This is a genomic window from Streptomyces sp. NPDC111802, from assembly GCF_055634335.1.
Map to the genome: position 1 here is coordinate 225,348 of NZ_JBVKCZ010000008.1, position 57,138 is coordinate 282,485.

General features: G+C 69.8%; 51 protein-coding genes and 1 pseudogene (2 of these 52 running past the window's edge). 21 read left to right on the forward strand and 31 right to left on the reverse strand.

Translation table 11 applies throughout. The features are described from left to right. The 4 genes from ACZ7NC_RS11480 to ACZ7NC_RS11495 form a co-directional block, all read right to left on the reverse strand. Positions 1-2,042, reverse strand: partial view of a hypothetical protein gene (locus ACZ7NC_RS11480; RefSeq protein WP_471487067.1) — the 5' portion only. 448 nt of this gene lie to the left of the window's left edge; 2,042 of the gene's 2,490 nt are visible here — the first part of the coding sequence; its start codon is at positions 2,040-2,042; its stop codon lies beyond the left edge, outside the window. 159 nt (positions 2,043-2,201) lie between these two features. After that, positions 2,202-2,609 carry a DUF6113 family protein gene (locus ACZ7NC_RS11485; protein WP_471487069.1) on the reverse strand — a complete coding sequence of 136 codons (408 nt, stop codon included), beginning with the start codon at positions 2,607-2,609 and terminating at the stop codon, positions 2,202-2,204. After that, complete coding sequence (gene mshB / locus ACZ7NC_RS11490; RefSeq protein WP_471487071.1) at positions 2,606-3,469, reverse strand: N-acetyl-1-D-myo-inositol-2-amino-2-deoxy-alpha-D-glucopyranoside deacetylase; 864 nt, start codon at positions 3,467-3,469, stop codon at positions 2,606-2,608. The genes ACZ7NC_RS11485 and mshB overlap by 4 nt, the downstream gene beginning before the upstream one ends. 46 nt (positions 3,470-3,515) lie before the next feature. Continuing rightward, the gene (locus ACZ7NC_RS11495) at positions 3,516-3,710 is read right to left on the reverse strand and encodes a hypothetical protein (RefSeq protein ID WP_019755516.1); all 195 of its coding nucleotides are present in this window, start codon (positions 3,708-3,710) and stop codon (positions 3,516-3,518) included. 187 nt (positions 3,711-3,897) lie between these two features. Between ACZ7NC_RS11495 and ACZ7NC_RS11500 the strand changes: the two genes are divergently transcribed. Then, entirely contained in the window at positions 3,898-6,018 is a 2,121-nt protein-coding gene (locus ACZ7NC_RS11500) for a S9 family peptidase (RefSeq protein WP_471487072.1), read from the forward strand. Positions 6,019-6,207: 189 nt separating this feature from the next. Here the strand turns inward: ACZ7NC_RS11500 and ACZ7NC_RS11505 are convergent, their stop codons facing one another. Genes ACZ7NC_RS11505 through ACZ7NC_RS11535 form a run of 7 tightly spaced genes read right to left on the reverse strand, consistent with a single transcriptional unit; the run spans position 6,208 to position 12,269 of the window. Further along, a complete protein-coding gene (locus ACZ7NC_RS11505; RefSeq protein ID WP_471487074.1) occupies positions 6,208-7,221 on the reverse strand; it encodes an ABC transporter ATP-binding protein in 1,014 nt (337 codons plus the stop codon). Beyond that, complete coding sequence (locus ACZ7NC_RS11510; RefSeq protein WP_471487076.1) at positions 7,214-8,188, reverse strand: ABC transporter ATP-binding protein; 975 nt, start codon at positions 8,186-8,188, stop codon at positions 7,214-7,216. The genes ACZ7NC_RS11505 and ACZ7NC_RS11510 overlap by 8 nt, the downstream gene beginning before the upstream one ends. Before the next feature lie 9 nt (positions 8,189-8,197). Further along, entirely contained in the window at positions 8,198-8,581 is a 384-nt protein-coding gene (locus ACZ7NC_RS11515) for a hypothetical protein (protein ID WP_471487078.1), read from the reverse strand. After that, positions 8,556-8,714, reverse strand: a complete 159-nt coding sequence (locus ACZ7NC_RS11520) for a hypothetical protein (RefSeq protein WP_471487080.1) — start codon at positions 8,712-8,714, stop codon at positions 8,556-8,558. The genes ACZ7NC_RS11515 and ACZ7NC_RS11520 overlap by 26 nt, the downstream gene beginning before the upstream one ends. A 7-nt stretch (positions 8,715-8,721) precedes the next feature. Continuing rightward, entirely contained in the window at positions 8,722-9,720 is a 999-nt protein-coding gene (locus ACZ7NC_RS11525; RefSeq protein ID WP_471487081.1) for an ABC transporter permease, read from the reverse strand. Continuing rightward, positions 9,713-10,636 carry an ABC transporter permease gene (locus tag ACZ7NC_RS11530; protein ID WP_471487082.1) on the reverse strand — a complete coding sequence of 308 codons (924 nt, stop codon included), beginning with the start codon at positions 10,634-10,636 and terminating at the stop codon, positions 9,713-9,715. Before ACZ7NC_RS11530 ends, ACZ7NC_RS11525 begins: the two co-directional genes overlap by 8 nt. A gap of 7 nt (positions 10,637-10,643) precedes the next feature. Further along, positions 10,644-12,269: a peptide ABC transporter substrate-binding protein gene (locus ACZ7NC_RS11535; protein WP_471487084.1), complete on the reverse strand. Its 1,626-nt coding sequence runs from the start codon at positions 12,267-12,269 to the stop codon at positions 10,644-10,646. A 495-nt stretch (positions 12,270-12,764) separates the two neighbouring features. On the opposite strand from ACZ7NC_RS11535, the gene ACZ7NC_RS11540 reads away from it, so the two are divergent. The 9 genes from ACZ7NC_RS11540 to ACZ7NC_RS11580 all read left to right on the forward strand — a co-directional run bounded on the left by ACZ7NC_RS11540 (position 12,765) and on the right by ACZ7NC_RS11580 (position 21,630). Beyond that, entirely contained in the window at positions 12,765-13,793 is a 1,029-nt protein-coding gene (locus tag ACZ7NC_RS11540; protein WP_471487086.1) for an ABC transporter permease, read from the forward strand. Between the two features lie 79 nt (positions 13,794-13,872). Further along, positions 13,873-15,633 (forward strand): ABC transporter substrate-binding protein, encoded by a 1,761-nt coding sequence (locus ACZ7NC_RS11545; RefSeq protein ID WP_471487088.1) that lies wholly within the window; start codon positions 13,873-13,875, stop codon positions 15,631-15,633. Positions 15,634-15,737: 104 nt separating this feature from the next. Next, positions 15,738-16,718: an ABC transporter permease gene (locus ACZ7NC_RS11550; RefSeq protein ID WP_471487089.1), complete on the forward strand. Its 981-nt coding sequence runs from the start codon at positions 15,738-15,740 to the stop codon at positions 16,716-16,718. Positions 16,719-16,769: 51 nt separating this feature from the next. Then, entirely contained in the window at positions 16,770-17,807 is a 1,038-nt protein-coding gene (locus tag ACZ7NC_RS11555) for an ABC transporter ATP-binding protein (protein WP_471487091.1), read from the forward strand. 26 nt (positions 17,808-17,833) lie between these two features. Further along, positions 17,834-18,877, forward strand: coding sequence for an ABC transporter ATP-binding protein (locus tag ACZ7NC_RS11560; RefSeq protein WP_471487092.1), 1,044 nt, complete (start codon positions 17,834-17,836; stop codon positions 18,875-18,877). A 359-nt stretch (positions 18,878-19,236) separates the two neighbouring features. Beyond that, positions 19,237-19,716 (forward strand): hypothetical protein, encoded by a 480-nt coding sequence (locus ACZ7NC_RS11565; RefSeq protein ID WP_471487094.1) that lies wholly within the window; start codon positions 19,237-19,239, stop codon positions 19,714-19,716. Between the two features lie 220 nt (positions 19,717-19,936). Then, the gene (locus ACZ7NC_RS11570) at positions 19,937-20,188 is read left to right on the forward strand and encodes a hypothetical protein (RefSeq protein ID WP_471487096.1); all 252 of its coding nucleotides are present in this window, start codon (positions 19,937-19,939) and stop codon (positions 20,186-20,188) included. Then, positions 20,172-20,330: a hypothetical protein gene (locus tag ACZ7NC_RS11575; protein ID WP_471487098.1), complete on the forward strand. Its 159-nt coding sequence runs from the start codon at positions 20,172-20,174 to the stop codon at positions 20,328-20,330. Before ACZ7NC_RS11570 ends, ACZ7NC_RS11575 begins: the two co-directional genes overlap by 17 nt. A gap of 259 nt (positions 20,331-20,589) precedes the next feature. Beyond that, positions 20,590-21,630 (forward strand): amidohydrolase family protein, encoded by a 1,041-nt coding sequence (locus ACZ7NC_RS11580; RefSeq protein ID WP_471487100.1) that lies wholly within the window; start codon positions 20,590-20,592, stop codon positions 21,628-21,630. A 204-nt stretch (positions 21,631-21,834) separates the two neighbouring features. On the opposite strand, the gene ACZ7NC_RS11585 is transcribed toward ACZ7NC_RS11580, so the two are convergent. Next, on the reverse strand, positions 21,835-22,398 hold the full coding sequence (locus ACZ7NC_RS11585; protein ID WP_471487102.1) for a GNAT family N-acetyltransferase: 564 nt from the start codon (positions 22,396-22,398) through the stop codon (positions 21,835-21,837). Positions 22,399-22,434: 36 nt separating this feature from the next. Continuing rightward, positions 22,435-22,836, reverse strand: a complete 402-nt coding sequence (locus ACZ7NC_RS11590) for a VOC family protein (protein ID WP_471487104.1) — start codon at positions 22,834-22,836, stop codon at positions 22,435-22,437. Positions 22,837-22,886: 50 nt separating this feature from the next. Between ACZ7NC_RS11590 and ACZ7NC_RS11595 the strand changes: the two genes are divergently transcribed. Beyond that, on the forward strand, positions 22,887-23,627 hold the full coding sequence (locus tag ACZ7NC_RS11595; RefSeq protein ID WP_471487105.1) for a class I SAM-dependent methyltransferase: 741 nt from the start codon (positions 22,887-22,889) through the stop codon (positions 23,625-23,627). On the opposite strand, the gene ACZ7NC_RS11600 is transcribed toward ACZ7NC_RS11595, so the two are convergent. From ACZ7NC_RS11600 to ACZ7NC_RS11630, 7 genes are all read right to left on the reverse strand, one after another. Then, the gene (locus ACZ7NC_RS11600; RefSeq protein ID WP_471487107.1) at positions 23,624-24,748 is read right to left on the reverse strand and encodes an ABC transporter ATP-binding protein; all 1,125 of its coding nucleotides are present in this window, start codon (positions 24,746-24,748) and stop codon (positions 23,624-23,626) included. The two genes, ACZ7NC_RS11595 and ACZ7NC_RS11600, sit on opposite strands and share 4 nt — an antisense overlap. 13 nt (positions 24,749-24,761) lie before the next feature. Continuing rightward, positions 24,762-25,823, reverse strand: a complete 1,062-nt coding sequence (locus ACZ7NC_RS11605; protein WP_471487109.1) for an ABC transporter ATP-binding protein — start codon at positions 25,821-25,823, stop codon at positions 24,762-24,764. A gap of 33 nt (positions 25,824-25,856) precedes the next feature. Then, positions 25,857-26,837, reverse strand: a complete 981-nt coding sequence (locus tag ACZ7NC_RS11610; RefSeq protein WP_471487110.1) for an ABC transporter permease — start codon at positions 26,835-26,837, stop codon at positions 25,857-25,859. Between the two features lie 98 nt (positions 26,838-26,935). Next, on the reverse strand, positions 26,936-28,744 hold the full coding sequence (locus tag ACZ7NC_RS11615; RefSeq protein WP_471487112.1) for an ABC transporter substrate-binding protein: 1,809 nt from the start codon (positions 28,742-28,744) through the stop codon (positions 26,936-26,938). 76 nt (positions 28,745-28,820) lie between these two features. Further along, positions 28,821-29,855 (reverse strand): ABC transporter permease, encoded by a 1,035-nt coding sequence (locus ACZ7NC_RS11620; protein ID WP_471487114.1) that lies wholly within the window; start codon positions 29,853-29,855, stop codon positions 28,821-28,823. A 436-nt stretch (positions 29,856-30,291) separates the two neighbouring features. Beyond that, positions 30,292-32,199, reverse strand: a complete 1,908-nt coding sequence (typA, locus tag ACZ7NC_RS11625) for a translational GTPase TypA (protein ID WP_471487116.1) — start codon at positions 32,197-32,199, stop codon at positions 30,292-30,294. A gap of 173 nt (positions 32,200-32,372) precedes the next feature. After that, the gene (locus ACZ7NC_RS11630) at positions 32,373-34,586 is read right to left on the reverse strand and encodes an ABC transporter family substrate-binding protein (protein WP_471487117.1); all 2,214 of its coding nucleotides are present in this window, start codon (positions 34,584-34,586) and stop codon (positions 32,373-32,375) included. A gap of 353 nt (positions 34,587-34,939) precedes the next feature. Between ACZ7NC_RS11630 and ACZ7NC_RS11635 the strand changes: the two genes are divergently transcribed. The 5 genes from ACZ7NC_RS11635 (at position 34,940) to ACZ7NC_RS11655 (ending at position 40,870) form a co-directional block, all read left to right on the forward strand. Beyond that, entirely contained in the window at positions 34,940-35,230 is a 291-nt protein-coding gene (locus tag ACZ7NC_RS11635) for a hypothetical protein (RefSeq protein ID WP_471487119.1), read from the forward strand. 31 nt (positions 35,231-35,261) lie between these two features. Next, entirely contained in the window at positions 35,262-36,083 is an 822-nt protein-coding gene (locus ACZ7NC_RS11640) for a hypothetical protein (RefSeq protein ID WP_471487121.1), read from the forward strand. Positions 36,084-36,104: 21 nt separating this feature from the next. Beyond that, positions 36,105-38,048, forward strand: a complete 1,944-nt coding sequence (locus ACZ7NC_RS11645) for a fumarate reductase/succinate dehydrogenase flavoprotein subunit (RefSeq protein WP_471487123.1) — start codon at positions 36,105-36,107, stop codon at positions 38,046-38,048. Beyond that, on the forward strand, positions 38,045-38,821 hold the full coding sequence (locus tag ACZ7NC_RS11650) for a succinate dehydrogenase/fumarate reductase iron-sulfur subunit (protein ID WP_471487124.1): 777 nt from the start codon (positions 38,045-38,047) through the stop codon (positions 38,819-38,821). Before ACZ7NC_RS11645 ends, ACZ7NC_RS11650 begins: the two co-directional genes overlap by 4 nt. 102 nt (positions 38,822-38,923) lie before the next feature. Then, positions 38,924-40,870 (forward strand): hypothetical protein, encoded by a 1,947-nt coding sequence (locus ACZ7NC_RS11655; protein ID WP_471487126.1) that lies wholly within the window; start codon positions 38,924-38,926, stop codon positions 40,868-40,870. Positions 40,871-40,892: 22 nt separating this feature from the next. On the opposite strand, the gene ACZ7NC_RS11660 is transcribed toward ACZ7NC_RS11655, so the two are convergent. The 6 genes from ACZ7NC_RS11660 to ACZ7NC_RS11685 all read right to left on the reverse strand — a co-directional run bounded on the left by ACZ7NC_RS11660 (position 40,893) and on the right by ACZ7NC_RS11685 (position 47,585). Then, complete coding sequence (locus tag ACZ7NC_RS11660; protein ID WP_471487128.1) at positions 40,893-43,580, reverse strand: SpoIIE family protein phosphatase; 2,688 nt, start codon at positions 43,578-43,580, stop codon at positions 40,893-40,895. A gap of 281 nt (positions 43,581-43,861) precedes the next feature. Continuing rightward, positions 43,862-44,332, reverse strand: coding sequence for an ATP-binding protein (locus ACZ7NC_RS11665; RefSeq protein ID WP_471487130.1), 471 nt, complete (start codon positions 44,330-44,332; stop codon positions 43,862-43,864). 116 nt (positions 44,333-44,448) lie between these two features. After that, positions 44,449-44,847 (reverse strand): (deoxy)nucleoside triphosphate pyrophosphohydrolase, encoded by a 399-nt coding sequence (locus ACZ7NC_RS11670; protein WP_471487131.1) that lies wholly within the window; start codon positions 44,845-44,847, stop codon positions 44,449-44,451. A 30-nt stretch (positions 44,848-44,877) separates the two neighbouring features. Continuing rightward, positions 44,878-45,069, reverse strand: coding sequence for an SPOR domain-containing protein (locus ACZ7NC_RS11675; protein WP_471487177.1), 192 nt, complete (start codon positions 45,067-45,069; stop codon positions 44,878-44,880). Positions 45,070-45,443: 374 nt separating this feature from the next. Then, positions 45,444-46,196, reverse strand: coding sequence for a GntR family transcriptional regulator (locus ACZ7NC_RS11680; protein WP_471487133.1), 753 nt, complete (start codon positions 46,194-46,196; stop codon positions 45,444-45,446). Between the two features lie 159 nt (positions 46,197-46,355). Further along, on the reverse strand, positions 46,356-47,585 hold the full coding sequence (locus ACZ7NC_RS11685) for a DUF4190 domain-containing protein (RefSeq protein WP_471487135.1): 1,230 nt from the start codon (positions 47,583-47,585) through the stop codon (positions 46,356-46,358). Between the two features lie 92 nt (positions 47,586-47,677). On the opposite strand from ACZ7NC_RS11685, the pseudogene ACZ7NC_RS11690 reads away from it, so the two are divergent. Then, a pseudogene (locus tag ACZ7NC_RS11690) lies at positions 47,678-48,837 on the forward strand (serpin family protein). 7 nt (positions 48,838-48,844) lie between these two features. Here ACZ7NC_RS11690 and ACZ7NC_RS11695 read toward each other — a convergent pair. Together ACZ7NC_RS11695 and ACZ7NC_RS11700 are read right to left on the reverse strand one after the other, a co-directional pair. Beyond that, a complete protein-coding gene (locus tag ACZ7NC_RS11695) occupies positions 48,845-50,422 on the reverse strand; it encodes a S8 family peptidase (protein WP_471487136.1) in 1,578 nt (525 codons plus the stop codon). An 81-nt stretch (positions 50,423-50,503) separates the two neighbouring features. Beyond that, positions 50,504-50,971 carry an ATP-binding protein gene (locus ACZ7NC_RS11700; protein ID WP_471487138.1) on the reverse strand — a complete coding sequence of 156 codons (468 nt, stop codon included), beginning with the start codon at positions 50,969-50,971 and terminating at the stop codon, positions 50,504-50,506. Between the two features lie 112 nt (positions 50,972-51,083). Between ACZ7NC_RS11700 and ACZ7NC_RS11705 the strand changes: the two genes are divergently transcribed. From ACZ7NC_RS11705 to ACZ7NC_RS11715, 3 genes are all read left to right on the forward strand, one after another. Then, entirely contained in the window at positions 51,084-51,908 is an 825-nt protein-coding gene (locus ACZ7NC_RS11705; RefSeq protein WP_471487140.1) for a helix-turn-helix domain-containing protein, read from the forward strand. Then, on the forward strand, positions 51,905-52,096 hold the full coding sequence (locus tag ACZ7NC_RS11710) for a DUF397 domain-containing protein (RefSeq protein ID WP_471487141.1): 192 nt from the start codon (positions 51,905-51,907) through the stop codon (positions 52,094-52,096). Before ACZ7NC_RS11705 ends, ACZ7NC_RS11710 begins: the two co-directional genes overlap by 4 nt. A gap of 96 nt (positions 52,097-52,192) precedes the next feature. After that, on the forward strand, positions 52,193-52,321 hold the full coding sequence (locus ACZ7NC_RS11715) for a hypothetical protein (RefSeq protein WP_471487143.1): 129 nt from the start codon (positions 52,193-52,195) through the stop codon (positions 52,319-52,321). Positions 52,322-52,396: 75 nt separating this feature from the next. Here the strand turns inward: ACZ7NC_RS11715 and ACZ7NC_RS11720 are convergent, their stop codons facing one another. Continuing rightward, the gene (locus ACZ7NC_RS11720) at positions 52,397-53,227 is read right to left on the reverse strand and encodes an oxidoreductase (protein WP_471487145.1); all 831 of its coding nucleotides are present in this window, start codon (positions 53,225-53,227) and stop codon (positions 52,397-52,399) included. Positions 53,228-53,307: 80 nt separating this feature from the next. Between ACZ7NC_RS11720 and ACZ7NC_RS11725 the strand changes: the two genes are divergently transcribed. Further along, positions 53,308-54,219, forward strand: a complete 912-nt coding sequence (locus tag ACZ7NC_RS11725; protein ID WP_471487147.1) for a LysR family transcriptional regulator — start codon at positions 53,308-53,310, stop codon at positions 54,217-54,219. Positions 54,220-54,238: 19 nt separating this feature from the next. Here the strand turns inward: ACZ7NC_RS11725 and ACZ7NC_RS11730 are convergent, their stop codons facing one another. Both ACZ7NC_RS11730 and ACZ7NC_RS11735 read right to left on the reverse strand, forming a co-directional pair. Then, positions 54,239-56,434: a DEAD/DEAH box helicase gene (locus tag ACZ7NC_RS11730; RefSeq protein WP_471487179.1), complete on the reverse strand. Its 2,196-nt coding sequence runs from the start codon at positions 56,432-56,434 to the stop codon at positions 54,239-54,241. Positions 56,435-56,647: 213 nt separating this feature from the next. Continuing rightward, on the reverse strand, positions 56,648-57,138 hold the 3' portion of the coding sequence (locus tag ACZ7NC_RS11735; protein ID WP_471487149.1) for an SDR family NAD(P)-dependent oxidoreductase. The gene runs 331 nt beyond the window's last position; only the last 491 of its 822 coding nucleotides appear in the window; its start codon lies off the right edge, out of view — the gene reads right to left on this strand; the stop codon is at positions 56,648-56,650.

Genomic DNA, 57,138 nt, shown 5'->3' on the forward strand with positions numbered 1-57,138 from the left:
ATGCCCTTGCCGGCCTTGCCGTACACGGCGACCGCCTTGCCGGACTTGAAGGTGACCGTGCCCTCGGTGACCGAGCCGGAGCCGCCGGAGGCGCCCTCCAGGGCGGCGGCCAGCTTCTCCTCGTCGGTGGGCATGACCGGGTCGACGACCCGGTGGTTGCCGAACAGGGAGCCGATGACCGAGATCGGGTTGTAGTCGCTGCTCGCGGCCGTGCTGACCGTCTGCTGCATGTCGAACTGGAGCCCCGCCTGGTCCGGCTCCAGCTCCACGGTCCTGCCGCCCACCGACAGCTTCAGCGGCTTGTTGACCCGCTCGTCGAAGGCGTCGTTGAGCTTCTTGACCGCGTCGTCGCGGGTGCCGCCGCCGATGTCGACGCCGAGCACGGTGGTGCCCTTGGGCACGTCGGTGTGGTTCATCAGCAGGCCCGCGCCGTAGAGGCCGCCCGCGAGGACGACCACGCCGCCGCCGACCAGGGCAAGCTTGTTGCGGCCCTTCTTCTTCTTGGGCGCGCGGGAGGCCGAGGAGGTCGACGAGGACGGCTCGGGCAGCTTCGGGGGCGTGTGCGGTCCGGGCGCGTCGGTGCCGCCGGGACCGAAGGGGCCGCTCTGGGCGCCGGAGGGCACGACCGGGATGCCGCTGGTGACGGTGTGGCCGGAGACGTTGTCGGCAACGCCGTAGTTCGGGGAGCCGGGCTCGGGAGCCGGCTTCTGCGGTGTGAGGATCGCGGTGTCGTCGCTGAGACCGCCACCGGGGCCCTGGCCGGGGGTGTGGAACCCGGCACCGGGGCCGTTCGGGCCTGCGGGGCCGTTCGGGCCGCTGCCGGGGACACCCGGGCCCGCGGGACCGCTCGGGCCGTTCGGGCCGCCGCCGGGCACGCCCGGGCCGCTGGGCCGACTGCTCGGGCCGACGTTGATGCCGGGCACACCGGAGGCGCCGGGACCGCGCGGGCCGCCCCGACCGGGGGGGCCACCAGGGGCACCGGGACCACCGATGCCGCCAGGGCCGCCGCCCGCGACCGGCGGGACCGCCGGGCCGTCGCCGGTGACCGGGCCGGTCGTGGGGCCGGTGGGGCCCTGGGGGCCGCCTCGTCCGCCACGGCCGTTCGGGCCGTTGAAGTCGCTGGAGCCGCCGAAGTCGCCCGGGGCGTTGAAATCGGCGGCGGGGTCGAAGCCGGGCGGGCCGCCCTGAGCGCCGTAGCCTGCGGGGCCGTTCGGACCGTTCTGGCCGCCGAATCCGTTCTGCCCGCTCTGGCCGCCCTGGCCGCCGGTCCCGTTGTCCGAGAAGTACGGCAGGTCGTCGCGGCGCACCTCGCCGCCGGGGCGGGAGCCGTTGCCGCCGCCCAGCGGGCCCGCGGCCAGCGCCTCGGTCACATCGAAGGAACCGGTGCCGCCGCCGTGCCCCGGAGCCACGGGACCGCCGGTCGCGCCGGGGAGCCCCGCGCCCTTCGCCCCGCCCGGACGGGAGCCACCGTCGGGCCGGGCGCCGTTCGCGCCCCCGGGGCGGGAACCGCCGGGCACACTCATCGAGCCGACGACCCCACCGGGCCGCCCGGCACCGGCACCCGCGCCGCCGGAACCGCCCGCGGCGGGACCCGAAGCGCCGGGCAGACCTGCCCCGTTGGTGGAGGCACCGCTCTGACCGCCCTTGGCCGGCGTGGACTTGCGCGGTGCGAACCAGTCGCTCGTCTTCTCCTCGGCCTGCGCCGAAGGCTCGGCCGGGGACTCGACGATGCCGGTGGCCGTGGACGTGGCGCCGGCCGGGGCCGGTGCCTCGGTGTCCACGCTGTCACCGGCGCTCTCGGCCTCGGAGACGGGCTTGCGCACCACGACCGGCGGAATGGGCCGTGATCCGGGGATGTTGATCCGGATCCGGGTCGTCAGCGTGGTCTCGGTCTTGCGTTCCCCCGGCTGCGCGGCCGAACGGCCCGCGTCCGCGCCGCTGTCGGAAGCCATGGGGGTCCCGTACGGCGGCGTGCCCGAGGGGTATGCGGCACCCCCGCGCCCGTTGGGCCCGGAGGACGGAGTGTCAGTTTCACGACTCAAGGCATGTTCTCCCGGTTGGCTCCGCCGCCCGTTCGACCTCATCACTGTGGGCGGCTCGGCGGCGCGCACCACCATACTGGCCACTTCTGGCCCGTATCCCACGACCGCCTGGGAAACCCACACGGGACTCGCACGTGTGCGGCGTGGAGAAGTAGTACGTCACTTGCCAAGTCGGACGCGGTCGCCACCCGGTTGCCGCACTGGTGCGAGGGTGGCGCAGATCACAGCGACAGCCATGCCGCCGAGCAGGAAGAGATAGGAGGCGGCTGCCGTGCCGAAGACGAAGTCGCCTTCGGGGCGGGTGGCGGTGAGCAGAATGACGGTGATCATCCAGCCGGCGGCGGGCGCGACGGCCCCGGCCCGGCTGCCCACGGCCCGGCCGGCCCCCAGCATGAGCCCGGCCTCGCCTGCGAGCGCGAGCAGCAGGCCGCCCGGGAACCACGCGGGCTGCACCAGCGCCCCGGCCAAGCCGACCGCCGCGCCGAGCACGAAGAGCCCGAGATAGGCGAGGACCCGTGGCGCGGAGGGCCGCCTCAGCTTCAGCGGCTGGGCGAGCATCGAGCTCATGACGCCTCCCCGGGCGCGAGACCGGCGAACAGGTCGGATTCGGTGCCGTCCGGTCTGTCTCCGCGCACCAACTCGTAGTACTCGGTGGTGAAGAGGGGTTGCGCGAGTTCGTTGGACAGCGCGAAGTACAGGTCGGCCACGTCGATCTGGGTGGCGTGCGCCCGCATCGCGGCGGCCTTGGCGGCGGCGTGCGCGGTGCCGTCGATCACGGTGGTGACGCGCTCGTCGTCGACCACACCCGGCACGTCGTCGACGGTGGCCGACTTGGCGAACGGCAGTCCGGGCAGATCCACCTGAAGCCGGGCGAACGCGTCCTCGGCGACCGTACGCGGGACGCGGTTCCAGTAGATCTTGGGGATCTCCCACCCGGCGTCCGCGGCCAGCTCGGCCGCGCGCATCGCGATGCGGTGGGCCTGGATGTGGTCGGGGTGGCCGTAGCCCCCGTCGGGGTCGTAGGTGACGAGGACCTGGGGGCGTACCTCCCGGATCACCTCGACCAGCGCGCGGGCCGCCTCGTCGACGTCCGCCTGCCACAGGCTCGCCGGGTCGTCGTTGTCGGCGATGCCCATCATCCCCGAGTCCTCGTAACGGCCTCTGCCGCCGAGGAGACGGAAGTCCTCGACGCCGAGCTCGCGCATCGCGGCGGTGAGCTCGCCCAGGCGGTGTTCGCCCAGGGCGGTGCCGGTCAGGTGCTGGAGGTCGGCGGGGATGACCTCGCCGTGCTCGCCGAGGGTGCAGGTGACCAGGGTCACCCGGGCACCCTCGGCCGCGTACTTGGCCATGGTCGCGCCGTTGTTGATCGACTCGTCGTCCGGGTGCGCGTGCACCAGGAGGAGACGCCGGTCGGGCAGATCCGTCATGGACCCCACCCTACGAGGCACCGCCGACAACACCGCGCGGCGTCGCTCAGAACTTGATGCTGCCGATCATGCCCGCGATGTTCGTCGTCAGCTCACTGATGGTGGGAGCGACGGTCGAGGACGCCAGATAGAAACCTAGGAGCATGCAGACGACCGCGTGGCCGGCCTTCAGCCCTGATTTCTTGATCAGCAGGAAGACGATGATCGCCAGTAGCACCACCGCCGAAATCGAGAGTGCCACGGCGGCTCACCTCCAAGAATCCCAGGCGCGGGGGGTCGGACTATGGGGGCAGACAAATCGCAGATAAATCCATGCAGCAGCCAGCAGGTTCATACCCACTATGCGCTTGTGATCATAACTATCCGTCCGTGCGCATCGATCGGCGCACAGCCGCACAAGGGGGCGCACTGGCCAATATGGTCAGGGCATGACGACCGAGCCTGTGTCCTTCCCCCGACGCCACGCCCGCACCCAGCGCTTCACCCTCGGCGCACCACGCGCGTTCGCGGTGGCGCCCGACGGTTCCCGTGTCGTGTTCCTGCGCTCCACCTCCGGGGCGGATCCGGCGAGTTCACTGTGGGTGCTCGACACGGCGAGCGGTGAGGAGCGCGTGGCGGCCGACCCGCGCGCCCTGCTGGGCGGCGCCTCGGAGGACCTCTCGCCCGAGGAGCGGGCGCGGCGCGAGCGCAGCCGTGAGGGCGGCGCCGGCATCGTCGCCCACGCCACCGACAGCGCTGTGGAGTTGGCGTCTTTTGCCTTGTCAGGGCGGCTTTTCACGGCCGAGCTGCAAGCCGGCACGGCACGTGAACTCCCGGTCCCCGGGCCGGTGATCGACCCGCGCCCCTCCCCCGACGGACGGCACATCGCGTACGTCGCGCAGGGTGCCATGCGTGCGGTCGGCGCCGAGGGCGAGGGCGACCGTGCGCTCGCCGAGCCGGAGTCGGACGGCGTCACATACGGACTGGCGGAGTTCATCGCGGCCGAGGAGATGGGGCGCTACCGGGGCTTCTGGTGGGGCCCGGAGTCGGACCTGCTGCTGGTGGCGCGCGCGGACGACACGCCGGTGCGCCGGTGGTGGATCTCCGATCCGGCCCGCCCGGAGCGCGAGCCGCAGCGGGTGGCGTATCCGGCGGCGGGGACGCCGAACGCGGACGTACGGCTGTTCGTGATCGGTCTGGACGGGGTGCGCACGGAGGTCTCCTGGGATCGGGCCCGGTACCCCTATCTGGCGCGAGTGCACTGGTCAGCGGCGGGTGCGCCGCTGCTGCTCGTACAGGCGCGCGACCAGCGCAGCCAGCTGTTCCTGGCCGTGGACCCGGCGAGCGGGGCGACCCGGATGGTGCACGCGGACGAAGATCCACAATGGCTGGATCTTTTCCCTGGGGTGCCCTGCTGGAGCCCTTCCGGGCATCTTGTGCGCATCGCCGACGAGGGCGGCGCACGTGTACTCACGGTGGGCGAACGCCCGCTGACCGGGCCGCAGTTGCACGTCCGCGCGGTGCTGGACGTCACATCGGACGACGTACTGATCTCGGCGTCGGCGGGCGAGGCCGCGGCCGATCCCGAGATCGGCGAAGTGCATGTGTACCGGGTGAACGAGCTGGGCGTGGAACGTGTGTCACAGGAGCCCGGCGTGCACTCGGCGGTGCGCGCCGGGGGCGTGACGGTGCTGGTGTCCCACACGCCCGATCGCGCGGGGGCCGAGGTCCAGGTACTCCACGACGGAAAGCGAACGGCGACGGTCCGGTCGTACGCCGAAGATCCCGGTTTGACCCCGCGCATGACTCTCACCGAAGGGGGCGCACGCCGCATCCCGTGCGCCGTGCTTATGCCTCGGGACTACTCCGGTGACACCCCGCTCCCGGTTCTGCTGGATCCCTACGGAGGCCCGCACGGCCAGCGGGTGGTGGCCGCGCACAATCCGCATCTCACCTCGCAGTGGTTCGCCGACCAGGGTTTTGCGGTGATCGTCGCGGACGGCCGCGGTACGCCGGGGCGCTCGCCCGCCTGGGAGAAGGCCGTCAAGGACGACATCGCGGCCGTCGTGGTGCAGGACCAGGTCGACGCGCTCCAGGCGCTCGCCGAGCGGTTCCCGCTCGATCTGACCCGGGTGGCCGTCCGCGGCTGGTCCTTCGGCGGCTATCTCGCCGGGCTCGCGGTGCTGCGCCGCCCGGACGTCTTCCACGCGGCGGTGGTCGGCGCCCCGGTCACCGATCTGCGCCTGTACGACACCCACTACCAGGAGCGCTACGTCGGCCACCCCGACGAGCAGCCGGAGGTCTACCGGCGCAACTCGCTGATCGACGACGCCGGCCTGGTGGACCCGGCCGAGCCGCACCGCCCGATGATGATCGTCCACGGGCTGGCGGACGACAACGTGGTGGTCGCCCACTCCCTGCGCCTGTCCTCGGCCCTGCTCGCCGCCGGCCGCCCGCACGAGGTGCTGCCGCTGTCCGGGGTGACCCATATGACTCCGCAGGAGGAGGTCGCGGAGAACCTGCTGCTCCTCCAGCTCGACTTCCTGCGCCGCGCTCTCAAGCTGGGCTGAGCGGAAACACTTCGAGAGCGGCGCCGGTTCAAGCGCAAGAAAGGGCAACGGACCGGGGTGACATGGCGCACCCCGGTCCGTCAACGGCACCCGCACGGCCGTACGTTGTTCAGACTGACGCGTCCGTATATCGGAATCGGGTCGGCCGAGTTGCCTGTGTGTTAACGCAGTTGGTGTGCGTTTGTGGGGTTATGCCTTCACCTCGGCGAAGTGACAGGCCGAGTCGTGCGCCGCGAGGCCGCTCGGCTCCCGGAACCACGGCGGCACCGTGAGCGGCGGCACCTCCTCGGCGCAGCGTTCCCGCGCCTTCCAGCAGCGGGTGCGGAAGCGGCAGCCGGAGGGCACGTTCGTCGGGGACGGGACGTCGCCCGCGAGGATGATGCGCTCGCGGTGTTCACGGGCCCGAGGGTCGGGGACGGGGACCGCGGAGAGCAGCGCCTGGGTGTAGGGGTGCGTGGGGTGGTCGTAGATCTCGGCGTCCCTGCCGATCTCCACGATCCGGCCGAGGTACATCACCCCGACCCGGTCGGAGATGTGCCGGACGATCGACAGGTCATGGGCGATGAAGACGTAGGAGAGGTCGAACTCGTTCTGGAGACGGTCCATCAGATTGATGACCTGGGCCTGGACGGAGACGTCGAGCGCGGAGACGGGTTCGTCGGCGACGATGACCTCCGGGCGCAGGGCCAGGCCCCGGGCGATGCCGATGCGCTGGCGCTGGCCGCCGGAGAACTGGTGCGGATAGCGGTTGATGTACTCGGGGTTGAGACCGACGACGTCCAGCAGGTCCTGGACCTTCCGGCGCCGGTCGCCCTTGGGTGCCGCCTCGGGGTGGATCTCGAACGGCTCCCCGATGATGTCGCCCACCGTCATCCGGGGGTTGAGGGAGGTGTACGGGTCCTGGAAGACCATCTGGATGTTGCGCCGTACGGCCTTCAGGGCGCGGCCGGAGAGCCGGGTGATGTCCTCGCCCTTGTACTTGATGGAGCCGGCGGTGGGACGTTCCAGGTTGACCAGCATCCTGGCGACCGTCGACTTGCCGCAGCCGGACTCGCCCACGATGCCCAGGGTTTCGCCGCGGTGGAGGGTGAAGTCGACGCCGTCGACGGCCTTCACCGAGCCGACCTGTCTCCTGAGGAGGATGCCCTGGGTGAGCGGGTAGTGCTTGACGAGCCCGGTGACCTCCAGAATCGCCTCAGCCATTGAGGCACTCCTTCCAGAAGTGGCAGGCGCTGCCCCGGACTTCGGAGACCTCGTACAGAGGAGGCACGTCGGTGCGGCACACGTCCTGGGCCCTCGGGCAGCGGGGGTGGAAGGCGCAGCCCTGCGGGATGTTCATGAGGTTGGGCGGCAGGCCCTTGATGGCGTAGAGCTCCCGGCCCTTGAGGTCCAGGCGGGGGATGGAGTCCAGCAGGCCGCGGGTGTAGGGGTGGGCGGGCGCCTTGTAGATGTCGTGGACCGGCGCCGACTCCACGATCCGGCCCGCGTACATCACCGCGATCCGGTCCGCCACGTCCGCGACCACGCCGAGGTCGTGGGTGATGAGGATCAGGCCCATGCCGTACTCGCGCTGCAGCTCCGCCAGCAGATCCATGACCTGGGCCTGGACGGTGACGTCGAGGGCGGTGGTCGGCTCGTCGGCGATGATCAGGGCCGGTTCGAGGGCGAGGGCCATCGCGATCATGATGCGCTGGCGCATGCCGCCGGAGAACTGGTGGGGGTACTGTCTGACGCGCTCCTTGGCGGCGGGGATGCGTACGCGGTCCATCAGCTCGACGGCCTTGGCGCGCGCGTCCTTCCTCGACATTCCCCGGTGCACGACGAACATCTCACCGAGCTGCTCGCCCACGGAGAGCACCGGGTTGAGGGACGACAGCGCGTCCTGGAAGATCATCGCCATCTCGGCACCGCGGACCTTGCGCCGCTCCTCTTCCTTCAGTTTCAGCAGGTCCCTGCCCTGGAAGAGGACCTCACCGCCGGTGATCCTGCCGGGCGGCATGTCGAGGATCCCCATGATCGCCTGCGCGGTGACGGACTTCCCGGAGCCGGACTCCCCGAGCACGGCGAGGGTCTCCCCCGCGTCCACCCCGTAGCTGACCCCGTTGACGGCCTTGGCGACCCCGTCCCGGGTCGTGAACTCCACATGCAGGTCCCGCACTTCGAGCAACATGACGCCGACTCACCTCAGCTTCGGAACGGAGGACATGGCGAACGGCGCCGGGCTTGGCGACACCGCCGGGACCAGACGACCGAGGCGGCCGACGCCCGCGTCCCGCTGGAGCGCGTCGCCGCCGCGGCCGGCGCCCGTGGCGTCGGCCTCTGCCGCCGACCCAACTCCGGCGGCGCCAACAACACCGGCACCCCGCGTGCCCTGGCGGTCGACGCCACCACCGACCGCGCCCACTTCAAGAAGCTGCGCGACGCAGAAGGCCCGTGCGCCGAACGCCGGGACGCCGGACGGCATGGCGCCGCACGAGCGACCGCCTCCGCGACACCACGCCCCCCACAGCCCCCGCACCGCGAACTCCATGACCGCCTCACCCCAGCTTCCGATCGAAGACATAGCCCGAGGCATCACGCACCATCGCGCCGAGCGCGCCGAAGCGAAGAGCGGCGAACGCCGGGACGCCCGAAGGCAAGGCGGCATACGACCCACCACCTCCGCGCCCCACCACCCCCCGCACCGCGAACTCCATGGCCGCCTCACCTCAGCTTCGGGTCGAGGGCGTCTCGGACCGCGTCGCCCAGCATGATGAAGGCCAGGACCGTGATCGCCAGGGCGCCCGAGGGCCACAGGAGGGCGTGGGGGGCGTTGCGGATGTACGGGGAGGCTGCCGAGATGTCGATGCCCCAGGAGACGCTGGGGGGTTTGAGGCCCACTCCCAGGTAGGACAGCGTCGCTTCCAGGGCGATGTACGTGCCCAGTGCGATGGTCGCCACCACGATCACCGGGGCCACCGCGTTCGGCGCGATGTGGCGGAGCAGGATGCGGGTGTTGGAGGCGCCGAGAGCACGGGCGGCCTGGACGTAGTCGTTCTGCTGGGCGGTGATGACCGCGCCCCGGGCGATGCGGGAGATCTGCGGCCAGCCGAGCAGCACGATGAAGCCGATGACCGGCCAGACGCTGTTGCTCGTCACCACCGACAGCAGGACCAGGCCGCCGAGGACCACCGGGATGGCGAAGAAGACGTCGGTGATCCGGGAGAGGACCGAGTCCCACAGGCCGCTGAAGAAGCCGGCGAGCGCGCCCAGCACCGAGCCGAGGAGCGCGACCCCGAGGGTGGCGCACACGCCGACCGTGACGGACGTACGGGCGCCGTAGACCGTGCGCGTGTAGACGTCGCAGCCCTGGCCGTCGTAGCCGAAGGGATGGCCGGGCGCGGGACCCTGCTGGGCCTTGGCGAGGTCGCACTTGAGGGGGCTGCCGGAGGCGATCGCCGAGGGCCACAGGGAGATCACCAGAAGGAAGAGGATGATCAGGGCCGAGATGACGAAGACCGGGTTGCGGCGAAGGTCGCGCCAGGCGTCGGACCACAGGGACCGGGGCTTGTCCGCCGGGTCCGTACCGCCGCCCGGCTCCACCCCGTCGGGCGCCGCCGGCCGCTTCTCCAGCGTCTCCGCCTCGGTGGTGGCGAGGCCCATCGCCGCGCCGGCCCCCGCCCCCGCGACGGCCCCCTCGGACTCGAACGGCGGCTCAGGCATAGCGGATCCTCGGGTCGAGTACGGCGTACAGGAGATCGACGACCAGGTTGCAGAGGAGGAAGACGAGGACGAGGACCGTCACGAAGCCGACGACGGTCTGGGTGTTCTGGCGCAGGATGCCCTGGTAGAGCTGATAGCCGACGCCGTGGATGTTGAAGATCCGCTCGGTGACGATCGCCCCGCCCATCAGGAAGCCGATGTCCGCGCCGATGAAGGTGACGACGGGGATGAGGGAGTTGCGCAGCAGATGCCGGGTGACGACTCGGCGTCTGGGCAGGCCCTTGGCGATGGCCGTACGGACGTAGTCGGAGCGCCGGTTCTCCGCGATGGAGGTGCGGGTCAGACGGGTGACGTACGCGAGGGAGACCGAGGCGAGGACGAGACCCGGCAGGATCAGCTCGCCGAAGGGGGCCGCCGGGGAGACGGACGGCCGGATCCAGCCCCACTCCACGCCCAGCAGCAGTTGGAGCAGCAGGCCGGTGACGAACGTGGGGACGGAGATGACGACGAGGGTGAGGAGCAGTACGCCCGTGTCTACGGGGCGCCCGCGGCGCAGGCCGGTGACGACGCCCAGCGTGATCCCGATCAGGACCTCGAAGACGATCGCGACGATGGTCAGCCGGAAGGTGACGGGGAAGGCCGTGGACATCAGCTCGGTGACTTCCTGGCCGTTGAACGCCGTACCGAAGTCGCCGGTGAAGACGTTCGCCATATAGGTCAGGTACTGCTGCCACACCGGCTTGTCGAGGCCGAACTCCTTCCGCAGCTGGGCCGCCGTCGCCGGGTCGCACTGCCGGTCGCCGCACAGGCCCGCGATGGGGTCGCCCATCACGTTCACCATGAGGAAGATCAGCAGGGTGGCCCCGATGAAGACCGGGACCATCTGCAGCAGGCGACGGACGACGTACTGGCCCATGGCGGGCTCAGCCGACCTTGATCTCGTTGTAGACGGGGACGCTGAAGGGGTTGAGGGCCACGTTCGACAGCCGCTGCGACCAGCCGGCGCTGCCGTTCTGGTACCAGAGCGGGATGGCCGCCATGTTGTCCCGGACGACCGCCTCGGCCTTCTGGAACATCTCCACGGCCTTCGCCGGGTCGCTCTCGGCGTTCGCCTGGTCGACGAGCTTGTCGAACTCCTCGCTGGACCACTTGCCGTCGTTGGAGGAGGCGCCCGTGTAGTACAGCGGCTGGAGGAAGTTCTGGGTCAGCGGGTAGTCCATCTGCCAGCCCGCCCGGAAGGGACCGGAGAGCTTCTGGGTCGTGGACTTGCTCCGGAAGTCGGCGAAGGTGCCGATCGGGTTGCCGACACAGGCCCGGTCGTTGTCCAGGGCGTTGTTGATGGAGTTGCAGACGGCGTCCACCCACAGCTTGTGGGAGCCGGTGTCCGCGTTGTACGTGATCTTCACCTGACCGCCGGGCAGCCCACCGCCCTCCTCGATCAGCTTCTTCGCCGCGGCGGCGTCGTACTCGCACAACTGTCCGCACAGCCCCGCCTTGTAGCCGCCCTCCGCGCCGAGGACGGGTGAGGTCCAGTCGGTGGCGGGGGTGCGGGTCCCCTGGAAGATGGTCCGGGTGATCTGCTCGCGGTCGATCGCCCGGGACAGGCCCTGGCGGACCTTGACCGAGCCCGGCTTGTTCCAGTCCTTGTCATAGAAGGGGAAGGACAGGGTCTGGATGATGCCGGCCGGGGTGTTGAGGTAGCGGTCGCCGAGATCGGCCTTGACGTTCTTCAGCTGCTGGGCAGGTACGTCGTCGACGAGGTCGAGGTTGCCGGCCATGAGGTCGGTGTAGGCCGTGTTGTTGTCCGTGTAGACCTTGAGGGTGACGCCGTCGTTGCGGGCCGCGTCCTCGCCCGGGTAGCCGGCCCACTTCGTCAGCCGCATCTCGGAGCCCTTGGTGTACGACTCCACGGCGTACGGGCCGTTGCCGACCGGCTTGGCCAGCCAGGCGGCGTGGTCCTCGAAGAAGGCCCGGGGCAGCGGGACGAAGGCGTTGTAGCCGAGGGTGTCGGGGAAGCTGGAGAACTTCTGGCTGAGCCTGACGGTGAAGGTGCGGTCGTCGACCACGTTCAGTCCGGACATGGTGGCGGCGGTCTGCGCGCCCTTCTCCGGGTGCACCTGGTCGTAGCCCTCGATGTAACCGAAGAAGTAGGCGTTCTTCTGGTTGTTCTTCAGGCTCGCCCCGTAGTTCCAGGCGTCCACGAAGGACTTGGCCGTGACCTTCTCGCCGTTGCTGAAGGTCCAGCCGTCCTTGACGGTGACGGTGTAGTTCCGTGAGTCGGTGGTCTCGATCCGCTCGGCGAGCACGTCCTCGGCCTCGCCGGTCTTCGGGTCGTACTGCTTCAGCCCCCGGAAGATCATGTTCAGCACCTTGCCGCCCTGCACCTCATTGGTGTTGGCCGGCTCCAGCGGGTTCTGCGGATCGGTCCACGAGGAGCTCAGCACCGCGCCGCCGGCGCCGCCGCTGTCACCCCCGCCACCGCAGGCCGTCGTCGCGAGCGCAACCGCCATCGCGCATGCGGCCCATCGGGCGTGCGTCGCTCCACGCATCGAGTGCCTCCTCTGGTGCTGATCCGTTACCGGCCAATATCAAGCCGAAAGGCACATATCGCACACGGGCTCCGGCCAATGGGGCGACACACCATCCGGATGCACGCATCCGCGGGGGCGACGAAACGGACAGCTTCGGTACGGGTCCGTCACCCGGTCAGCGGATCTCCCGCGGGCCGCGCAATGGATCTTCGCGATCCGATGCCGAACCGTTGATTTACGACCGCTGGATGTACACATTTCGGCACAGGAGTATCCGCATATCGAACTCGTTGCCCGATTAGCCCAATTGGTCCGAGTCAAGGCACGACTCCATCACGTTGCGCTACCCGCGTAGCTACGGAACGGTCAAGACAGGGTAAAGAACGTAAAGAGACAACCAACTCGGCCGAGAATTTATTGACCTTGAATGAATTGCGTTGAAAAAGTCCGGCGTAGCCCGTAGGGGAGCGTGCCCTGCGGAGTCATCAGACCCTCCCTTGGGCCAGGAGCACCATGACCCCCCCAACTCCATCCGCGGCTGCCCCGCTTGAGGCGACTGACGAGAGCATCGAGAAGTCGCCTTCGCCCTCCACCCCTAAGGGCAGCGAGAGCCGCTCGCCGGGACGACTGGCGTGGATCCGCTTCAAGCGGGACCGCGCGGGCGTCATATCGGCGTACGTCGTGATCTTCTTCTTCCTGGTCGCGATCGCTGCTCCGCTGATCTCGAAGCTGTACGGCAAGGACCCGTACACCACCTATGGGAGCCAGCGACCGGAGCTGTTCAACGCCTTCTCGTACCCGGCGGGTCCGAACGGCGGCATGAGCAGCGAGTTCTGGTTCGGCATCGAGCCGCAGCTCGGCCGCGACGTCTTCAGTTTCCTGCTCTACGCGATCCGCAACTCGCTGGGCATCGCCCTCGCAGCCACCCTCCTCACCGTGTTCCTCGGCGTGGTCATCGGCATCACGGCGGGCTATCTCGGCGGCAAGACGGACTACTTCGTCGGCCGGGTCATCGACATCCTGCTGTCGTTCCCGTCCACCCTCTTCTTCATCGCTTTCATGCCGGTCGTTTTCAACCTCTTCGTCCCCGCCGACGAGAACATCCCGACCGGCCTGCGGGCCATCAGTCTGATCATCGTCCTCTCCGCCTTCGGCTGGGCGTCCATCGCCCGGCTGCTGCGCGGCCAGGTACTCGGCCTGCGCGAGCGGGAGTTCGTCGAGGCGGCGAAGGTCACGGGTGCGTCACCGCGACGTATCGTCTTCAAGGAGCTGCTGCCCAACCTGTGGACGCCGATCATCATCCAGTCCACCCTGATGCTCCCGGCGTACGTCACAGCTGAAGCGGGCCTTGCCTTCCTCGGGGTGGGCATGATCGACCCGACCCCGGACTGGGGCGTCATGATCGCGCGTGGCGCCCAGTTCTACACCGAGGACCTCACCTTCATGCTCTTCCCGGGCCTGTCCATGGTGATCTTCGTCCTCGCGTTCAACCTGCTCGGCGACTCGGTGCGTGACGCACTCGACCCCAAGTCCAAGCGCTAGCTCCGGCCCACTTCAGGACCACGGCAAGGACGCCGGGGTGCCGGAACTCTCTCATCACTCCCACTTCAAGGCAGGAAGCATGTCCTTCTCGCGTAGAAACTTCCTCATCGCCACCGGCGTCGCCGCGGCGTCGACCTCGGTGCTGAGCGCATGCAGCAGCGGCAACGAGGGCGGCTCCTCCGGGAACGAAGCCCCGAAGGTCACGGGCTCCAAGAAGACCGACATCCCGGTGGGCACCAAGGCCGACTCCACCGGTCCGGCCCCCGAGGTCAAGGGCGCGGTCAAGGGCGGGACGATCTACTCGCTCCAGCAGTTCGACATGGACCACATGGACCCGGCGCAGATCTACGTCTCGACCGAGGGCGCCATCACCGTGCCGATCATGCGCGGTCTGACCGGCTACAAGCTGGACGACAAGGGCAACGCCACCCTGGTCGGTGACGCGGCGACCGACGCCGGCACGATGAAGGACGGCGGCAAGACCTGGACCTTCACGCTGAAGGACGGTCTCAAGTGGGAGGACGGCTCCGAGGTCTCCTCGGACGACCTCCGTCACACCTTCGAGCGCCTCTTCGCCAGCTTCATCACCGAGGGCCCGCGGTACGTCCAGCAGTGGCTCGAGGGCGGCGACAAGTACAAGGGCCCCTACGACGGCAAGAAGCTCGACTCCATCGAGGTCGACGGCAAGACCATCACCTTCCGTCTCAACGAGGCTCGCACCGACTTCAACTACACGCTCGCGATGCGTGGTTACTCCTTGGTGGCGAAGAAGCACGACACCAAGGAGAAGTACGACAAGCGCCCGTTCTCCTGCGGCCCGTACAAGGTCGGCGACCGCAGCATCGGCAAGTCGATGACCTTCGTGCGCAACGAGCACTGGGACCCGAAGACCGACTCGATCCGCAACGCCTACCCGGACAAGTACGTCTTCCAGTTCGGCTTCGAGCTGCTGGCGTCGACCGACCGCTGGATCGCGGACAAGGGCAACGACCAGTACGCGGTGCCGATCTTCAACGAGATCGCCCCGGAGCGCATCGCCCAGGTCCTCACCAACGCCGAGCTGAAGAAGCGCGTTCTCACCGCGGTCGACACGGTCACCTACTACTGGCCGATCAACATGACCCGTGTCAAGGACGTCAAGGTCCGCCAGGCCATCAACTGGGCCTGGCCGCACCAGCAGCTGCAGACCATCCGCGGCGGCGCCTCCACCAGCGAGCTGGCCACCACCGTCCTCAGCCCGGTGACTCCTGGCTACACCAAGTTCGACCTGTACGGCGTGGACAAGAAGCCGGGCGGTGACCCGGTCAAGGCCAAGGCCCTGCTGAAGGAGGCCGGCAAGATCGGCCAGAAGCTGGTCATCGCCTACCAGCAGTCGGACAACTCGGTGAAGAGCGCGGTCGCCATCAAGAACGCGCTGGAGGCGGCCGGTTTCCAGGTCGTCAACAAGCAGGTCGACAAGTCGACGTTCTACACGCAGATCGGCAAGATCGACAACGACTTCGACCTGTTCGCGGCCGGCTGGAGCCCGGACTGGCCGGGCGGTTACTCGGTCTTCTTCCCGTGCTGGAGCGGCAAGAACATCGGCGACGGCCGCAGCAACTACGCGCAGCTGAACGACCCGGGCGTCAACAAGGCGATCGACGCGGCCGCCAAGATCGCGGACGTCGAGGAGGCCAACAAGGCCTGGGGCAACGTCGACAAGATGATCATGGAGCTCGCGGCGGTCGTGCCCGACTACCACTCCATCCGTAACTACATCTACGGCTCCAAGGTCGGCAACGTCATCTGGGACAGCGGCAACACCTGCCCCGCGCTCTGCAAGCTCTACGCCAAGAAGTAAGCGCGTAAGACCCCTTGGGGGCGGCCGGCGACCCCGGCCGCCCCCTGTGGCCCACCCCCCTCTCCTCACCCGGCGACGGCGCCCCGTCCGGAAAGTCACGCCTCATGTTCCGCTTCCTTGTCCGCCGAGTCACCGGCGCGCTGGTCATCCTGTTGATCATCAGCGCCATCACCTTCTGGCTCTTCTACGCCGTGCCACGTGACCCCGCCATGATGTCCTGCGGCAAGAACTGCACGCCTGAGAACCTCGCGCAGATCCGGCAGAACCTGGGCATCGACAAGCCGATCCCGGTCCAGTACTGGTTGTGGCTCGTGGGGGTCTTCGTCGGGCGGAACTATCCCAACTACGACTACTGCGACGCCCCCTGCCTCGGGTACTCGTTCGCCAACCGCGAGCCCGTCTTCGGCACGATCATGGACCGGCTGCCGACGACCGTGTCACTCGCGCTCGGCGCGGCCTTCGTCTTCCTGATCCTCGGTGTCGGTGCGGGCATGATCGCGGCCCTGAAGCAGGGCAAGATCCTGGACAAGTTCGCCAGCTCGGCGTCGCTGCTCGGCTCCTCGCTGCAGATCTACTTCATCGGCTACATCGCGATGTTCTTCTTCGTCGCGAAGCTCGGCTGGCTCGACCAGCCGCAGTACACCCCGCTGACGGATGACCCGGTCGCCTGGTTCTCCGGGCTACTGCTGCCCTGGCTGGTCCTGGCGATCATCTTCACCGCCAACTACACCCGTATGACCCGCTCCCAGATGGTCGAGCAATTGACCGAGGACTACGTCCGCACGGCCCGCGCCAAGGGCCTGTCCCGGGCCAACGTGTTCTTCCGGTTCGCCTGGCGCGGCGCGATGGGCCCCATCGTCACGGTGTTCGGCATCGACCTGGGCACGCTGATCGGCGGTGCCATCATCACCGAGCAGACCTTCAGCCTCCAAGGTATCGGCCGGCTCGCGGTGAAGTCCGTGGACCAGAGCGACCTTCCGATGCTGCTCGGGGTGACCCTCCTGGCGGCCGGCGCGATTGTCTTCTTCAACATCCTCGTGGACGCCGTCTACGCCCTCATCGACCCGCGGATCCGGCTCGCCTGACCTCCGCCCCTATTCCCGACCCCCCGCATCACCCCTCAGGAGCGTCCCCCCGTGACGAGCACCGATCAGCAGCCGTTCCTCTCCGTCCGGGACCTACAGGTCCACTTCTCCACCGAGGACGGCATCGTCAAGGCCGTCGACGGGCTGTCCTTCGCCCTCGCCAAGGGCCAGACCCTCGGCATCGTGGGTGAGTCGGGTTCCGGCAAGTCCGTCACCAACCTGACGATCCTGGGCCTGCACGACCGCGACCGCACCGCTATCGACGGGGAGATCCTGCTTGACGGCAAGGAGCTGCTCACCGCCTCCGAGAAGGAGCTGGAGCGGCTGCGCGGCAACAAGATGTCCATGATCTTCCAGGACGCGCTGGCCTCGCTGTCGCCCTACCACACCATCGGCACCCAGATCGGCGAGACCTACCGCAAGCACACCGGCGCCTCCAAGAAGGAGGCCCGGGCGCGGGCGATCGAGATGTTGCGGCGGGTCGGGATCCCGCAGCCGGACATGCGGGTGGACGACTATCCGCACCAATTCTCCGGCGGAATGCGCCAGCGCGCGATGATCGCGATGGCGCTGGTCTGCGACCCCGAGCTGCTCATCGCGGACGAGCCGACCACTGCCCTGGACGTGACCGTGCAGGCCCAGATCCTGGACCTGCTCAAGGAACTTCAGCAGGAGTTCGGCACGGCGATCATCTTCATCACGCACGACCTCGGTGTCATCGCCGACATCGCGGACGACGTGCTCGTGATGTACGGCGGCCGGTGTGTGGAGCGCGGTACGAAGAAGGAAGTGCTGCAGACCCCGCAGCACCCCTACACCCTGGGTCTGATGACGTCCATGCCGAGCCTCGACGGGCCGGTCGACGTCCCGCTGTCGCCGATCCCGGGCTCGCCGCCCTCGCTGCTCAACCCGCCCTCCGGCTGCCGTTTCCACCCGCGGTGCACCTTCGCCGAGAAGGTGGCGGGTGGGCTGTGTTCCAGTGAGCGGCCGGTGCTGGACGTCGTGGACGGCCGTGGTTCGGCCTGCCACCTGCCGATGGAGCAGCGCCAGGACCTCTTCGCCGACCTCGCCGGATCCCGGCACAACTGACGTACACGAGACGGGACTTCACCACCATGAGCAACAAACCCCTCCTTGACGTCAGCGGTCTGACCAAGCACTTCCCGATCAAGGGCGGCTTCCCGATTCGGCGGACCGTCGGTGCCGTGCAGGCCGTCGACGGTCTCGACTTCCAGGTGGCCGAGGGCGAGAGCCTGGGCCTGGTCGGCGAGTCGGGCTGCGGCAAGTCGACGACGGGCCGGCTGATCACGCGTCTCCTGGAGCCGACGGGTGGCAGGATCACGTACCGCGGCAAGGACATCACGCACGCGGGCCGCAAGCAGCTGGCGCCGGTCCGCTCCGAGATCCAGATGATCTTCCAGGACCCGTACGCCTCGCTGAACCCGCGCCAGACGGTCGGCAAGATCATCTCCGGCCCGATGGAGATCAACGACATCAACCCGGTCGGCGGCCGCGAGACGCGTGTCCGCGAGCTGCTGGAGATCGTGGGTCTCAACCCCGAGCACTACAACCGCTTCCCGCACGAGTTCTCCGGCGGACAGCGCCAGCGCATCGGTGTGGCCCGTGCCCTGGCCCTGGAGCCGAAGCTGATCGTTGCGGACGAGCCGGTCTCTGCCTTGGACGTCTCGATCCAGGCGCAGGTGGTCAACCTGCTCCAGAAGGTCCAGCAGGAACTGGGCATCGCCTTCGTGTTCATCGCCCATGACCTGGCTGTCGTACGGCACTTCTCGCAGCGCGTGGCGGTCATGTACCTCGGCAAGATCGTCGAGATCGCCGACCGCGAGGATCTGTACGGCAACCCGCGCCACCCCTACACCCGGGCGCTGCTGTCCGCGGTGCCGGAGGCGACGGCGGACGAGACGCCGGCCCGCGAGCGCATCCTGCTCAAGGGCGACGTGCCCTCCCCGATCAACCCGCCCTCCGGCTGCCGCTTCCGCACCCGCTGCTGGAAGGCAACGGAGAAGTGCGCGACCGAGGCTCCACCGCTGGTCCAGGTCGAGGGCAACAAGCCCGGCCACCTCACGGCCTGCCACTACCCGGAGACCGACGACGCGGCCACTGCGCCCCGTCTCTCCGAGGACTCCCGGACGACGGCCTGACACACCCCTTTCAGCCGGACGCCGCTCACGGAACGGACTTTCGGCGGCCCACTGACCCGAGCCCATGAACGTACAGTTCCAGAGCAATGAAGGCCCGCACCTCTACAGTGCGGGCCTTCGCCATTCCGGCCTGTTCGCACGCGCGAGCACCCGCATTCGAGGGTGGTGGACATGCAGCAGGGATCAAGAGGCCGCCTTCTGGCCCTTTCGGGGGTTTGCCGGGCAAATGCCGGACCCTCCCACCCCACCCGGTTCAGAATCCTCAGCTGTTGCTCAACTCGCTTTATCTCCCTCACACATCTCCGAGATGATCAACACCACAGCGCCTGACCAAGCGCTGGGAATTCGGGGAAGATTCAATGAAGCACGTCAAGAAAATACTGCTCGCCGTCGCCGCTCTGACGCTGGGCTTCTCAGTCCTCACGCCAGCCCCACAGGCCCAGGCCCACGAGTTCGTCTGGTTCCACATCGTGAACAAGGACACCGGAAAGTGTCTGGAGTGGGGCGGTTACGACAAGAACATCGTCCAGGCCAAGTGCAGGAATACGGGCAAGCAGTGGTGGACCAACCGATCCGCCCAACTGTGCGCATATGACAACCAGTTGGGCGGATGGTGTCTGGGGACTTCGGGCAGGGAGAAGCCGCTCTACGGCCGGGGTGCCTCTAAGGCCCCGAAGCTGATCTACTCCAGCCTGTCGAACAACGCCAAGACGACCATTGGTGCCGCCGATTGCGGGTATTTCAAGGCTGTCAGCGGCAAACTTCTCTGCGGAAAGCGCATCTCCGGCGCGCATGGAACGGGTTGGTCGCCCAAGATGGTGTGGGTCATCAAGTACTGACTCGTCCCTCGATCCGCCTGCGCCGCTTAAAGCGCACCAAGGCCCGCGCCCTCGCAGGCGCGGGCCTTGTCTCCTCCCGGGAGCCGGGCCTGATCCTCCGACATCCGCTGACGCGCCACCCTCAGGCACGGTGCTCACCCCCAGCGAGGGCGAACAGGCGGCCTGAACGCGGAGCTCGACCGTCGGCCGGCGACCTTTGCGTCTGGCCACGGATCTGATTGTGCTCACCGGGGACATCGCCCGCGGCCCGCAGCCGGTCCAGGTCCTGGACATACTGGCCGGCCTGGGCGACCGGGCGGCTGGCGCCCGGGGCAACGCCGACCGTGAACTTGTCGAGTACCGGTGTGAGGTGCGTACGTCCATCCCCGGTCCCATCGCCCCCTCGGCCGCCGGGACCCTGCGCGAGGATCAGGTCGACTTCCTGGAGTTGGCTGCCGGCGGCTCTCACGCTGTCTGTGGCCGGCGTCGGTGAGGTGCTCTTCTGCCATGCGACGCCGCGCGGCGACGAGGAGGTGGTCCTGGTCGACTCCGCGGCCGACCGCTGGGCGGAGGTCTTCGCCGACGTCGGCCCGCCGTCACCACGGTCGTATGCGGCCACACCCATATGCCGTTGACCCGGCTCGCGGCCGGGCAGCTCATGGTGAACCCGGCTAGGTCGGCATGCCGTACGGCAGGGGCGGGCCCCGCTGGGCACTGCTCAGGCCGGGTGTCGAACTGCGGAGCACTCCGCTGGACGTGCGGGCGGCGGCCGCGCGTATCGCGGCGGAGACTCGACCTACGAACAGGCCGCGGAGTGGGCCGACCACTTCCTCGATGGCCGGGAACAACGAGCGACTGCCACAACTTCCGTGCCGGGCAGCTAGGTTGAGGCAGATGGCCCTTCACCTGCGCGGCACCCTCCTCCCCGACGGCACCCACCGCGACCTCTGGGTCCTCGGCGACCGCATCACCTTCGACCGGCCGTCCGTCGAGGCGGGGACGCTGGCCGACGGGGGTTTTCTGCTGCCGGGGCTGGTCGACGTGCACACGCACCCGGGGTCCCCGTCCGAGGAGGAACCGCGGTGGGATCCGGACGCGTTCGGCGAGCAGATCGCCGCGCATCGGGATGCGGGGACGACGGCGTTGCGGTTTCCGGGGCTGCTCGGGGAGATCCCGGACGAGATGCGGGAGGCCCCCGACGCGCCCCGCATGATCACCGCCGGGCGGTGGCTGGCCTGGGCCGGGCTGTCGCGGAACGCCGACTTCCACACCGTGACCGACGACCTCGTCGCCGCCGCCGTCGCCGAGGCCAAGGCGCACGACGGCTGGTGCAAGCTCATGGGTGACTGGGACTACGAGGCGGATCCTGTGCCGTACGACATCCTGCGCGCGGTCACGGACGCGGTGCACGCGGCGGGCGGACGGGTCGCCGCGCACTGTCAGTCGGCGCGAGGGGTGCTCAACGCCGCCCGTGCGGGCGTCGATTCGATCGAGCACGGGATGGCGATGCCGCAGGAGTGCGTGGAGCTGATGGCCGCGCACGGGACGACCTACGTCCCCACCCTCACCGCCTTTGCCCGCCGAGCGCCTCAGATCAAGGACAACCCGCGCGGCCGGCTCTGGCACGAGGGGCATGCCATCATGATCCGCCGGGTGCGCGAGGCCCACGACGCCGGTGTCACCGTCCTCGCCGGCACGGACTCCGCGCCCTTCGGCAACGTCGCCACCGAGGTCGGGCACCTCATCGCCGCCGGGCTGCCCGCCGACGTGGCGGTGGGGGCGGCGAGTTGGGCGGCCAGGGACTTCCTGGGCCTGCCGGGGCTGGTGGAGGGCGGCCTGGCCGACGTCACGGTGTACGACGCCGACCCCCGACGGGAGCCGGGGGTGCTGCGGCATCCGAGGCGGATCGTGCTGCGGGGGCGGGTCGTGCGCTGAGCGCCTCAGGGGCCGGTCCAAGCCCGCCCTTGGTCCCGGTGCGCCGTAGCCGCCGGCCCTAAAGCCCGTCCGTGGCCCGGCACGCCTTAGCCGCCCGCCCCACGCCGCCCTCGGCCCGGCACGCCGTAGCCGCCCACCCGTGGACCAGTGCGCCGTAACCGCCCGCCCAACGCCCGCCCCGACCCGGCACACCGAACCACCCGCCTAACGCCCGCCCTTGGCCCGTCGCGCCGTCCAGTCCTCCTGGAGCATCCCGAACAGCACGCTGTCGTACCACTCTTCGCCCACCCGGACGGCGGCTCGTCGTCGTCCCTCCTCGACGAAACCGATCCGGCGGAAGGCCCGCATGGCGCGTTCGTTGCCGCTCCAGGTGTCCAGTTCGACGCGGCGGAGCCGGCAGGCTCCGAACAGATGGCCCACCAGGAGCTCCAGCGCTTCGGAGCCGTAGCCGCCGCCCCAGCGGTCGCGTTCGCCGATGGTGATCCCGACCGTCGCCTGTCCGGTGAACGGATCGAGGTCACGGTAGTCGGCCATACCGATCGGGCGCCCGTCGGCGAGCTCTTCCACCGTGAACGTGGACTCGCTGCGGGGGTTGTCCCGTAGCCGTCTCTCGTGGAAGCCCGCCACGGCTTCCCGGGTCACCGGACCGAACAGCGGATCCCCTCCGGTGGCCCAGTGCACCACCTCCGGGTCGTTGCGCCAGCGCACATGGTGGTCGAGATCCTCGGCGCGCAGCGCGCGAAGTCGTACCAGCTTGCCTTCGATCATCACGTGATCATAGGAACCCGCCCTAAGCCCGCGCCCTCAGCCAGCGCCCCCGCCCCCGCCCGCCACCAACTCCACCTCGAAACCGTCCGCGTTCTCCAGATAGGCGGCACAGTGCTCAGGTCCGCCCGCGTAGGGGTGCCGGTCCGGGAAGAGGAGCCGCCAACCGTGCTCGGACGCCGCGTCGACCAGCGCGTCGAGGTCGGTTCGGCCGCCGGGCACATGGAAGGCCAGGTGGTTGAGCCCGGGCCGCAGCCGGTCGTGGTGGTCACTCGTCAGTGCCGGGGACTGCTCGACGACGATGTACGTCTCCCCCGCCCGCCAGCTGCGGCCTGTCGGCCAGTCCTGGTGGAGTTCATGGCCCAGCCGCTCCAGCAACCACCCCCACGACCCCACCGCCCGCCCCAGGTCCGGCACCCACAGTTCGACGTAGTGCAGCAACTCCCCTGCCTCCCCCTCGCGTTGGACCCCGGTGTGGCAGACTGCCGCGCGTGGTCGATCGTTCGTTCGCGGATCTCTCGCTCGCCGCGTTGTACGACATCCTGAACCCCTGGGGGCCGGGTGACGACTTCTACCTCCGGTTCGTGATGGGTGCCGGCGCCGTCCTCGATGTCGGTTGCGGTACAGGGCAGTTGCTGCGGCGGGCCCACGCCGACGGGCATCGGGGGCGGCTCGTGGGGCTGGATCCCGCCGCCGCCATGCTGGTGCAGGCCCGGCGGCGTGACAGCGGGGTCGAGTGGGTGCTCGGGGATCTGCGGACGCGGGGCTGGGGCGCGGAGTTCGATCTGGTCGTGATGACCGGGCATGTCTTTCAAGTGCTCGTCCGTGACGAGGAGTTGCGCGTGGCCCTGGAGGCCGTGCGCGCCGCCCTGCGTCCCGGTGGCCGGTTCGTGTTCGAGACCCGGAACCCGAGGGCGCGGGTGTGGGAGGCGTGGACTCCCGAGCGGGTGCGGGAGGTGACGGGGCCGGACGGGGACGCCGTACGGGTGTGGCACGAGGTGCAGCGGCCCGTGCTGGGGGACCGCGTGACGTTCACGGAGACCTTCGACAGCGACAGCTGGCAACGGCCCCGCGTCAGCCGCACCACCCTGCGCTTCCTCGGCCGCGACACCCTGAACCGCCTCCTCCACGCGGCCGGCTTCACCGTCGTCGACCAGTACGGCGACTGGGGGCGAGGCCCGCTCACCCCCGCCGCCACCGAGATCATCACCGTGGCCGAGGCCAGGCCCTAGTCGCCGTCCGTCCCCTCCTCCAACGCCGCCAGCGCCGGATCCAGCACGATGTCCTCGTCCCGCCCCTCGATCGTCGGCTCCTCCGGGAAGTGGCAGGCCGTCAAGTGGCCCGCGTGGTTGCCGGAGATCTGGATCAGTGGCGGTTCCTCGGCCGCGCACTTGTCCTGTGCCTTCCAGCAGCGGGTGCGGAAGCGACAGCCGGAGGGCGGGGAGATCGGGGACGGCACATCACCGGCCAGCCGGATCCGCTCCCGCCGCGCCCCCTCCTCGCCGGTCACGTTCACCTCGGGCACGGCCGACAGCAGGGCGTGGGTGTACGGGTGCCGGGGGCGGGTGTAGATGGAGTCGCGGTCGCCGACCTCGATCACCTTGCCGAGGTACATGACCGCCACGCGCTGTGAGAAGTGGCGGACGACAGCCAGGTCATGGGCGATGAACAGGAACGCGATGCCCAGTTCCTGCTGCACCTCCTGGAGCAGGTTCACCACCTGCGCCTGGATCGACACGTCAAGCGCCGACACCGGCTCGTCCGCCACGATCAGCTTCGGCTCCAGTGCCAGGGCACGGGCCACGCCGATGCGCTGGCGCTGGCCGCCGGAGAACTCGTGCGGGAAGCGGTTGAAGTGCTCGGGGTTCAGGCCCACGATCTCCAGCAGCTCACGGACCCGTTTCTCCCGTCCCCCGTCCGGCTCGATCCCGTTGATCTCCATCGGACCAGCGATGATCTTGCCGACCGTCTGGCGCGGGTTCAGCGAGGAGTACGGGTCCTGGAAGATCATCTGGATCTCGGAGCGGATCGGTGCCAGCTGTCTGCGCGTGGCGCGGGTGATGTCCTTGCCGCGGTAGGAGATCCTGCCGCCCGTCGGCTCCAGCAGCTTGGTGATCAGCCGGCCGGTCGTCGACTTGCCGCAGCCCGACTCCCCCACGAGCCCGAAGCTCTCACCGACGTGCACGGTCAGGTCGATGCCGTCCACCGCCTGCACCTGGCCGACCGTACGGCGGATCGGGAAGCCGCCCTTGACCGGGAAGTGCTTGACGAGCTTCTCCACCACGAGCAGCGGTTCGCCGGGCACGTCGGTGGCGGCCTCACGGGGTGCGGGGAGGACGAGGTCCTCTGTCATGTCCGTAGTCCTCCTAGCCCAGTCGGGGCTTGATCTCTTCGATGAAGATGGTGCGCTTCTGCTCCGCGGTGAGATGGCAGGCCGCGGAGCGGTCCGGACCGAGCTGCGGGATCTCGGTGACACAGCGGGTGCCGCCCACCCGGTCCTGGAAGGTGCACCGGGGGTGGAAGCGGCATCCGGACGGCGGGCGGAGCAGTGACGGCGGGGTGCCGGGGATGGGCGCCAGCGGGGCGCGCGGGTCGGAGTCCAGCCGGGGCATCGAGTTCAACAGGCCCCAGGTGTACGGGTGTTGCGGCGCCCTCAGTACCTCGTCGACGGTGCCCCGCTCCGCCGCGCGGCCCGCGTACATCACCATGATGTCGTCGGCCATGTCGGCGATGACTCCGAGGTCGTGCGTGATGAAGATGATCGCCGAGCCGAACTCCTGCTGGAGGTCCTTCAGCAGATCCAGGATCTGCGCCTGGACGGTGACGTCCAGGGCTGTGGTCGGCTCGTCGGCGATCAGCAGGTCGGGGTCGCAGACCAGCGCCATCGCGATCATCGCGCGCTGGCGCATACCGCCGGAGAACTGGTGCGGATAGTCCTTCGCCCGCTGTCTCGGGTTGGGGATGCCGACCTTCCCCAGCATGTCCACCGCCCGCTCCCAGGCGGCCTTCTTCGAGGCGCGCATGTGCTTCATATAGGGCTCGGCGATCTGCCGGCCCACCGTGTAGTACGGCGACAGCGCGGTGAGCGGGTCCTGGAAGATCATGGCGGCCTTGTTGCCGCGCAGCTTCTCCAGCTCCGACTCCCGGGCGGTGGTCAACTCCTTGCCGTCCAGCAGGATCTCGCCCTCGACGGTGGTGAACATCGGGTTGTGCAGGCCGAGGATCGTCAGGTTGGTCACCGACTTCCCCGAGCCCGACTCGCCCACGATGCCCAGCGTGCTGCCCCGCTCCAGGTCGAACGAGAGCCCGTCCACGGCCCGTACGACGCCGTCCTCGGTCCGGAAGCTGACGTGCAGGTCCCGCACCGAGAGGAACGCGCCCTCGTCGGCCGGGACCGGGGCGCCGGCCTCCTTGGTCAGAGTGCTCACGTCAGTGCTCCTCAGACAGTTCCTCAGCGCGGCCTAGGCCAGCCGCACCCGCGGGTCGATGAAGGCGTACGCGGCGTCGACGACGATGTTGCAGAGCAGAATCATGGTGGCGGAGAACAGCATCACACCCAAGAGGAGCGGCAGATCGCTGAAGAACACCGACTCCACCGCCAGCCGGCCGAGCCCGGGGAGTCCGAAGGTGTACTCCGTGATGATGGCGCCGCCGAGCAGCGAGCCGAGGTCGATGCCGAAGATGGTGACGATGGGGATCAGCGAACCGCGCCAGGCGTAGCGGAAGAAGACGTACCGTCTGGACATGCCCTTGGCGCGGGCGGTGCGGACGTGTTCCTCCTGGAGCTGCTCGATCATCGACGAGCGGGACATACGGGTGTACTGCGAGGCGAAGATGGTGGACAGGACGACCCACGGGATGATCAGTCCCGTGAACCAGGCCCCCGGGTTCTCGGTGATCGGGTTGTAGGCCGGTTTGTCGAAGACCTGCGCCTGGTAGACGAGGATCGCCAGGGCGAGCGGGCCGAGGAAGTAGATCTGCATCGAGCTGATCACCATCGCGCCGGCCGTGAAGGTCTTGTCGACGAGCGTGCCGCGCTTCCACGCGGCGATCAGTCCGGTGCCGAGGCCGACGATCAGGAAGCAGACGGCCCCGCCGAGGGTCAGCGAGACGGTGGTGGGCAGCCGGTCCATCAGGGTGCCCCACACCTGCTCGTTGGAGTGGTACGAGTAGCCGAAGCAGGGGGCGGGGCAGGGGCCCTGGGCGAAGTCGTCGCTGCCCGAGACGAGGTTGGTCAGGAAGATCCAGTACTGCTCGGGGATCGGCTTGTCGAGGCCGAGCACCCGGTGCAGGTTCTCCAGGTTGGCCGGGGTGCATGTCTTGCCGCACATCAGGAGCGCCGGGTCGCGCGGCATCCCGAAGAACAGCAGGAACGCGACGATGCTCAGCAGGAAGAGGATGATCACGGCGCCGAGGGACCGGCGGACCAGGAAGCGCAGCATGACAGGCAGCTCTCAGACGTCGACGGACTCGAGGACCTCTGCGGCGGCACCCGGCGCGCCACGACGAGGCGGGCGCACCGAGTGCCGGGCGGGCGGGGTTACTTGACGTACAGGCGGCGCGGGTCGACGCCGGCGATGACGTCGTCGTAGACGAGTCCGCCGATCTTGGATCCGGCGATCTGGATCTGCTTGTAGTAGGCGGTCGGTACGACGTTGACGACCTTGGTGAGCAGGTACTCGTTGAGCTTCTCCCACTCGGCCGCGGCCTTGGCGGGGTCGGTGATCTTGTTGATGCGGTCGATCTCGCTGTTCACCTTGGGGTCGTTGATCTGCGAGTAGTTCTGCGCGCCCTCGGCGATCACGCGCCCGTCGTACAGCGGCGGAATCACGGTCGAGGCGGAGGGCCAGTCGGCGCCCCACGCGGTGTGGAAGATGTCGTAGTTGTTGTCCAGCTTGCTGACCTGGTCGTAGTAGGTCTCGGCCGGGATCTCCTGGCGCTGGACGTCGAAGCCCGCCTTCTCCAGACCGGCCGCCATGGCGGTGGAGTACTGCTGGCCTTCCTGGGAGTTGATGTAGCCGAAGGTCAGCTTCATGCCGACCTTGCCGGCCTCCTCCAGGAGCTTCTTGGCCTTCGCCGGGTCACCGGCGGGCTTCTTCTTCTTGCCGAACGGGTCGAAGGCGGGGTCGTAACCGGTGACGGTCGGGCTGATGATGCCGCCCGCGACCTCCATCGCGTCGGTGCCGCCGTAGGCCCGCACGAACGGCGTGACCGGCAGGGCGTACGCGATGGCCTGACGGATCTTGATGTCCTTCATGGCCGGGTGGCTCATGTTGATGTTGACCTGGCCGACGTAGGGCTGGAAGCCGATCACCGTGCGGGACTTCATCTTCGGGTCGCGCAGGACCTTGGACAGGTTGCCCGCATCGACCGAGTTCTGCCAGCTGACGGAGGTCTTGTCGGCGCCGCTGTCGGCGACGAGCGCCTTGGTGGAGTCCTCGTACTGCTGGTTGAAGGTGATGTTGAACCGGTCGACGTACTGGTTGCGGATCGGGTCGGTCGCGGGGTCCCAGTTGGTGTTCTTCACCAGCACCATCGACTTGCCGGACTTGAACGACTCGATCTTGTACGGCCCGGTCACCACCGGGGCCTTGTCGTACTTCTCCTTGGTGTCACCCTTCTGGGAGACCACCGCGTAGCCCGTCATGGCCAGCGCGTACGGTAGCTCGGGGTGCGCGGACTTGAACTTGAAGACGACGGTCTTCTCGTCCGGCGTCTCGAGGAGGCTGTCCGGGAAGTGCTTGCCCTTGTACGGGCCGTCCGGCAGCAGCTTGCGGTAGTCGGCGCCCGGGGTGTCGGCCAGCCACTGCTGGACGTACGGCGGCCCCTGGTTGATGAAGGACGCGAACTGCCGCTCGAAGGTGTGCCGGACGTCGACGGAGGTGATCGGGGAACCGTCCTCGAACTTGATGCCGTCCTTGAGCGTGTACTTCCAGGTCTTGCCGCCGTCCGTGGTGGTACCGGAGTCCGTGGCCAGGTCGCCGACGATCTCGTGCTTGCTGCCGTCGTTGCTGGTGGACTTGTAGCCGGTGAGACCTCTGTGCAGCAGCTGCGCGACGACCATCTCGTTCTGCACATAGACCTGCGCGGGGTCGAGGTGGGCGTAACTGTCGCGGGCGGGCACCGAGATGGTGCCGCCGGGCTTGGCTCCGGGGACCTCCGCGGCGGGCCCCTTGGAGGCCGCCTCGTCGCCGAACTTGATGGCGGCCTGCTGCCGTTCGGCGTTCTGCTTCTGTTCCTTGTCGTTGCCGCCGCCCTTGCTGCCGCCCTCGCTGCACCCGGTCAGCACCAGTGCGCCGGCCGCGAGCACCGAGATTGCCGCGTATACGTGGCGTCCGCCCCTACTCATCACTCAGTTACCACCCATCTGTGTGTCACCAGTGCCAAGGAAGTGCCGAAGTGCGAAGGAAGTGCCAACCAGTGGTTCAGCGCGCCGTCTTGGGATCGAAGGCGTCCCGGACGGAGTCCCCGAGCAGGTTGAACGCGACGATGAAGATGATCATCGAGATGCCGGGGAAGAACATGTAGGTGATGTCGTTCTGCATCACGAGCTCGGTGGACGCCTTGGAGAACATCTGCCCCCAGTCCGGCGTCGGTTCGACGATGCCCACGCCGAGGAAGGACAGGCCGGCCTCGGCGGTCACGAAGTTGGGAAGCATGTAGGTGCCCTGTACGAGGATCGGGGTGACCACGTTCGGCAGGATCTCCCTGCGGATGATCCGCCACGGCGGGGCCCCGCTCACCTTGGCCGCCTCGATGAACTCCCGTTCTCGCAGGGCGAGTGTGGTGCCCCGGAGGATCCGCCCGAGGCTCATCCAGCCCAGGAACCACTGCACGAGGATCAGCGCGACCACCCGGACGTAGACGGGAGTCTCGTCGCGCGGGCTGACGAACAGTGAGACCACGACCGGCATGCTGGCGATGAAGAACAACTGGGCCGGGAAGGCGAGCAGGAAGTCGATGATCCTGCTGAGCCAGTAGTCCGTCCTCCCGCCGAGATAGCCGGCCGTGACGCCGAGCAGGATGCCGGTGAGCACGGTCGCGAGCGTCACGGCGACCGAGATCCCGAGCGAAGTCCTGATGCCGTAGAGCAACTTGGTGAAGACGTCGTATCCGTTGCCCGGTTCGAGGCCGAACCAGAACTCGCCGCTGATCCCGCCGTTGGGCTGCACGGGCACGCCCGCGCTGTCGAACAGCTCGGGCCGTTCGTCGGCGTACACCGTGTACGGGTTCTTGCCGTACAGCCAGGAGATGACCGGGGCGAGCAGGCCGATCAGGAAGAAGAAGAGGACGACATAGGCAGAGATCACGCCGGTGCGGTCGCGCTTGAAGCGGATCCACATCAGCTGGCCGGGGGAACGCCCGACGAGCTGCTCCTCCTCCCCCTGCACCGCCGGCGGTGGTTCGCCGTCCGCGATGACCGAGGTCCCGCCACCCTCAATACCGATACGACTTGTCACGTTTCGCCCGTTTCGCTGGTATGGGTATGCCAAAGCGAGGCGTGCGGAAGTCCGCAGCCGGACGCGCGTAGGAGGTGTTCGCCCAGCCCTCCGACACCCCTGACGGAGGATCAGGCCACCCCTATTGCTCGTGAGTCGACACTGTCCCCACAGTGCGAGACCCATTGACCCGAGCGCTGCCGCTAACTATCTGCCATGAGCCAACTACCGACCACCGTCTTTAAATCTCAATTCAGTCACAGCTCACGCCTAGATCTTCCAAAATCCGGACAAAGTGTTTGCGGGGAGAAGGGCGCGAAACGGACTTGTTACATGGCTATCGTGCGAGGATCTCCGCATTTCGGACATGGGGGCGACTCTCGGCCAGTAAAAAACGGCTTGCAAAAAAGCCCGGGCTCCCCCTAGTAGGGGGAGCCCGGGCTCAAGTGTCCGGGAATCAGCCGTGCTTGGCGCGGCTCGCGGCGCGGGCACGCTCGCGGGCGTCCAGGTTCACCTTGCGGATGCGCACCGCCTCCGGGGTGACCTCGACGCACTCGTCGTCGCGGCAGAACTCCAGGGACTGCTCCAGGGAGAGCTTGCGGGGCGGCACGATCGCCTCGAACGAGTCGGCCGAGGAGGACCGCATGTTCGTGAGCTTCTTCTCCTTGGTGATGTTCACGTCCATGTCGTCGGAGCGCGAGTTCTCACCGACGATCATGCCCTCGTACACCTCGGTACCCGGGTCCGTGAACAGCACGCCGCGCTCCTGCAGGTTGGTCATCGCGAACGCGGTGACGGCACCGGCGCGGTCGGCGACCAGCGAACCGTTGTTACGGGTCTGCAGGTTGCCGAACCAGGGCTCGAAGCCCTCGTGGATGGAGTGGCCGATGCCGGTGCCGCGGGTCTGGGTCAGGAACTCGGTCCGGAACCCGATGAGACCGCGCGAGGGCACCACGAACTCCATGCGCACCCAGCCCGACCCGTGGTTGGACATGTTGTCCATACGGCCCTTGCGGACACCCATGAGCTGCGTGACCGCGCCCATGTGCTCCTCGGGGACGTCGATCGTCATGCGCTCGACGGGCTCGTAGACCTTGCCGTCGACGTCCTTGGTGACGACCTGCGGCTTACCGATGGTCAGCTCGAAGCCCTCGCGGCGCATCTGCTCGACCAGGATGGCCAGCGCCAGCTCACCACGGCCCTGCACCTCCCAGGCGTCCGGGCGCTCGGTGTCGAGGACGCGGAGCGAGACGTTACCGATCAGCTCGCGGTCGAGGCGGTCCTTGACCTGACGGGCGGTGACCTTGCGGTCCTTGACGGCCGCCTTGTTGTCGGCGCCCTTGCCGGTGCCGCCACGGCCGACCAGCGGCGAGGTGTTCGTGCCGATGGTCATGGAGATCGCGGGCTCGTCGACCGTGATCAGCGGCAGCGGAATCGGGTTCTCGGTGTCGGCGAGGGTCTCGCCGATCATGATGTCCGGGATACCGGCGACCGCACAGATGTCACCGGGGCCGGCCTTCTCGGCGGGCTTGCGGGTCAGCGCCTCGGTCATCATCAGCTCGCTGATGCGGACGTTGCTGATGGAGCCGTCGCGCTTGATCCAGGCGACCGTCTGGCCCTTGCGCAGCTCGCCCTGCTCGACGCGGACCAGCGCGATACGTCCGAGGAAGTTGTCCGCGTCCAGGTTGGTGACGTGCGCCTGGAGAGGGGCCTCCTCGTCGTAGGTCGGGGCCGGGATGTGCTCGAGGATGGTGGAGAAGAACGGCTCCAGGCTGGTCGAGTCGGCCGGGACCGTGCCGTTCTCCGGCTTGGTCAGCGAGGCGATGCCGTCACGGCCGCAGGCGTAGACGATCGGGAACTCGATCTGCTCCTCGTCGGCGTCCAGGTCGAGGAAGAGGTCGTAGGTCTCGTTGACGACCTCGTCGATCCGGGAGTCCGGGCGGTCCGTCTTGTTGATGCACAGGATGACGGGCAGGCGCTGCTGCAACGCCTTGCGCAGCACGAAGCGGGTCTGCGGCAGCGGGCCCTCGGAGGCGTCGACCAGCAGCACGACACCGTCGACCATCGACAGACCGCGCTCGACCTCGCCGCCGAAGTCGGCGTGGCCGGGGGTGTCGATGATGTTGATGGTGATGACGTCCCCCCCGTCCTTCGGGTGGTACTTCACCGCCGTGTTCTTGGCCAGGATCGTGATGCCCTTCTCACGCTCCAGGTCGTTCGAGTCCATCATGCGGTCGTCGACGCCTTCGAGCTGGTGCGCGGCGAAGGCGCCGGCCTGCTTCAGCATGCCGTCGACGATGGTGGTCTTGCCGTGGTCGACGTGGGCGACGATGGCGACGTTGCGGATGTCGTGGCGCGTGGCCATATTGCGGCGTACTCCCGGAGTGGTGAGGACGGCTCTCGCGTACGTGTTGGACGCGGGCCCTGCCGGGCTGGACACGCCACGGCCTCACCCCATGGTACGGGGCCGCTCCCGTTGAGGCTCGCCGGGATACATCGGTGCAGGTGGGGGTGGGTTTGGGGGTGCGTTACCCCGGGTCAGTTGGGCGACGCGCCTGCCGACGGTCCCGTGCTCTTCCTCAGGAAGCCCATGTCCTCGTACACCGGCGTCCCGAAGCCGAAGGCTCCCGCGTTGGCGACGTTCGTCCTCGCCGCCGTGAGCTGGGGGCGCTGGAAGAGGGGGATGGAACCGGCCGCCGCCCAGATGCGGGAGTCCGCCTTGCGGATCAGGGCACGGGACTCGGACTCGTCCAGCGTGGCGACGGCCTCGTCGAAGAGCTGGTCGACCTGGTCGGTGCCGACCCGCGTGTAGTTCTGCTCGACGTTCAGCGAGCCGTCGGCGGCCGGCACGGGCTTGGCGTAGATGGGCCGGGCGTCGGTCGCGGGGTAGGCGGAGGCCGGCCAGGAGTAGAGGGCGAGGTCGTACTGGCCGGACGCGATGTGGTCCTTGAAGTAGCTCTCGTCCGCGACCTTGGTGATCACGGTACGGATCCCGACCCGCTCCAGCATGATCCCGATCCGGTCCGCCACCGTGCGCAGCGTCTGCGACCCCTCTCCCGACGGCACCACGAAGCGCAGCGTCAGCGCCTTGCCGTCCTTCGCCAGCGGCCGCGCCGCCGCGCCCGCCGGTGCGGGGGTGCCCTGCGGGGCGTACGCGCCGGGCGCCCCGCCCGGCTGGAGCTGCTTGTTGCCGTACTGCTTGCCGTCCTGGGCGAGGTGCTTGCCCGTGCGGCCCTCGTCGTCGTCCGCCTTGTTGTCCTCCCCGACGATGTACGTCCCGTCGTCCTCGCCCTCGGAATCCGAGTCCTTCTTCGGCTTCTTCGCCCCGCTCCCCTCCGGCTTCTCGCCCTTCTCGCCCTTCTTCTCGCTCTTCTTCTCCTTCTCTCCGCTCTCCCTCTTCTCCGCCTCGCTCCCCGCCGCCTTCTCCCCCTTCTTCTTCTCCTTCTCGACCGGCCCGCCCGGCACCCACCCGGCATCCGCGAGCAGGGCCTGTGCCTCCGCGGTGTCCTGGTCGCCGATCGCGCCGCTGTTGTCGGCGTACGCCGCCTGGCCGGACAGCGCGAGATGGCTACCGACCGGCTCGGCGGGCAGGCCGAGCGGGGACAGGATCAGCTTCGCCAGCTTCTCGCGGTCGATGGCGCGTGCCACCGCCCGCCGCACCCGTTCGTCGGCGAACGGACCGTCGCCGCCGTTGAGGGCGAGCTGGGTGTACGCCGGCTCCAGCGACTTGCGTACCTCGAAGCCCCGGAACCTCGCCTTGTCCCGCCGCTGCCTGGGGGTCAGGGTGCGCCGGTCCGGGCCCATCCGCGGTGACGCGGAACTGAGCGGCGTACCGGAGGCGCCGGCGGTCACCGGTCGCGGCGGTGCGGCGAGCGCGATGCGCCGGGCCGCGGTGGGGTCGACCTCGGCGAGGTCGAGCCGCCCGGCGGCCAGCGCGGCGGCCCGCTCGTCGCGCGGCACGGCCCGCAGCACGATCTCGTTCAGCTTGGCCCGCTCCCCCCACCAGCGGGGGTTGCGGGTGAGCGTGACCTCGTCGTCCTTGCGGTCGATCCTCTTCACCGTGAACGGCCCGGCGGTGACCTTGAGCTTGCGCCGCGCCCCGTCGTTGAACGAGTCCGGCGTGCCCATGACCTCTTTCGGGTACAGCGGCGAGAACAGGGACCGCCAGTCCGCGTACGGCCGTCCGAAGGTGACCCGCACCTCCAGGTCGTTGTCGCCCCGCTCGATCTTCTCGATGCGGTCGTAGCCGGCGTTGCGGGCGGTCCAGTAGGCGCTGTCCTTGCCGGACAGGGCCCGCCACTGGGCGGAGAAGTCGGCGGCGCCGATCTCGCGGCCGTCGCTCCAGACGGCCTGCTGGTTGAGCTTGTACAGGACGACCTGCTTGGGCTCGGTCTCGACGATCTTGGCCGACTCCAGATAGGCCGGGTTGCGCTCCGGACGCCCGCTCGCGTCGAGCCGGAACATCGACGGCAGGGTGGCCTGCGCGATCCGGTTCGTGGTGGCGTCGGCGTCCGACTGGAAGGTGTTCAGCGTCTCCGGCACGGCGTCCACGGCCCACCGCAGGGTGCCGCCGTCGGCGACCTCGCTCCGGCCGGCCGGCGCGATGTCCTGTCCGGCCAGCGGCTTGCCTGCCGGGTCCGGGTCGCTGCAACCGGCGAGGGCGGGCACGGTGAGCACCGCCGCGGTCAGGAAGACGACAGAGCGCATGACCGCGCTGCGGCCTGGCCTGGATCCGACGCCGTCGTGGGACATCTCCGTACCTCCGGGGAGCGGCTCCCGCCGGTGACAATATGTGCGTTCTGATCACTTTTGGCGGTATTTTGGAGTTGATCAGATGTAAGGCACCCCACTGAAGAGGAAAGGGTTCGTCCGGCGGAGCCGACACGGCGGCGAGTGCGAACAAGCTCACCCATGCGGAGCAACGCGCCCGTCGCACTTCCTTCGACTCCCCGGCGTACACAGAGCGCGTGCGGGCGCGCGTCGGAGGCGTGCAATCCGCCAATCGCTGCACATGCCTTCACAGAGGCAGGTGTGACGCGCGACACTCGCAGGCGCATGAACGTTGCCACCCAGGGCCGAAGGGCCCACAGAAGTGAGGTCACGTCATGTCCGTGCAAGACGACCTGACAGCTGTCCAGCGCTGCCTCGACGACCTGGCCCGGTCCATGGGCCGCCTCGAGCAGCAGCTGGGCACCGGCGGGCTGGAGATGCGCCGTGTGCGCACCGACGCCGACCATCTGCGCGAGAGCGTGGCGCTGCTGCGGGAGTCCGCCGCGTCGCCGGGCGGGCAGCGCAGGCCGGAGCTCGTCACCATCCCCGACACGCCGTACGACGACTCTCTGTGGATCGACACGGACGACGAGGGTCTCGGCGCCCGGGACCGCCGCGCCCCCTGATCCCACCCCCTGACCCGACCGGAGTCATGCATTGGCCACTGGTACGGAACCCCATCTGAACAGCGGCGGCGTACGAACCGGTACGCGCGCCGCGATCACCGCCCCGCACCTGCGGACCGACCGCTGGTGGCTGGCCCCGGCCGCCACCGCGGCCGGTCTGCTGGCGTTCATCGTGTACTCGACGTGGCGGGCCTTCGCCAACGCGGACTACTACGCGGCGCCGTACGTCTCCCCGTTCTACTCGCCCTGTCTCGCCGAGAACTGCGAGTCCATGCGCGCCGGGCCGAACTGGGACCTGTTCGGGAGCTGGTGGGGCATCTCCCCCGCGATCATCATCCTGATCTTCCCGCTCGGCTTCCGCCTGACCTGCTACTACTACCGCAAGGCCTACTACCGCGGCTTCTGGATGTCGCCCCCGGCCTGCGCCGTGGCGGAGCCGCACAAGAAGTACTCCGGTGAGACCCGCTTCCCGCTGATCCTGCAGAACATCCACCGGTACTTCTTCTACGCCGCGCTCCTGGTCGCCGGGATCCTGACGTACGACACCGTGCTCGCCTTCCGCGACGAGAACTACGAGTGGGGCCACATGGGTCTCGGCACCCTCGTCTTCCTCGCCAACATCGTGCTGATCTGGGCGTACACCCTGTCCTGTCACTCCTGTCGGCACATCGTCGGCGGCAAGCTCAAGCACTTCTCCAAACACCCCGTGCGCTACCGCATGTGGCAGTGGATCGGGAAGCTCAACGCCCGCCACATGCTGCTCGCCTGGGCGTCGCTGGTGAGCGTGGCGCTCGCCGACTTCTACGTGTATCTCGTCGCGTCCGGGGTCTTCGACGATCCGCGCTTCTTCTAGATTGAGTGGGGACTGAAACCAATGTCCGTGGTCGAACGGCAGGAGTGGGACGTCGTCGTGGTCGGCGCCGGGGGCGCGGGCCTGCGTGCGGCGATCGAGGCGCGTGAGCGGGGCGCCCGTACGGCCGTGATCTGCAAGTCGCTGTTCGGCAAGGCGCACACCGTGATGGCCGAGGGCGGCATCGCGGCGGCCATGGCCAACGCCAACCCGCACGACAACTGGCAGGTCCACTTCCGCGACACCATGCGCGGCGGCAAGTTCCTCAACCAGTGGCGGATGGCCGAGCTGCACGCGCAGGAGGCGCCGGAGCGGGTGTGGGAGCTGGAGACGTGGGGGGCGCTGTTCGACCGTACGAAGGACGGCCGTATCTCGCAGCGCAACTTCGGCGGCCACGAGTACCCGCGCCTCGCACACGTCGGCGACCGCACCGGCCTGGAACTGATCCGCACCCTGCAGCAGAAGATCGTCTCGCTGCAGCAGCAGGACAAGAAGGAGACCGGCGACTACGAGTCCCGTCTGAAGGTCTACCAGGAGTGCACGGTCACGAGGATCCTCAAGGACGGTAGCCGGGTCTCCGGCGTCTTCGCGTACGACCGCGAGACCGGCCGTTTCTTCGTCCTCGAAGCCCCCTCCGTGGTGATCGCGACGGGCGGGATCGGCAAGTCCTTCAAGGTGACGTCGAACTCGTGGGAGTACACCGGCGACGGGCACGCGCTGGCGCTGCTCGCCGGGGCCCCGCTGCTGAACATGGAGTTCGTGCAGTTCCATCCGACGGGCATGGTCTGGCCGCCGTCGGTGAAGGGGATCCTGGTCACGGAGTCGGTACGTGGCGACGGAGGGGTGCTGCGCAACTCCGAGGGCAAGCGGTTCATGTTCGACTACATCCCCGACGTCTTCAAGGAGAAGTACGCCGAGTCGGAGGAGGAGGGCGACCGCTGGTACGAGGACCCGGACAACAACCGGCGTCCTCCGGAGCTGCTCCCGCGTGACGAGGTGGCGCGGGCGATCAACGCCGAGGTGAAGGCGGGCCGGGGCTCGCCGCACGGCGGAGTGTTCCTGGACGTCTCGACGCGGATGCCGGCGGAGGTCATCCGCCGTCGCCTGCCCTCCATGTACCACCAGTTCAAGGAGCTGGCGGACGTGGACATCACCGCGGAGGCGATGGAGGTCGGGCCGACCTGCCACTACGTGATGGGCGGCGTCGCGGTCGAGTCCGACACGGCGGCGGCGCGCGGGGTCCCGGGCCTCTTCGCGGCCGGTGAGGTCGCCGGCGGCATGCACGGCTCGAACCGTCTCGGCGGAAACTCCCTCTCCGACCTGCTGGTGTTCGGCCGCCGGGCGGGCTGGCACGCCGCCGAGTACGCGGCGGCGCGGGCCTTCGAACGCCCCGAGGTCAGCGATATCCAGGTCGACTCGGCGGCGGCGGAGGCGCTGCGGCCGTTCTCGGCGGAGGGCCCGGCCGGGGGCGAGGACGACGGGCGCCCGCCGGAGAACCCGTACACCCTCCACCAGGAACTCCAGCAGGCCATGAACGACCTGGTCGGCATCATCCGGCGCGAGGGCGAGATGGAGCAGGCGCTGGAGAAGCTCGCCGAACTGCGCGTACGGGCCCGTCGAGCCGGGGTCGAGGGGCACCGCCAGTTCAACCCCGGCTGGCACCTCGCGCTCGACCTGCGGAACATGCTGCTGGTCAGCGAGTGCGTGGCGCGGGCGGCGCTGGAGCGCACGGAGTCGCGGGGCGGACACACCCGCGAGGACCATCCGACGATGGACCGCAAGTGGCGCAACATCAATCTGCTGTGCCACCTCGCCGACCCGACGGGCGGCCTCGCGGCCACCGATCCGGAACGCGGCCAGATCGATCTCGTACGCGAGACCACCGAACCCGTCCGACAGGACCTGCTGGCTCTCTTCGACAAGGAAGAGCTGGTCAAGTACCTCGCCGAAGAGGAGCTCTACCAGTGAGCAGCTACGAGGCCCGTTTCAAGGTGTGGCGGGGCGATGTGCGGGGCGGCGGCCTGGAGGACTTCAAGGTCGAGGTGAACGACGGCGAGGTGGTCCTCGACATCATCCACCGGCTCCAGGCCACCCAGGCGCCCGATCTCGCCGTCCGCTGGAACTGCAAGGCGGGCAAGTGCGGTTCGTGTTCCGCCGAGATCAACGGGCGGCCGCGGCTGCTGTGCATGACGCGGATGTCGGTGTTCACCCCGGAGGAGACGATCACCGTCACCCCGCTGCGGGCGTTCCCCGTCGTACGGGACCTGGTCACGGACGTCGGCTTCAACTACACCAAGGCCCGCGAGGTCCCGGCCTTCGTCCCGCCGGAGGGTGTGGGCCCCGGCGAGTACCGGATGATGCAGGAGGACGTGGACCGCTCGCAGGAGTTCCGCAAGTGCATCGAGTGCTTCCTGTGCCAGGACACCTGCCATGTCGTGCGCGACCACGAGGAGAACAAGCCGGCGTTCGCGGGCCCGCGCTTCCTGATGCGGATCGCCGAGCTGGACATGCATCCGCTGGACGCGGCGGGCGAGGCCGGCCTGGACCGCAAGAAGACCGCCCAGGACGAACACGGTCTCGGCTACTGCAACATCACCAAGTGCTGCACGGAGGTCTGCCCCGAGGGCATCAAGATCACGGACAATGCGCTGATCCCCCTGAAGGAACGGGCCATCGACCGCAAGTACGACCCGTTGGTGTGGCTGGGCTCGAAGATCGGGAGGCGCTCGTCACAGGCGTGAGGCGCCCGCGGTAGGGCGCCCCGTGCTTCTGCCTCTTCACTCCGCCCCACCCTGGACGCACCCCGGTCGCGCGGGGCCATTGGTGCCCATACGCTCCGAAATGTGACGTCATCCTTGATCCGGGGCCGGCCGCGGCGTGGGCGCTCGCAGATATCGGTGCGGGTGGTGCATGCGCTGTTGGGCGTGCTGGTCGGGGTGGTGTGGCTGGTGCTGCCCGGTCTGCCGGCCGGTGGCGGGGGTGCGGTCGCGGGCGGGGTGGAGCGGCCCGTCGCCGGGGCGGTGGGGCAGCGGGAGGACGAGGGGAGTTCCGCCGTCGACTTCGTGCTGCCGGTGGCGGCCGTTGTCGTGGTGGGTGCGCTCGCGGGGTACGGGTTCGTGCGGCGCAGGCGGCGGGCCCGGGGCCGTACGACTCCCGGTGGGGCGGCGGCGCAGGTCGCGGAGCAGCCCGTCGGCAAGCTCGACGAGCGGGCGCGGGCCTCGCTGGTGGCTGCCGACGACTGGGTGCGGGTCAGCGGCGAGGAGCTGGGGTTCGTCGCGGGGCGGTTCGGGGCGGGGGACGTCGAGCGTGTCGAGCCCTTCGCGCGGGTTCTGCGGGACGCGGAGGCCGAGTTGGCGGTGGCGTTCGGGATGCGGTGGCAGTTCGAGGGCGGGATGCCGGAGGAGGTCGCGGCTCGGCGGCACGCGCTGGCGGGGATCGTCGGGCGGTGCGAGGAGGCGGGGCGGCTGCTGGATGCGCGGGCCGCCGCGTTCGACCAGGTTCGGGGGCTGGAGGAAGGGCTGGGCGGCGGGCTGGGGCACGCTCTGGCCGTCGCCGAGGGACGGTTCCGGGAGCTGACCGGGCGGGCGGCGGTTGCCGGTGCGGTACTGCGGGAGTGCGGTGAGCGCTACGTCCCCTCCGCGACCGCCGGCATCGCAGGACACGTCGAACAGGCCAAGGACCGGCTGGTGTTCGCCACGACCCGCCTCAACCACGCCCGCCAGTCCGCCGACTTGGGCGAGACCGAACGCGCCGCGGCCCAGCTGCGCGCCGCCGAGGGCGCCATCGCCCAGGCCACCGCCTTCATCAACGGCGTCGAACGACTCGCCGACGACCTCACGACAGCCGCGACGCTGGTACCGGCCGCGCTTACGGGCGGTGAGGTGGAGATCGCCGGGGCGCGGGGGTCTAGGGCGTGGATCGCCGGGGCGAGGGGGTCAGGGGCGGAGGTGGTGGCGGCGAGCGGTGAGGGGGAGGCCGCCGGGGCGAGGGGGCCGAGGGCGTGGATCGCCGGGGCGAGGGCGGAGCGGGGCGGGAGGGCCGACGGGGAAGGGAGCGGCGCCGGGGCGCGGGAGGCCGGGGCCGGGACGAGGGCAGAGGGCGCCGCGAGGACCGGCGATCAAGAGGACAGCGCCGAGGCGCGGACGTCGGCCGCAGGGCCGAGGGCGGAACCGGGCGGGATGACCGGCGGTGACGAGAGCGGCGCCGGGGCCGGGGGGCCGTACGAGGATGTCCCTCTCGGCGAGCTGCGTGCCCGGGTCGGGCATGCCGATCTCGTGCTGGCCGGTGTGCGGGAGGAGTTGGCGTCGGGGCGGCCGTACGATCCCCTCGATCTGTTGCGGAGGATCGTGCGGGGCGTCGCGCCGGTCGCCGCGGGGCGGGCCTGGGTGATTCCGGCCGCCGCCCTGGTCTGCGCGCGCGGTGCCGTCGCCGGGGCGGACGACGTCGTCGCGACGCATCGTGCGGCCGTGGGCGCCGAGGCACGCACCCGGCTGGCGGAGGCACGGCGGCTGCTCGCTCCCCCGGTGCCCGCGCCGGCCGGGCGGGGCCCGCGTGAGGAGCTCGCCGACCTCGTCACGGCCGACACCCTGGGCCGGCGGGCCCGCGAGCTGGCCGAACAGGACATCCGCGTACACGGCCACCCCGCCGAGGCGCCGAGCGCAGACGTCGACGGACTCGCCGGGGCGCTCCTCGGCGGCATCCTGCTGGGCGGGAAGCCGGACGGCGGCGCCCCGGCCAGTTTCGGCGGACCGCACAGCCGGGACCGACGGGGCGGCATGGCCCTCGCGTGAGCCCCGTCGGACAGCGCACCCCTCAGAACAGGCTGAGCAGCGCCTCCGCCGGATCCGTGAGCCCGTTCTCGCCGTCCGGCAGCGGGAGTTCGAACCACACCGTCTTGCCGCGCGGGGTGCGGCGGGAGCCCCATGCCGCGCTGAGAAGTCCGACCAGCTGGAGGCCCCGGCCGCCCTCGTCGGTGTCGCGGGCGCGGCGGCGGCGTGGCTGGACCAGGCCGGAGTCCCAGACCTCGCAGACCAGCGTGCGGTCCAGCAGGAGCCGGAGTCGGATCTCGCCCTCGCCGTAGCGCAGGGCGTTGGTGACCAGTTCGCTGACCAGGAGTTCCGTCGTGTCGACCAGCGGCTCCAGATCCCACGACAGCAGCTGGCCGCGAGCGTACTCGCGGGCACGGCCCACACTGCGCGGCTCGCGCGGGAGGGTCCAGTCACCGACGGACCCGACGGGCAGCCCCTGAACACGTGCCATCAGCAGCGCGATGTCGTCCTCGCCGTGGTGGGTGTCGAGGGTGTTGAGGACGTGGTCGCAGACGTCCTCCAGCGGGCGGGCGGGGTCGGTGAGCGCACCCACGAAGGCCTGGAGGCCCTCGTCCAGCGGGTGGTCGCGTGACTCCACCAGTCCATCCGTGTAGAGCGCCAGCAGCGCGCCCTCCGGCAGCTCGACCTCCACCTCCTCGAACGGCTCACCGCCCACGCCCAGCGGCATCCCCGGCGGCACGTCGAGCATCAGCGCCGACTCGCCCGGCTCGACGAGGACCGGCGGCAGATGACCGGCGTTCGCGAAGGTGCAGCGGCGGGTGACGGAGTCGTAGACGGCGTACACACAGGTCGCCAGGTACACCTCGGACAGGTCCGCCTCACGCGGGCGGCGGGCGGCGCGGGTGGCCTGCTGGACGCCGCCGGGTGCGCCGAGGCCGCGCGCGATCTCGTCCAACGCCGAGAGGACCTCGGCCGGTTCGAGGTCCAGCAGCGCCAGGGTGCGTACGGCGGAGCGCAGTTCACCCATCGCGACGGCCGCGCGCAGGCCTCGCCCCATTACGTCGCCTACGACCAACGCCGTACGGTGCCCGGGCAGTTCGATGACGTCGAACCAGTCGCCGCCCACCTCGCTGGGCCGGTCGGAGGACGAGTTGCCGGGCAGATAGCGGCACGCGATGTCCAGGCCGGAGGCGACCGGGTCGCCGGGCGGCAGCAGGGACCGTTGCAGTATCAGCGCGCGCTCGTGCTCCCGCCGGTACAGCCGGGCGTTGTCGATGCAGACCGCGGCACGCGCGGCGAGTTCGACCGCCAGATCCCGGTCCCGTTCGCCGAACGGCTCGCTGCCCTTCGTACGGGCGAACTGCGCCAGTCCTACGACCGTGTCGTGGGCCATCATCGGCACCGCGAGCGTGGACTGCACCAGGCCGCCCTCCTCGCCGGGCACATGCTGTGGCCGGGCGGTGCGCAGGGCGTCCGCGCAGGGCGAGTTGAAGGGGTAGTGGTGCACGGCGCCGACCGCGACGGCCACACCGCCGCCCACGAAGGGCGCGTCGGAGACCGCGCTGGCGAAGGCGACCCGGCGCAGCTCGGCGCTGCCGTCGGCGAGGCCGGGCGGGGTCTCGTCACCGGCCAGCAGCCCCTGGTAGAGGTCGACGGTGGCCAGGTCGCAGAAGCCGGGCACCACCACGTCGAGGAGTTCGCGGGCCGTCGTCTCCAGGTCGAGGGAGTTGCCTATGCGGGCACCGGCCTCGTTCAGCAGGGCGAGATTGCGCCGGGCGGCGGCGGCCTCGCGGGCGGCGGCGCGGCGGGCGGTGATGTCGGTTCCGAGCCAGGCGATGCCGATGGGGCGGCCGCTGCCGCTGCGCACCCGGTAAAGGTTGACGGACCAGTGCCGGCGCTCGTCGGAGCCCGGCAGAAAGCCGGTGACGTGCATGTCCGTGATGGCGTCGCCGCTCTCCAGGACGCGGCGCAGGGTGGCCGAGACTCGGTCGGCCTCGGGACGCGGCAGATAGTCGTGGACGCCCTTGCCGCGGTGGTCGTCGGGTGTGCCGCCGAACAGGGAGGCGAACCGGTGGTTGGCGCGGCGTACCCGCAGGTCGGGGTCGATCAGCAGGAAGCCGAACGGGGATTGACCGAAAATCGCCTGCGAGGCAGCGAGGTCGGTCTCCATCCGGCGGAGGGTGCGCACATCCACGACGATGCACACGGCGGCCTTCTCGCCGTCCTCGGTCCGCGTCGGCATGACGTACACCTCGGCGAGACCGTCCTGGCCGGGCAGGCCGTCGATGTCGTCCGGCGTCCGGAAGGGGACGACGCCGGTCCACTCCCGCCCGTCCAGGATCTCGGCCATCTTGCGTTGGCCCTGCTCACGCCGGTCCGGGTCGATGAACGCCTCGATGGGGTCCATGCCCACCGCTCGCTCGGCCGGGATGCCGAAGAGCTGCTCGGCGCGCAGGCTCCACTGGTCGACCAGGCCGTCGGGGCCGATGGAGAAGGACGCGACCTTTATGTAGTCGTAGATCGACCCGGGCGGGCTGCTCTGCCAGACGGGGTCGCCGGGGCGGGGCTCGTCGAACGGGAAGGCGGGGTCATCCGTGGCGTCCCGAGTGGCCCGTGTGTCCTGTGAGGCTTGCGAGGCCTGTGTGTCGTGGGACCGCTCTCCCGCGGCCCTCGCCCTCGCGCCGTCCGACGGGTCCTCGGACTCCGTGGCCTTCGCTGGTATCTCGCTCACGCGAACCGTCCCCTCCAGCTCACCGCGTCCGGCACCGGTCACCGGCGGCGGCTGCCCGCAGTATCCAGCACTACGGCCCCGCACAACACGGTGTTCACGATCACAGCACGTTCCCGATCGTTTTCGGTCCCGGCCGCAGAAACACTTCCAGACTTCTAACCAGCGGACACGCAGTCGAATCACGCTGTTCGCCAACTGCCACTGGCCTGAACCATTCGTTCGACAGCGCGGGGGCCCACGTACACCTGCGCGGCCACCTGCACCCACACCTGCGCGGACGCCTACTGACGGGTTGTACAGGGCCCGGGGAGGCGACCCGGGTCCTCCGGCACCGCGAGCTCGAACCAGACGGTCTTGCCCGTGTTCCTGCCCGGTCTGGTTCCCCAGCGCTGCGAGGAGTGCGCCACGAGCTGGAGTCCGCGGCCGCTCTCGTCCTCGAGATGGGCGACGCGTTCGCGCGGTGGGTCCGGGAGCGGGTCGGAGACCTCGACCAGGAGGACGTCACCGAGGTGGTCGGGGCGGACCAGGCGTACACCGATCGGGCCGGTGGCGTGCCGCAGGGAGTTGGTCACCAGCTCGCTGACCAGCAGCGCCGCGATGTCGGCGAGACTGCCCAGCCCCCAGTCGCACAGCCGTGCCCGAACGGCGGCACGGGCCGCGCGCACGGCACCCGCCTCCGCGGGAAAGCTCCACTCGGCGCGGTCTCCTTCGGTGTCGATCACGCCGATCACTTCCCAGGCCAACGGGTTCACCCATGTCCGGTTTCGCGGGGTTAATGGGCACATACCCGATATTCAGGGGGCGGTACCGCGCGAAGGGTGGGCGACGGGGTGGGAATCCGGGAAGTTCCGGGCGCCGGTGCACTCGTTCAGGACCGCAGTCGCGCCGCGACCTCTTGGACCGCCGGCACGTCCTGGTCCAGCCAGTCCACGTCCCAGAGCTCCCCGGGGCTCAGCCAGCGCAGCGCGTCGTGGTCTTCGAGGGGCTCGGGTTCACCCGCGCCAGGGCGGAGACGGGCCGTCCACACATGCAGAACGTAAGGGGGTTTCAGCGGCCAGGTGCCCGGCACGCGCTCGATCACCTCGGCGTCCACGCCGAGTTCCTCCCGCAGTTCGCGCACGAGCGCCGCCTCGGGCGTCTCGCCCGGCTCGACCTTGCCGCCGGGCAACTCCCAGCGCCCGGCGAGTTCCACGGGCGCGCTGCGGCGCGCTGCGAGCAGACGGCCCCTGTCCAGCAAGGCGGCGCCGACCACGATCCGTTCCGTCATGCGCCGGAGCCTACGGGAGCTCAGGTGGGGTCAGTTGTCCGCACTGTCGCCGTTGTGCGCGACCCGCTCGACCCAGTACAGCTGCTTGTGTCCACGGCTGTCGAGGCTGTCCGCGATCTTCTGGGCCTCCGCCCGGGTCGCGTAGCGGCCCACGCGATAGCGATTGCCGTTGTCGTCCTGCCGGACGACGAGCCAGGGGAGAGTGATCGTGCTGTCGTTCATCGCGTCCCACCGCTCCTTCCCGCCCACCACCGGCTGCTCGCTCCCGTCCACCACCGCCCGTGTCCCGCTCGCGGCGTGTGCCGTGCCCCGCCCGCTAAGGAAACCGCAATCCGCATATGCCCGAGCCTACGCCTAACCTTTACGCAGCGAATACGGCTTTTCACAAAGAGGTACGCAACCAGCCAAGTCGCAGGGGGCGCACGGCACCGAACGCGCCGTGCGGAGACATCGATGCATCCGGTCACAGGCATGCCGCGCACGCCCGGGGCGACCTGCGAAAACGGCCAGATTCCAACGGCTGCTGAAGAGGCGGGAGTTGGGGCTCTGCCGGTGGCAACTGCCGTGAGGTGTGCGCTACCTCACGAACGAGTGCGCTACTTCACCGGGAGGTGATAGGCGACGCGGTACCGGTCCGCCGGGATCACCACGTCCGCGGTCTCCACCGGACGGCCGGACGCGTAGTAGGTGCGATGGACGACCAGCACCACATGACCGGGGACGCCGCCGAGCGCCAGCAACTCCTCGGCGAGGCCGGGGCGGGCGCCGACCTCCTCCGTGACGTTGTCCACGACGACGTCGATGGCCGCCATGCGCTCGACGACACCCATGCCGCCGAGCGGACCCTCCTCGGGCAGCATCACGGGAGTGCGGCCGGTGACGGCGAGGGGCTCCCAGGAGGTGGACAGCATCATCGCCTCGCCGGCGTCCCGGAAGAGGTACCGGGTGCACATCACTCGGTCACCGGGGCGGATGGCCAGCCGCTCGGCGACGGCGACGCTCGCCTCGGCCTGAGCGCTGCGGGATTCCCAGGTGCCGCGCGCCTCGCCGTCGGCCTGCTCCTGACGGAAGGGCGTCGCACCGCTCGGCGGGCGGAAGCCGGAGCGGGCGACCCGGCGGGGCACGGGGCGCTCCCGGACGTAGGTACCGGAGCCGGAGCGGCCCTCGACCAGCCCCTCGGCCATCAGCACCTTGCGCGCCTCCAGCGCGACGGTGTCCGAGACGCCGTACTCCTCGCGGATCCTGGCCTGGGACGGGAGGCGGGTGTGCGGGGGCAGCGAGCCGTCGACGATCTTCTTGCGGAGATCACCCGCGACGCGCAGGTACGCCGGCTGCTCACCGAAAGTCACTGGCCGCTCCCATCAGGCTGTACAGACAGCAACAGCGTGGCAACCATGAGTTGTCCGTTGCAAGCAAAGGCCAGAGAATCACTCGATGTGATGACTTGTGCCCGCCGGGGGCTTTACGCAGGCACTTTCTCCCCGCTATAGCCGCGCTCACACCTCGGGTCACACATCGAGACCGCCCGTACCCCCGCTCTCGTCACCGCTGCCGGAGTCGTCCTCGTACGTCGGCACGGTGGTTTCCAGGCCCAGAGCCTCGCGCGCGGTGACGGTGGCGGGGCCGTCCACGTACTCGTAGCCGTTGTCGTAGTGCGCGTAGTACGTGTCCGCGTCCTTCGCGGCGACCGCCCGCGCCCACTCCTTGTGGGCGTCCTCCATCTCCTTGATCAGGTCGGCGACCGGCTGCTTCGTGCCCGGCGCCCAAGTGTGCCCGCGCAGCGCCTCGATCTGCTCGCCGAGCACGGCGTGGACGTCCTTCGCCCACGCCTGGTTCGCCGCGAGGTCCTCCTCGGGGTATTCCTCGGGCTCCTCGTACAGCACCGTGTCGACGGCGTTGGCCGCGGACAGGAAGACGGTCTGGTCGGTGTCGAGCGTCGTCGGGTCGGCACGCAGCGAGCCGGTCAGCTTGCCGTTCTCCTCCGCGCTGCCGAACAGGCACGTGATCTCGCGGTCACCGAACCGCCAGCTCTGCCGGGACGGGATGAAGTAGTACACCTCCACGTCCTCCGGCACGGCCCAGGTGTCCATGGCGTAACCGTCCTGGAGCGCATAGCACTTGTCGTCGGCCGCCCGGCTGACCTCGTCGTCACCGGGGAAGTCGCCGCCCGGCAACGTGACGACCCCGAAGACCTCGCCGTCGTGCGGGCCGGCGCAGGACACCTCGTCGACGTCGTACGCGTCCCCCTCCAGGTTGCCGCTGGGCGAGTCGAAGCAGTCGCCCTTGGCGAGCGCGTAGGCGGTGCGGTCGCCGCTCGCCGCGCCCTTGAAGCCCTCCCAGAACTCCGAGGCGGAGCCGGTGGACAGCGCCAGCGCCCACAGCACCAGCCCGACGCCGGACAGGATGGAGCCGGCGACCGCCATGCCCTTGCCGCGCTCGCCCTTCTTCTTGATCTGCGCCAGCGCGATCAGACCCAGCACCAGCCCCACGGCCGGCACGAAGCAGAGGATGCCGAGGACGAGGGCACCGATGGCGACGCCGTTGACGGGCGCGGGGCGGCCGTAGGGGCCGTACGCGCCGTAGGGATAGCCGTACGGTCCCTGGGCGCCGGGTGCGCCATGGCCGTACGGCGACGGCGGGGGCGACGGCGGTGCGTACTGGCCCTGCGCGGACGGCCCTTGGGCCTGCTCCGGGGACCCTTGTGGCTGGTGGGGTCCGGGAGGCGGAGGTATGGACACGGGTACCGTGCTCCTGGTTCAGGCGGCGGTGCCGGGGGCGGGAACGGGCGTACGACTGGGCGAATGGTAAGCGCGGGGCGAGGGGGATTGTCATGCCGGTTACGAAAGTGACGATCCGGGCGGTGAACGGGCTGACCGCCCGCTGGGCGGGGGCCTCGGGAATCGCCGCGGACGGCGGCACGGTCTTCTCGGCGGCGGGCGTGTGGCCGCTGCTCGCCTTCCTGGCGGACGGCGCGGGTGGTACGGCGAGGGCGGAGCTGGCCGACGCGGTGGGCCTACCGGCGGACGAGGCGGCGGGCGCGGCGCGGGAGTTGCTGGGTGTGATGGCGACGATGCCGGGGCTGGAGTCGGCCCTCGGGCTGTGGACGAAGCGGACGCTGGAGCTGCGCGAGCGCTGGGCGGCGGGGCTGCCGACGGAGGCGCACGGGGTGCTGACGGGGGATCCGGCGGCCGACAGAGCGGCGTTGGACGCCTGGGCGGCGAAGCGGACGGGTGGGCTGATCGAAGAGATGCCCGTTCCGGTGGCGGAGGACACCGAGATGGTGCTGGCGAGCGCGTTGGCGTTGCGGACCGCTTGGCTCCAGCCGTTCCGGGAGTCGTGCTGGATGCCGGAGGCCGGGCCGTGGTTCGGGCGGAAGCTGCTGGGGCTGCGGCGCAGGAGCACGCTGCTGGACCGGATCGGCGTCGCCGACACACCGGCGGGGCACGTCACCGAGCTGAAGGTGCCGGGCAATTCGGAGATCGACGTCCATCTGCTGCTGGGCGAGGAGGGGATGACACCCGGTCAGGTACTGGCGGCAGGAGTGGGCGTCCTGGCCCGCAGGCATCCCGTCGTTCCCGGGTTCCGGCTCCCCTACGGCGAGGTGGGCCCCGGTGTGCACGTCCTGAAGGAGCGCCGTACGACCCCTGAGCCACCGACGCTGGACATCACGACCGTGGCGTACGGCGTACGGACGAGCCACGATCTCGGTGACCGGCACGAGGTGTTCGGCCTCACGGCGACGATGACCGACCGGCCCTCGGGCCACTTCCCCGGCATCAGCGGGCGCGCGGTTTCGAGGCGGCGGCGGTGACGGTCTTCGGCATGGCAGGCGCGGGGGTGCCGAGGCCCCGCTCGGTGATCACCACCGTCGAGGCCACCTTCGACCGCCCCTTCGGCTTCCTGGCCGTGCACCGCCACACGTGGCTCGTCCTCGCGGCCGGCTGGGTCACGGACCCGGAGCCGTTCCGCGAGGACGAGGAGGGCTACTGAACCAGCGTCAGAACTGCAACGCCCAGGCGTCGATCCGCCCGGTGTCGTAGTTCGCGTTGTCGCTCACCCGCAGCTTCCACGTGCCGTTGGCCGCCTCCGACGAGGCGTTCACCGAGTACGTGGTGTTGATGTTGTCCGAACTGCCGCCGGTGCCGTACGACTTCAGCGTGTACGCCGTGCCGTCCGGGGCGATCAGCTGGACCTGGAGGTCGCCGATGTACGTGTGCACGATGTGCACCTCGACGGACAGGGCCGCGGGCGCGTTGCCCGAGACGCCGGAGACGGTCACCGGGGACTCGACCGTGGAGTTGTCGGCGATGGCGTAGTCACCGGTGTTCTCGAAGCGCGGGCCGGGCGGGGTGGTCGTACCGCCGCCGACGTTCAGGAGCCGGTTGGGCGAGCCGGTGCCCGGGCCGGTGACGACGCCGGTGGTGGCGGCGGACGTCAGGGCCGAGGAGACCTGGGACGGGGTGGCCGTGGGGTGGTCGGCGAGGTAGAGGGCGGCCGCGCCCGCGACATGCGGGCTCGCCATCGACGTACCGGAGATGGTGTTGGTCGCCGAGTCGCCGGAGTTCCAGGCCGAGGTGATGGACGAACCCGGCGCGAAGAGGTCGAGCACCGAGCCGTAGTTGGAGTAGCTCGCCTTGGCGTCGGTGGAGGTCGTCGCGCCGACCGTGATGGCCTCGGTGACGCGTGCGGGGGACTTGGTGGAGGCGTCGGTCGACTCGTTGCCGGCCGCGACGGCGAAGGTGACGCCGGAGGCGATGGCGTTGCGAACGGCCGTGTCGAGGGCGGTGTCGGCGCCGCCTCCGAGGGACATGTTGGCGACGGCCGGCTTGACCGCGTTCTGGGCGACCCAGTCGATACCGGCGACGACCTGCGCGGTAGTACCGGAGCCTGAGTTGTTCAGCACACGGACGCCGACGATCTTGGCCTTCTTGGCGACGCCGTACGCTCCGCCCGCGACCGTGCCCGCGACGTGCGTGCCGTGGCCGTGGCCGTCCTGGGCGGTGTTGTCGTTGTCGATGGCGTCGTAGCCGTAGGAGGCGCGACCGCCGAAGTCGCTGTGGGTGATGCGGACGCCGGTGTCGATGACGTACGCGGTCACGCCCTGCCCGGCGGAGTCCGGGTAGGTGTACGAGCTGTTCAGCGGCAGGTTCTTCTGGTCGATGCGGTCCAGGCCCCAGGAGGGCGGGTTGGTCTGGGTCGCGTTGATGCTGAAGGTGCGGTTCTGCACGACGGAGGCGACGGCCGGGTCGGCGGCGAGCCGCTTCGCCTCACCCTCGGAGGCCTCGATCGCGTAGCCGTTGAGAGCCTTCTTGTACGTCCGCTCTACGTCGGCGCCGTATCCCTCGACGAGGTCACGCCCCGCCTTGGAGCCCGAACGGGCGTGGTCGGCCCTGAGGGTCACGATGTAGCTGTCGGCGACGGCGTTGGCCGCGCCGGCGTACTGGATACGGCCCTCGGGTGCGGCCGCGGCGGGGAGTGCGGAGACGAGGCCTGCTGCGAGGGCCGCGGTGGCCGCCACGCTGAGGGCGGCGAGTCTTCGGCGGGAGTCTCCGCGGGAGTTACGCATCACTGCCATCTGAGGGGTCCTCCTCAATCGGTGGTGCGCTGGTGGGGGGCGCACGGAGCGAAGGGAGACGGGAATTTAGACAGGAACATGTCAAATTCCTGTGTCGCACCTGTGCGCCAGCCGAAAGATTGAGGGCTCCACAGGAATTACACAAGGGCCCTGCACGGCGAACTCGGCCCACACGACCTTGCCGGGGTTCCGCTCCCCCACTCCCCACTTGTCGGCGACGGCGCCGACCAGCAGCAGGCCGCGGCCGCCCTCGTCGGGGTCGTCGGGGATCCGGGGGACGCCGGTTCCGCTGTCGTGGACTTCGACGCGGACGGTTTCGCCGTCGTAGCGGACGCGGAGGAGGAAGCCGCGGCCGGGTGGGACGCCGTGGAGAAGAGCGTTGGTGGCCAACTCGCTTACGCAGAGCAGTACGTCGTCGGTTCGGTCCCAGTCGGCCAGATCGCAGTACTTCAGCGCCCACGCCGTCAATTGCCGCGCCGCGGGGATGGATCGGCGGTCTCGGGCGTAGAACTGAGTGCGCTGGTAGGGGAGTTCGTTTGTTGCGTTCACGCGACGAATGTTGCGCAGAGTCACTACCTTTGATCAGTGAGCGAACCCGTACTTCGGTTTTGTACGGGTCCGCACCGGGTCGGGGTTGGTCCGTGTGGGGAGTTAGCCGGGCATGAACTCCAAGAAGCCGCGGAAGAAGAACGTCTCGTCCAGGCGGATGCTGGGCGCGCAGATGCAGACAGCGCGCAAGGCGGCGGGGCTCACGCAGCGTGCCCTCGCCGCCGAAGTCCTCGTGGACGAGGAGACCATCGCGTCGATCGAGCAGGGTCGGCGAACGCTGCTGCCGGACATGGCCGAGTTGCTGGATCGACTTCTGGACACCAAGGGCACGTTGGTGGCCGGGGTCGAGAACCTGCCGGAGATCGATCAGTTTCCGCTGTTCGCGGAGCAGTACATGGTGCATGAGCGGGAGGCCATCGCCATCTCCTGGTACGAGGGTCTCGTCCTGCCCGGCCTGCTCCAGACCCGCGACTACGCCCGCGCGGTCCTGTCCGAGCGCGTACCGGCGTACGACGAGGACGAGATCGCGGTCATGACCGAGGCGCGCATCGAGCGCCAGGAGATCCTTCAACGCAAAGGCGCACCCACGATGAGCTTCCTCGTGTGGGAGCCGGTGCTCCACCTCGGCATCGGAGGCCCCAAGGGCCGTCGCGATCAGCTGCGCCATCTCCGTGCTTGCGTTGAAGTCCCGGGCCTCGCCCTCCAGTTCTTGCCGATGAAGACCTCGACGCACGCCGGACTCGACGGCCCCTTCATCCTTCTGGAGACACCCGACCACCAGCACTTGGCGTACACCGAGAGCCAGCGCGGCAGCCAGTGGGTTTCCGACCCGAAGGACGTGTCCATCCTGGCGCGCAGGTATGCGATGCTGCGATCGCAGGCCCTGACACCCCAAGAGTCCAAGGGACTGCTCGATCGCCTGCTAGGAGACAAATGAGCACCGCACTTGAGTGGTTCAAGTCGAGCTACAGCAGCAGCGAGGGCGGCGCCTGCCTCGAAGTCGCCCTCACTCCCCACACCATCCACATCCGCGACTCCAAGAACGACCCGGAAGACGCCCCCACCCTCCGGATCGGCCCCGCCGCCTGGAGCGCGTTCACCGCCCGGGCCGATTACTGTCCGTGATCGTTCGACGTGCAGGCTGTGCGGGTCTACGCAAGCCTGGGAGCCATTCGGCCAGGACAACGTGTCCTGCCGGACGACCCAGGAAGGACGTTCCCCATGCGCTACGCAGCCGCCCTTTTCGTTGCCGCCATACTCGCGACCCTCGCCGCCCCCGCCGCTTCGGCCGCCCCCAGTGCCGCCCCCATGCCGTGCGACATCCACACCCTGAGCAAGCTCTGCTGGTGACTTCTTGAGCGGGGACGGGCCGTTGGACCTGGAGCCGCGGTCTGTCCCCGTTCTCACCCGAACGGCAGGACGGTGTCAGTCGTCGAACCCCGTCGCCCGCGTCGACTTCTCCCACGCGGCGATGTCCTCACGGACCTGGTCCAGATGGCCGAGAACCGCCGTGACACCGTCGTCGCCCAGAGGCAGCCGCAGCGGCGTACGGTCGGCCTCCAGCGCGGCCAGGATCAGGGCCGCCGCCTTCGCCGGGTCGCCGGGCTGGGTGCCGTCGCCACCCGAGACGAAGCCGCGGGTCTGGCTCACCTTGGGGTACAGGCCGCTGTCCGCGCTGGCCCCCCGCCGCCCCGTCTCGAACAGCGACGTACGGAAGGAACCCGGCTCCACGATCAGCACCTTGATGCCGAACTCGGCGACCTCGTCCGCGAGCCCCTCGGACAGGCCCTCCAGCGCGAACTTGGTTCCGCTGTACGCCGAGAAGCCCGCGAAGGACATCTGCCCGCCCATGCTGCTCATCTGCACGATCGCCCCGGACCGCCGCTCCCGCATGTGCGGCAGCACCGCGCGGGTGAGGGCGGCCGGCCCGAAGACATGCACCTCGAACAGCTCGCGCAGCTCCTGCTCGGTGGTCTCCTCGAAGGCGCCGACGTGCGTGCGGCCGGCGTTGTTGACCAGGACGTCGATCCGCCCGTGCCGGTCGATCACATCCCGTACGGCGTTCTCCGCGGCGCCCGTCTCGGTCACGTCCAGCCGCAGCGCCTCCACCTGATCGGGGTGCGCGGCCACGAGGTCGTCCAGACCCTCGGGGCGCCGTACCGCACCCACCACCACATCGCCCTCGGCGAGCGCCGCGTCCGCGATGGCCCGCCCGAAGCCGCTGCTCGCGCCGGTGATCAGCCACACCTTGTTCATGACAGCTCCTCGTATCGCCGTGATGTGGACCAGCCTGCTGCGCAATGGGGTTGCCCGTCCAAGACCCACGCTGATAACCGATGGTTATGACGACGGACGTTCATGTACGGGACCTGCGCTACTTCGTGACGGTGGCCGAGGAACTGCACTTCACCCGCGCGGCCGAGCGGCTGTACGTCTCGCAGCCCGCGCTCAGCAAGCAGGTACGGGCACTGGAGCGGCAGCTGGGCGTGGAGCTGTTCCGCCGCGAGCCGCAGGGCGTGACACTCACAGAGGCCGGCGCGGCACTGCTGCCGCACGCCCGGCGGGTGCTGGACGCCTGGTCGGAGGGGGCGGCGGCGCTGGAGGCCGCGCGGGCGGCGGCGCGGGGCACGCTGGTGGTGGGCATGAGCACCAGTCCGGGGCGCGGTGGTCTGCTCCCGGCGATCCGCTCCCGTTTCACGGCCGCCCACCCGGACACCGCCCTGCGGCTGCGGCAGGTGAGCTGGGAGGACCCGACGGCGGGCCTCGCGGACGGTGAGGCCGACGTGGCCTTCGTGTGGCTGCCGTTGCCGGACGCCGGACGTTACGAGTGGACCGTGGTCGCGCGGGAGCCCCGACTGGTCGCCCTGCCCGAGGCCCATCCGCTGGCCGCCCGCGCGGAGGTCGACTTCACGGACCTCCTCGACGAGCCGTTCCTCGCCCTCCCGGCGAGCGCGGGGCCGTTGCGTGACTACTGGCTGGCCCTGGAGGAGCGGGGCGGGCGCCTGCCGCGCGTCGGGGCGGAGATCGCGAGCACCGAGGAGACCTACGAGGCGCTGGTCGCGGGGCTGGGGGTCTGCCTGGTGGCCACGGGCAACGCCCCGCTGATCAGCCTGGGCGGTGTGGTGACGCGTCCGGTGCGTGGGCTGTCGCCGAGCCGCTATGCGCTGGCCTGGCGGCGCGAGGATGCCGGGCGGCCTCTCGTACGGGCGTATGCGGAGGCTTGTCGCCGGGCGGCGGGGCCGTCATGACCCCCTCGCCACCGGCTGCTCACGCCCCTTCCGTGGCGGGCTCCGCCGGGGCCGTGCCCAACCGTGCCTGTTCCTCCTCGACGATGAGGCGGGCCAGGCCGATGTCCGAGATGTCGACGGCGTCCGGGGTCGACTCGGCGACCGCGCTGCGGCGGGCGTACGCGTCGAACAGGCGGGCCTTGTTCTCCAGCATCCGCACCAGGCGTTCGTCCACCCCGCCCGTGCAGAGCAGGCGGTGCACGCGGACCGAGCGGACCTGGCCCATGCGGTGGGCGCGGGCGACCGCCTGGTGTTCGATGGTCGGCTTGAGCTGGGGTTCGCAGAGGATGACGACCGAGGCGGCCTGCATGTTGAGGCCCACTCCGCCCGCTTCGATCTGCGCGAGCAGGATCGCGTGGCCGGGCGCGGCGGCGAAGTCGTCGACGAGCTGCTGGCGCCGGGCGGGCGGCACACTTCCGGAGATCGGGCCGTGGACCCCACCGCTGATCCCGTCGGTCGGCTTTCGGCCGTCCGCCAGCGCCCTTTCGACCGCTCTCAGTACGTCACGGAAGGCCGAGAACACCACGACCTTCAGCCCGTTCTCCGCCGCCTCCCCGGCGATCTCGCGCAACCGCTCCAGCTTCGCCGACCGTTCGGGACGCGCGTACGCCGCTCTGCGCATGGCCATGAAGTTGCCGGCGCGCACGGCCTCGCGGTAGGCCTCCTCGTCCTGCGCGCTGGGCTCCTCCCACTCGTCGGTGTGCTGGAGCGCGGGGAGTTCGGTGAGGACGTCCTGCTGGTTGCGGCGCAGATAGACCGGGGCGACCGCCTTCCGGAACGCCTTGGAACCGGCCACCCCGTCGTGGTCGTCGACGCTCTCGGCCAGATGGGGCTGGAGTATGCGCACCAGGCAGCGGAACTCCTCGACGCGGTTCTCCATGGGCGTACCCGTCAGGAACAGCACGCGGTCGCAGTGCTCCGCCCATTCGGAGACGGTCGCCGAGCGGCGGGTCTGCGGGTTCTTCACATAGTGGGCCTCGTCCACGACGAGCATGCCCAACTCGCCGCCGCCGGGCACCGGGAAGCCGCGCAGCGCGTCGAAGGTGGTGACCGCCACGCCGCCGCGCCCCTTCCAGTCGGCGAACGCGTCCTGCCGGTCGGGACCGTGCAGCGGGGTCACGCGCAGCGCGCTGCGCCTCTCGATCTCCCTGGTCCAGTTGATGAGCACGCTGGCCGGGCACACCACCAGGAAGTGGCTCTGGCCCTCGGCGGCGAGATGCGCCAACGCGGCGATGGCCTGAATGGTCTTGCCGAGCCCCATCTCGTCGCCGAGGATCACCCGGCGCTGGGCGAGGGCGAATCGGGTGCCGAAGGACTGGTAGCCGCGCAGTGAGACCCTGCGGTGTGTGTCGTCGAGCGTCTGGTTCCTGACCCGCTCGGCCACCTCGTCCGGCAGGTAGCCCTCGGCCGCCGCCGGGTCGGGGGCGCGGCCGGAGAGTTCGGCGAGCAGGCCGTAGTACTCGGCGGAACGGAGCTCGAAGTCGACCAGGGCGGCCACCTCGGACTCCGGGCGCCGCAGCAGGTCGACCGAGGCCTGGGCGAGCAGCTGCGGCACGTCGTCCTGGGCGGCCTGCTCGGTCAGCGCGCGGACCTCGGCCAGGGCCGCCAACGCCCTTTCCCGTCCGGTCCGACCCGCGAGCAGCATGCGCAGCCGCCCGGCCGTCGGCGCCGCCTCGGCGAGCAGTGGGCCGAGCCGCTCGCTGAGTGTGCGGGCCGTGTCGACGGCCCGACGTGCCTCGGGGCCCGCCTCAACCAGCACGTTGAGCGCGACGACCAGCGCGGTGGTCCGGGGCTCCGGCCGGTCCACGTCGATGTGTACGGCGACGGTGTCGCGCACGGCGTCGGCTATCCGGCGGGCGGCGGCCACGGTCTGGTCGGCCGTCTGCTGTCCGACCCCGGGCAGTTGCCGCAGTCGGTACGAACCGGCGTCGAGGACCTGCCCGACCGTGCGGAACCCGCCCTTCTCCAACCCGCCCAGGCGCAGTCTGCCCTCGGTGAGGTCCTTGAGCCGGGCCACCGGGATGGCGTCCAGCTCGCGGCGCGCCAGGTCGTCATGGAGGGGGTTCAGCGCCGCGCGCACCGCCTCGACGGCCCGCGCGTGATCGTCGACCACCGCGCGCGCCGCGTCCCACAACCGCCGGCCCCCGGCCACCGCCTCCCGCTCACTCCGGCCCATCACGCCCCGCCCCTCTCGCCCCTCTCGTTGCGTTCCCGCATCCTGCCATTGCCGGGACGGTCGGCAACGCCCACGGGTTCGCATCCGCGGCCCTCGCCGGGATGGTCGCGGGTGCCGGGGCGCGGCTGGAAAGGACTTGAAGGACTTGGACGGTCCGCTCGGCCGTAGCAGCTCCTGGAGAGTTGCAGACGCAGCGGTGCTCGCCGAGGAGTGTCAGGGGACCTCGTCGCGGCGTGGCGCGACATGGAAGTCGAAGGCGAGCGTCCCGGGGTCAACGGCCGTCGCCCCGCCGTCGACGGTGAGCACGGCGCCATTGACATACGACGCTGCCGGGGACAGCAGCCAGCCGATCGCCTCCGCGATCTCACGCGGCTCACCCGGACGGCCCATGGGCAGGAGTCTGGTCACCTCCTCGTAGGCGTTCGCCACACCGTCCCCCCGCAGGTCCGCTTCCACGGCGAAGCGCGCCATGCGCCGGTCGGCCATCTCGCTCCTTACCCAGCTCGGACACACGATGTTGGCCCGCACCCCCTGACGCCCGTAGTCGACGGCGACGGAACGGCAAAGCTGGAGCAAGGCTGCCTTGGACGTGGCGTACGGGGCGTTGCTCGTGCCGTTGCGCAACGCGGACACCGAAGCGACAGCGACCACCGCCCCGCGCGCCTCCAGCAAGTGCGGGATCGCTGCGCGCAGGAGCAGCAGCG

Coding starts and splice junctions, on each gene's coding strand:
- ACZ7NC_RS11505 (WP_471487074.1), bottom strand. CDS start 7,221: ATGGCTGAGGCGATTCTGGAGGTCACCGGGCTCGTCAAGCACTACCCG.
- ACZ7NC_RS11525 (WP_471487081.1), bottom strand. CDS start 9,720: ATGCCTGAGCCGCCGTTCGAGTCCGAGGGGGCCGTCGCGGGGGCGGGG.
- mshB (WP_471487071.1), bottom strand. CDS start 3,469: ATGACGGATCTGCCCGACCGGCGTCTCCTCCTGGTGCACGCGCACCCG.
- ACZ7NC_RS11520 (WP_471487080.1), bottom strand. CDS start 8,714: ATGGAGTTCGCGGTGCGGGGGGTGGTGGGGCGCGGAGGTGGTGGGTCG.
- ACZ7NC_RS11715 (WP_471487143.1), top strand. CDS start 52,193: ATGCGCTACGCAGCCGCCCTTTTCGTTGCCGCCATACTCGCGACCCTC.
- ACZ7NC_RS11645 (WP_471487123.1), top strand. CDS start 36,105: ATGTCCGTGGTCGAACGGCAGGAGTGGGACGTCGTCGTGGTCGGCGCC.
- ACZ7NC_RS11710 (WP_471487141.1), top strand. CDS start 51,905: ATGAGCACCGCACTTGAGTGGTTCAAGTCGAGCTACAGCAGCAGCGAG.
- ACZ7NC_RS11635 (WP_471487119.1), top strand. CDS start 34,940: ATGTCCGTGCAAGACGACCTGACAGCTGTCCAGCGCTGCCTCGACGAC.
- ACZ7NC_RS11725 (WP_471487147.1), top strand. CDS start 53,308: ATGGTTATGACGACGGACGTTCATGTACGGGACCTGCGCTACTTCGTG.
- ACZ7NC_RS11510 (WP_471487076.1), bottom strand. CDS start 8,188: ATGTTGCTCGAAGTGCGGGACCTGCATGTGGAGTTCACGACCCGGGAC.
- ACZ7NC_RS11500 (WP_471487072.1), top strand. CDS start 3,898: ATGACGACCGAGCCTGTGTCCTTCCCCCGACGCCACGCCCGCACCCAG.
- ACZ7NC_RS11550 (WP_471487089.1), top strand. CDS start 15,738: ATGTTCCGCTTCCTTGTCCGCCGAGTCACCGGCGCGCTGGTCATCCTG.
- ACZ7NC_RS11530 (WP_471487082.1), bottom strand. CDS start 10,636: ATGGGCCAGTACGTCGTCCGTCGCCTGCTGCAGATGGTCCCGGTCTTC.
- ACZ7NC_RS11720 (WP_471487145.1), bottom strand. CDS start 53,227: ATGAACAAGGTGTGGCTGATCACCGGCGCGAGCAGCGGCTTCGGGCGG.
- ACZ7NC_RS11630 (WP_471487117.1), bottom strand. CDS start 34,586: ATGTCCCACGACGGCGTCGGATCCAGGCCAGGCCGCAGCGCGGTCATG.
- typA (WP_471487116.1), bottom strand. CDS start 32,199: ATGGCCACGCGCCACGACATCCGCAACGTCGCCATCGTCGCCCACGTC.
- ACZ7NC_RS11695 (WP_471487136.1), bottom strand. CDS start 50,422: ATGGCAGTGATGCGTAACTCCCGCGGAGACTCCCGCCGAAGACTCGCC.
- ACZ7NC_RS11580 (WP_471487100.1), top strand. CDS start 20,590: ATGGCCCTTCACCTGCGCGGCACCCTCCTCCCCGACGGCACCCACCGC.
- ACZ7NC_RS11705 (WP_471487140.1), top strand. CDS start 51,084: ATGAACTCCAAGAAGCCGCGGAAGAAGAACGTCTCGTCCAGGCGGATG.
- ACZ7NC_RS11675 (WP_471487177.1), bottom strand. CDS start 45,069: ATGAACGACAGCACGATCACTCTCCCCTGGCTCGTCGTCCGGCAGGAC.
- ACZ7NC_RS11545 (WP_471487088.1), top strand. CDS start 13,873: ATGTCCTTCTCGCGTAGAAACTTCCTCATCGCCACCGGCGTCGCCGCG.
- ACZ7NC_RS11670 (WP_471487131.1), bottom strand. CDS start 44,847: ATGACGGAACGGATCGTGGTCGGCGCCGCCTTGCTGGACAGGGGCCGT.
- ACZ7NC_RS11585 (WP_471487102.1), bottom strand. CDS start 22,398: ATGATCGAAGGCAAGCTGGTACGACTTCGCGCGCTGCGCGCCGAGGAT.
- ACZ7NC_RS11730 (WP_471487179.1), bottom strand. CDS start 56,434: ATGGGCCGGAGTGAGCGGGAGGCGGTGGCCGGGGGCCGGCGGTTGTGG.
- ACZ7NC_RS11615 (WP_471487112.1), bottom strand. CDS start 28,744: ATGAGTAGGGGCGGACGCCACGTATACGCGGCAATCTCGGTGCTCGCG.
- ACZ7NC_RS11485 (WP_471487069.1), bottom strand. CDS start 2,609: ATGAGCTCGATGCTCGCCCAGCCGCTGAAGCTGAGGCGGCCCTCCGCG.
- ACZ7NC_RS11610 (WP_471487110.1), bottom strand. CDS start 26,837: ATGCTGCGCTTCCTGGTCCGCCGGTCCCTCGGCGCCGTGATCATCCTC.
- ACZ7NC_RS11515 (WP_471487078.1), bottom strand. CDS start 8,581: ATGTCTTCGATCGGAAGCTGGGGTGAGGCGGTCATGGAGTTCGCGGTG.
- ACZ7NC_RS11535 (WP_471487084.1), bottom strand. CDS start 12,269: ATGCGTGGAGCGACGCACGCCCGATGGGCCGCATGCGCGATGGCGGTT.
- ACZ7NC_RS11560 (WP_471487092.1), top strand. CDS start 17,834: ATGAGCAACAAACCCCTCCTTGACGTCAGCGGTCTGACCAAGCACTTC.
- ACZ7NC_RS11565 (WP_471487094.1), top strand. CDS start 19,237: ATGAAGCACGTCAAGAAAATACTGCTCGCCGTCGCCGCTCTGACGCTG.
- ACZ7NC_RS11540 (WP_471487086.1), top strand. CDS start 12,765: ATGACCCCCCCAACTCCATCCGCGGCTGCCCCGCTTGAGGCGACTGAC.
- ACZ7NC_RS11600 (WP_471487107.1), bottom strand. CDS start 24,748: ATGACAGAGGACCTCGTCCTCCCCGCACCCCGTGAGGCCGCCACCGAC.